Here is a 57,671-nt window from a genome sequence, read left to right on the forward strand (position 1 = left end):
TGGCTGGGTATCGTTTTCACTTTCATTTATGACGATGAGGATTGCTACAGTGCAAGGTGGATTCTCGCACTGATGGAGAGCATGTAAGGCGGCATTCAGGTTAGGCTCGTTGTAGCAGGGGATCACCACGATGAGATCTGGGCTAGAATCAAAACCGAGAGGCATTTCATCTGATGGCCAGATGTATCGATCCAAATAAGTGTTTTTACTCAAGGAGATAACCTTTTCTTAATCCAGGAGCCATTTTCATGCTCGTACAAAATCCGATCATGGAGACGACTAGGCCTGCCTTGCCAGAACTCTATGGATGATGGGATAACCCGATAGCCTCCCCAGAAATCTGGAAGAGGCACTTTGCCCTCTTTGAATTTTTCTTTCATTTCATGGAGCTTCAGTTCTAATATGCTTCGAGAGGTGATTACTTTGCTTTGCTGTGAAACCCATGCCCCAAGCTGACTATTGAATGGACGACTCATGAAGTATTTGACCGATTCGGCTGTGCTTACTTTCTCTGCTCTTCCTGTCACGGCCACTTGCCGCTCCAGCTGATACCACGGAAATAGTAATGATACCGCATTGTTTTCAGCTATTTGCTGGGCTTTTCTACTGGTGTAGTTAGTGTAAAATACAAACCCATTCTCATCAAATGCTTTGAGCAGAACAGTCCGTTGGGTGATGTGACCATTTGCTCCGGCTGTACTCAATACCATGGCGTTTGGTTCGGTGAGTTCACCCTTTTGGGCTTCCTCAAACCATTTTTGAAATTGGAGGAAAGGAGAGTCCGCCACCGATTCCAGGTCCAGACTAGCCCTGGAGTACTCCTTTCGCAATGAAGCCAGATCGATACTCATACTTCGTTTACTTGATTGTTCAATTAAGGTATAAAATTGTTTTATTTGTTATAGAACCAAAGGTATAGATTCAATTCAGATCTTAAATGATCCTGTGTTCTTTATCATTAATGAACAGATGATGAAGTAAAAGGATATAATTAACAAATATGAAATTACGGATTGATTTAGACGTAGAGAGCAGCCAGCAATGGATTGATACGGTGATGTCGGACTTTGATTCCTTTTTAAAAGACCATGCCAACTGTGAGCGAAAGGCGTCAGCTATGGCCATGAGCTTTGTGGCCAAGTACCCTGATCGTGTGGAGATTATTCCAGAATTGATTGAAACGGCTGTAGAGGAATTAGAACACTTTCAAACAGTCTACCAAATCATGGAAAAGCGTGGAATTCAGTTGACTCATGAGATTGGACAGGACATATATGTGAAGCAACTTCTGGATAAATGCCGGGACGGAAGAGAAGAACGGTTTATGGACCGACTATTGCTTGCTTCACTGGTGGAAACAAGAGGGGCAGAACGTTTTCGGATGGTTTATGAAGCTCTGGACGATCCAGACTTAAAACACTTCTATCATGAATTGTGGGCGTCTGAAGCCAAACATGGAGAAATATTTGTACGAATGGCTCTCAACTATTTCGATGAAGCCTCTGTCTATAAAAGGCTAGAGGAGATGACCGCAGATGAAGCTGTGGTCCTGAACAGTTTGCCACTTAAACCTGCATTGCATTAAATGGACTATTTCGCAACAGATAAATTAGTATCACCAGAACGTGGAGATTTATTAATCTCCGAACCCTATCTGCCTGACCCGAATTTTGAACGAACAGTTATCTTGCTCTGTGAGCACGATGAGAATGGTTCTTTTGGGTTTGTGCTCAACAAACCATCCAATGCCATACTATCCGAACTAGTGGAAGAGGCTGAAGGGTTTGATAGTAAAGTCTATGTAGGTGGGCCAGTGCAGCAGAATACCTTGCACTTTCTACACAAGTCCCCGGCCAAATTGAATGGTGATAAAAAGATCGTAGATGGGGTGTATTGGGGGATTGATTTCGAGGGATTGATTAGTTCTATCAATACGAAAGTGGCCCAACCCGAAGAGTTAAAGTTCTTTATCGGGTATTCTGGATGGTCAGAAGGTCAATTGATGGATGAGTTGAAAGCGAAATCATGGATCGTTTATAAGAAGGCAACCCCCGAACTGGTTTTTGAAATGAGTCCGGAAGAGTTGTGGAAAGAGGCATTGAGCAATATGGGGGGTAAGTATCGGGTGATTTCGAACTATCCCACTGATCCTCGACTAAATTAGTACTACATATTTATTAATTTTAAGGCTTAAGGCCAACCAAAAGAGAGGTTCCATTATGGAAGACAAGGAAAACAAGTTGCCGGATAATCCAGAAGATAAGGATTTGAAGGATGGAGTTCAGGAGACACCTGAATTAACAAACAAGGACGAAAATCAAGGCGAGACAGAGGCCATAGAAGAAGGAATTGCCGAAGAAGCGACAGCCGAGACTAAAGCGCCTGAGTCTGCCTCTGCTGAAGAAGCGAAGGCTGAAGATGAGAAGCAAGAAGAATCTGAGGTAACTGATAGCGAGTCAACTGAAGAAGATGCTCCACAGGAAGAGGTTGCTATTGAAGAAGCACCTAAACCTGAGCCAGTTGAGTCAACAACTGCCGAATCATCTGATGATGAGCAAGAAGGGAGTGATGATGAGGATGATCATGACGAAGAGAATAAGCTTCTAGAGGAACTTGATTTTGACCATCCGACCAAGAAGGAGCTTTATGATACGCTGAAGAAATTCTCATCTGTTGAGAACATGCGCATCCTGGATAAGGGGCTCAAGGAGATTCGTCCATTGTACAATAAAATTTATGATAGTGAAAAAGAATCAGCTCTCAAGGTCTTTGTAGAAGAAGGCAATGATTCAGCTGATTTCGATTATAAAGGTGAGCTACTGGATACGGACTTTTTCGATCTGTATGAAAAGCTACGACATAAAAAGGCTGTTTTCTTCTCTCAGATGGAGAAAACCAAAGACGCCAATCTGATTAAGAAGCAAGAGATACTCGAAAGACTGAGGGAATTAGTCGATGGTGAGGAAAGTACTGCGTCCATTAATACGCTGAAGGATATACAACAAGAGTGGCGCAATGTGGGACAGGTACCCGGAGCATATGCCAAAACAATGTGGGCCAACTACCACGCATTGATTGATCGGTTTTATGATCAGCGGGGTATCTATTTTGAGCTTAAAGAACTCGACCGAAAAAAGAATCTGGAAGGGAAACTGGACTTGTGCGAACGTGCTGAGGCTTTGGATAACCTGGACAATATAAAGGATGCGATCTTCCAACTAAACGAGCTACATGAAGAGTTCAAGCATATTGGGCCTATCCCAAAAGAAGATCAGGAGCCAGTTTGGCAGCGTTTTAAAGCGGCTAGCGACAAGATTTACTCCAAGCGTAAGGATTATTTTGAGACGCTGAAAAAAGAGCTCGGTGAGAATGCTGAGATTAAGCAAAAGCTTGGAGACCAAGCGGCGGAATTTACCAAGTTTGAGTCCGATAGAATTACTGAATGGAATAAGAAAACCAAGGAGATTCTTGAGCTTCAAAAGCAATGGGATAAGGTAGGGGGACTGCCTCGTGAAAGTGCTAAGAAAATTAACAAGCACTTCTGGGGTAATTTTAAACAGTTCTTCAACAACAAGAATAATTTCTTTAAAACACTAGAAGGGCAGCGTGAAGAGAATCTAAAGAAGAAGCAAGAGTTATTGGTTAAAGCAGAGGAGCTGAAGAATAGTGACGACTTTATGCAGACAGCCAATGAGCTTAAAAAACTTCAGCAGCAGTGGCGAGATATCGGACCAGTGCCAGAAAAGCATCGAAACGATGTATACAAGAAATTCAAGGCAGCGTGTGATCATTTCTTTGATAGACGCAGAGCTCAGGGTGACTCCAAGAATAAAGAGTTTGAAGCCAACCTTAAGCAGAAGGAGGATATCTGCAAAAAGATAGAAGAGGTCATCGGTGGTGATACTATCGAGTTGGAAGAAGTCTATGATCTATTGGACGAATACGCTGAGATTGGGTTTGTGCCCCGCAATGCCATCAAAAAGATTCATTCCAGATATGATCAGGTCACTGACAAACTGGTGGGACTTGAAGACTTATCAGACGACCAACGCAATGAGCTGAAAATACACGTTCAGATGAGCAAACTGAAAAACAGTCCTCACAGCGGTCAGAAGATCCATCGAAAAGAAGGTGCTATCAAACGTAAGATATCTGCTATAGAAAACGATATATCTACCTGGAAGACGAATATGGGTTTCTTTGCTCAGTCTAAAAATGCTGAGGAATTGAAAAAAGATTTCGAGGATAAAATCGAGAAAGCGGAGCAGGAACTTGACGATTTAAAGAAGCAACTAGAAGTTTTAAAAGAGATGTAAAATTTTCTCATTCCAGCTTTGGAATAAAAAAATGGAATGATACATTTGCACTCGCTTAAACAAAGCGGCGCCGGTGAAACGGTGAAAAGCCAACACAGCGAAGCTGTTTGTTAGGCCTCCATAGCTCAGCTGCGGTTCGACGATTCGACCAGAGCAACTGACTTAGGAGAACAAAAAAGAAAAACTACCTGCATTTGATTGCAGGTATAGCTGAAGCCTCCATAGCTCAGCTGGCCAGAGCAACTGACTTGTAATCAGTAGGTCGTTGGTTCGAATCCGACTGGGGGCTCAAAATCATAAGCATTCACGTTAACTCGTGGATGCTTTTGTTTTTTAGGTAGTACAAGAACCAACGACCAAGGCGGTTTGGTTCTGCCGAAGGCATCCCTACGGGAGAATCCCTGCCTTGCTGGCAGGCAGGCGACTGGGGTCTCTTGATAGTCAAGTACTTACAGGATTTTAAGTGCTTTTTTAGACCTCCAAAAAATCTGAAGTTATTCCTTATCGAGCGCATGCCCGAGTGACCAATGAGGGCTATACAGTAATCGACGAGTCAAAAACTGCTAATTGTGAAATTGCTCTAAATATTGACCAAAATAACTTTATTGAGCGAATGTTTGACCGGATTGATATCAATAAGTAATTGGGAAGTTCCAGTTTAGAAACCTGTTTTACTCAGTCATAGATCAATTTTACTTTTTATTTGTAACCAAAAGAGGTACTCTGAGGAGAGATTTTTCGGTCCAGGCGATAGCTGATTGCACCAGGCAAATGCTACTGATAATTGATCATTACAAACGACCGTAGGAGTGAGGAAAAATCGATTTTGATCGAAAAATTGGCCCTCTTCAGCGCTCACTACATTGAAAAACACTTCATCGCTTACACCCAAATCCAGGGATGCGTTTTCGCTCCAGCGAAACAGACTGAAGCTCGTGCCAAGGGAATATCGAGCTCGAACTTCAAAAAGATCAGCATTGGCATTTTCTCCATCATCTTGATAGTGATAGATCCGTTCTTCTATTCTAATCCGATGACTTAAGATGAGATTGCCTAGCGAGCTTTCGGTGGAAATACTTTGAAAAGGCCTGATTTCGGATGACCTGATCTTGTAAGATTCGTAGCTGCCCAAATGAGCGATACCAGTAGACACGCGAAAGTTGTCTCCAAAATGATGTCCAAAATCAATGCGTCCAATGTGTTGAGAGCTGCTCTCAGGCATCCATCGGTAGCCATAGTCGGCAGTTACATCCCACCGGTCGGCAAATGTAGTTTGATGGTAGTGCTGAATCCATAGCTGCAGAGGAGACTGAGCGAAAGACTGCACGTGGCTGACAAACAATAATAGAAGGCTGCTGAGTGCATGAATAGGTATCTTGCGTCCGGACGAATTCCTTTTCACTGATTAAAATTGAATTGATAGATCGTTTCGGCTCAATTCTAATCAAAAACAGGAAGCTTGACACCATGCAAATCGGGAGAATCAATAATTCTCTTTTCGATAGAAACTGCCACAGAATGTTGGCTCTACTAAGTCTTTGCTTAATCCAGCAGTCCTGCTACAAAGTCTCTTACTCGCTCAGCGGCTACACACAAGATTTCCAGGTTCACTTCGTCGTACTCCGCAAAAGCTGGCAACTCCAATGCATAAAACCTTGAGTTGATCTCTCGGCATTGGTTTAAAAGGACTACAGGATCTTCTGTGAATGGCTCCACACCATAGTGGTCCAGGTAGCTTATGAGAAATTTGCTGGAGGCTTGGCGTGCTTGTGATCGCACAATTTCATGGTCGTGTCTGATTTGCTTTCTGGCACTTCGCAGTAATTCTTCACCAAGCTCAAAATCATGGTTTATAGTTAGAGTTTCCATAGTAGGAGAGTTTAGTTTATCCTAAACTAACCCTCCAATCTGGACAAACGAATGCCGTGCGTCAGCGGTGCGTCTGACTTTCATCAAAGAAGGTGATATGGTTACTGGCTGCTACGAGTGCCCACCAATGACAATGCGCATCATCTTCAGGTTGAGCACTACAAACCGGAAGAGCTGCCAGGGTATAAATTTCCGAAAAAATCGAGTGGCTGGTCCAGGTACTGTGGCGAAGCTCACTTCTGAGTAAGGAATAAATTTCTCTGCTTTCATGTCATTCAGGGATTAACCACCAAAACGGTCGAGCTTTGGCTTTGTATAAAAACAAGTAATGCAACATCAATTTGATCCAGTGTCCGGCCAGTCCGGCTTCCCCCACTGTGTAGTTTAGATCTCGGCCCCATCGCGGATACTTTTTCCAATTCTGTACAATAGGGAACACCGTCATCGTGGCAGCCATCCCTTTGCTCATGCCATAGCCAGCAGATACCACGCAAGCAGCACCCATCTTGGCCATAGAGGCACGGTGCTTATGATCTGTACTGGCATGTTTGATTTTATTGGCAATGTTGAGTGCTACCACTTTGCCTATGACTCCTGAGGGCATTCCTGTTCTTGGAGGAGTAGGGGATATCGGTGTGCCGTTTTTGCTCTTCATTGGCTTGGAAATGGCATGAGGGGGTGCGAAGGCTATTCCAGCTGCGTACAGATTGTTGTAAACAGTGCTCTGATAAGTAGAGGGCCAGTCTTCAGCATCCCATTGCTCATAGGGCTTAGATGTATAGTCTGCATCTACTTTCATGAAGCCATTCGGAGCGAAAAGTGAATCTGTAATGTCATGACCATGCTGATTGAAGCTTTTTAGACCAACGCCAGAAAAAGATGGTATCAACATGGAGAAGTCAAACTTTAGATCATGCATTTCGCCATCTAGCGTTTCGTACGTGATGGTGTCTTTGGAGATCTTCTGTACACCAGCCCGGGTGATCCAGCGGATACCATACTCAGCAAGAATGGATTCTGTGAAGACCGTGGTAGAAGTGATGTAGCCATTTCGTTTCACATAGGCACCACCCATCCCAAAGTCACCTACTTCATATTCATTGGTGAGCCAGACTAGTTCGGCCATATCATCCAGGTTCCTTTTTCGCACCTCAAAGGCAATGTTGAGCACATACTCAAAGGCTGCACCCTGGCAGGTAGCCATAGCGTGTCCGGTCCCAATGACGATGGTCTGCTTTTGGCCATCCTCCATTTTCTTGAAAGTCTCCTGTAGGTTTTGCCAGGTGTGTTCGGCATGTTGGTAGGTACAGACGGAGTTGCAGTTTCCAAGCTCTGGTCCGAGACCTTCGGTTGCCTCGAATTTCAATTTGGGGCCAGTGGCATTGATTAAGTAATCATAGGTGATCTTCTCTTGTGTTCCTTGCTTGGCCTCTTCTGTATAGGCCACAGTGACATACGGACTGTTGATGTGTTCGTCACCTTCAGGGTGGATGGATACAGCCTTGGCTTGATGGAAGTCTACACCCATGCGTTTGTAGACTGGCGCCAGAGCAAAGGTGACTTGTTTGCTTTTCATTCGACCTATGCCCACCCAGATGTTCGAGGGGATCCACTGGTATTTACTGTTGGGGCTGATGACAATGACCTGATGTTTCTTACTGAGGTTTTTCCTGAGGGTGAGTGCTGCGGTATGACCGGAAACACCTGCACCTAGTATTGCGACTGTTGCCATGACTATAGGGTGTTAGTTGTTCATTCAATATTTACATTTTTTGCTTACGTTTTGGTGACTTTTGTTACATAGAGCAGCTTTTTTAGGATGCCCCGACGGTAAGATTTCCTTTCCTGATAATCTTCGGACTTTCTAGTCCTTTTTTGATGGTACCATCATCGTTGAGCCAAACGATAGCTCCGGTAGGGCAGCGTTGTATGGCGTTGTCTGATAGGATAGGTGCATCATAATCAATGACGGGAATGTTGCTTTGAATGCTGATGATCCCCGGCGCATCCATGGCGCATTTACCGCAGGCGGTACATCCCACCTGACACTCTTCCAGTACCTGATCTCCATTTTCGAGGTTTTTGCAGGCCACCCACAATCGGTTCTTGATCGTTTGTAATGTAAACAGATCTTTAGGGCACGTTTCTACGCAATCACCACACGCCGTGCATTTGTCAGTATCTACTACGGGTAGCCCAAACGAATTCATTTGGATGGCGTTAAAATCACATACCTTCTCACAATCTCCAAAACCAAGGCAGCCCCAGAAGCACCCTTTACCGCCTCCGGATACCAGAGAGGCTGCCTTACAGCTTTGAAGGCCTTTGTACTCAGCTCTATTTCTTGCCACATTGGTGCCTCCCGCACAGGCCAATCTGGCTACTTGTTTGTCCTCTCCACCCAGGGCCACTCCCAGGTAGTCGGCAATTTTTTGGCGTGTTTCATCATTGCTGACAGTACACTTGCCGGGCAAGACTGTGCCCGTTACCAGTGCCTCAGCAAAAGGTCTGCAACCAGGATAACCACAGGCCCCACAATTGGCATGTGGAAGCATCTCGTCCACCTGGTCAATTCGTGGGTCTTCATACACATACAACTTTTTATTGGCCACCATGAGTATGATAGCAAGAAGGAGTGTAAGTCCACCGAGTGTTCCTAATGCAATGAGAACAGTCATGACGTTATTCGTTTATACCTAAGTCTGGACCGTATATCAGGTCGCTCCTTTTAAGTGCTTCAATAGATAATCTGGGCCCACTTTTTACCGGCAATCAGTTCCGCTTTTCGGAGTAGCCACTTATCGTGAGATTTCATGATGGTAGAGAAGGCTTTGTCCAGCAATTCTCGCATTCTCTCGTACCCAGCCAGATAGACATAGGTATTGGTTTTGTTGAGCATCTCCAGGATTTCAGCGGCTCTACTGGTCAAAGCTTCTTCCATGGCAATGGGATCGTCCATATGCGGACGTGGGCTAAGTGCTTCTATTGCCTCAAAGGTTTCCTTGTCATAGTAGTTTTTGAGATCATCCTCTTCGTCATTCATATACAGCACCTCCAGCCCACTTTTGGCCCCATAAAAGAGCATGATTTTGCCTTCCCAGTCCTTTACATTTTTATAAATGTGTTTGATGAATGCGCGGAATGGGGCGATTCCCGTTCCCATACCTATCAGAATTAGATTGGCTGTTTTGTCTTCAGGAACCTCAAAAGGTAATCCATGTGGACCGGTTAGTAAAAGCCTATCGCCGGGTATGCGATCGCAGAGATAATTGGATGCTACACCAGGATACTGCTCTCCACTGAAGTCATCAATATATGCGCACCGTTTCACCAGCATTTTGAGCGTTTGTTTGCCTTTCTTTTTATCAGGCAGGTCAGCGACACTGTACAGTCTATGATGCAGCGAAGTACCAAACTCACTTTCATGAGGCACCAACACGCCGAAGCTCTGATCTACTGCACAATCAAATCCTGGCTCTTGCACCTCCAATGTAATCTCTCTGATCTCCTCAGCTTCTGCTGGTGTGAGCCTCCGGGTTCCTTTTACCGTGGCATGAAACTGTGGGTGTTTTTTAAGGTCTGCTAAATGTGACATGGTTTATGTATTAATGTTTTGTTTCTAATTGTTTCTTGTGAATGGAGCAGGTGCCAGAGCATGAACAATTGCCGCAACTGTCTCTACCCGCTAAGGCGTCATTGTTGATGACCTCTTCTGGAAAGACTTGCTTCCAGTAGTGCATGACAATCACCCATAGCAACATGAGCGATACAATGACCAGTATGGATGTGATGAGTGATGACATGTTATTATCCTCCTAAACCTGAAAAACCCATAAATGAAAGGGACAAAATCCCAGCGATTAGCAAGGTGATCACCGTTCCTTTTACCACCTTAGGCGTGTCTGCAAAATCCAGCTGCTGCCTTATGCCAGCCATGAGGACAAGAGCCAGTGTGAAGCCAATACCTGCACCCAGTGCATATACCAGACTTTCTATAAATCCATAACCCTTGTTGGTCTGAAATAAAGCCAAACCAAGAATGGCGCAGTTGGTCGTAATCAAAGGGAGAAAAATGCCCAGAGCTCTGAACAATGTCGGACTCATTTTCTTGACAAACATTTCCACCAGTTGTACTGTAGAGGCGATCACCACGATATAGCTGATGAGCTGTAAGAATGGAGCATCAATGGCTACCAGAAGGGCATTGATCCCATAGGCACACACGGAGCTAATCAGCATGACGAATGTTACCGCTCCGCCCATTTTTGAGGCTGTTTCCAGTTTACCTGAAACACCTAGAAACGGACAGATTCCCAGAAAGTATGCCAGTACGAAATTGCTGATCAAACTAGCATTGATGAAAATATACCAAAGTGACTCACTTTTCATTTTGTAGCCTCCTTTCCTTCAAGGTGTTGAATAACAATAGCCATAGAGCCAGAGTGAAGAACCCACCGGCCGGTAATATCATGACAATCCACTCCTGAAAGTCTCCGGAGAAGACACCATAACCAAGTATAGAGCCATTGCCTAACAGTTCTCTTACCGTCCCAAGGCTAAATAATGCCAAAACAAAACCTAAACCCATCCCAAGTCCATCCAGGATGGAAGGCATCAAAGTGTTTTTGGAGGCAAATGCTTCAGCTCTGCTGAGAATGAGGCAGTTGACCACAATCAACGAGATAAAGGCTCCAAGACTCTTATGAAGTTCCACGCTGATCGCTTGAATGGCGTAATCCGTCATGGTCACAAACGTGGCAATGATGAGTATATAACTCGCAATACGTACTTCTTTGGGAATCACGTTTCGGAGCAGTGATACCAGGATGTTGGACATGACCAACACAAAAGTGGTAGCAAACCCCATTGCCAGAGCATTTCCTGCTGTATTGGTTACCGCGAGAGTAGGGCACATGCCCAACACCTGCACAAACACTGGGTTATCTTTCCATAGTCCTTTGAGAAACTCATCAGTGGAAGGACTCTCAGCTAAGGAGCTGAAAAAATGCTTGCGTTTTGGTTCTTTGACTAGCTGGCTCATGGGGCAGGGGTAGTTTGAAGGGTGTTGAGGTTCTTTTGAATTACTGGCAGCCATTTCGCGGTGCTGGCATCTAGCATAGACCCGATGGCCCTGGAGGATATGGTCGCACCTGTGATGCCATCTATCTGCCATGAGGCTGTTTTTTCTCCGTGCTTCACAGTGCTCACAGGATGTTTTATTGCCGAGCCATCTGCATCGAGAGCAACGTCCATCGCACTGAAGTTAGATTGAAAAGCGGCGTCTTTCTCTATCTTGTCACCCAACCCCGGAGTTTCTTTACTCTCAAGTACATAAAAGCCAGTGATTTGCTCATTTATCGGGTCGTATCCATATAGCACCTTGATGATGTCTGCATACCCTCTGCCAGAAGCTTCAATGGCTACACCTATTAACTCTCCATCAGCATCATATCCTGCAAAAATCAGTGTGCTATTCTCAACCGGTGTGGTGCCAAAGGATTGATCAGAGAGATAAAACTCTTGAGTGGATTGTGTGCCAGGTAATACGCTAAATACGGCCTGCTGTAGTGCTTCTTCTTTAAGCTGTGCAATACGCGGGGCTGTTCCTTCATAGGTCAGTACGATCAGTAGCGCACATAATGCACCTAATCCACCCATTACCTGGAGCATTTTGGTACCTTCTGTTTTTGGTTTGGTTGCTATAGTATTCATGCTACTTGTCTTTTTCTGGTGGTGCCATACACACGGTTTTGCGTGGCTCTGTCAATGTGTGGAGATACTGCGTTGGCCAGCAAGATGGCATACATGACACCTTCCGGTAAACCGCCCCAAATGCGAATGACCACAATCAGCGATCCGATCAGGATTCCATAAATCACTACACCCAAGGAAGTGAGGGGAGAAGCTACCATATCAGTAGCCATGAAAACAGCTCCCAGCATCAGCCCACCAGAAAACAACATGAATGAGGCAGGAGGAAAGCTCTCAGGATTTATCACATGTAGGATGCCACTGAAAACGTACACAGTAGTCAGGATGCTGACCGGGATACGCCAGTTTAGCATGTTGCGACCAGCCAGATAAAGCCCCCCCAATAGGATCAGCACCGTACTGGTTTCACCAGTAGATCCACTCACCAGACCGTAGGCCAGATCAGTGGTTTCTGCTAGTATTCCATCAAATTTGAATGCCGAAAGCGGAGTAGCACCGGAAACTGCATCATAAGTGGGCTTCATAAATGGGCCAGCAAGTACGGAGGATGAGATTTCGGTGAAGCGATTGGCGGTAAAAGCTGTGGACCAGGTAGTAATTGCGACAGGAAATGCTGCTTGCAACACGGCTCTACCAACCAATGCAGGGTTGAAGGTATTGTTACCCAGCCCTCCAAAAACGTACTTGCCAAGACCGATGGCAATCACGCCTCCAAGAAATGCCATCCATAGCGGAAATGCAGGTGGCAAAGTCATACCGAGTAGCAATCCTGTGATTACTGCTGACCAATCGCTAACTGTGGAGGTTTTGCCGGACCATTTGCACAAATAATGCTCTGTCAACACCGCTGAAGCCGTAGTGGTAAAGAGTAGTAGTAAAGCATCCCATCCAAAAGCATAGATGGCAAATAATGCTGCAGGCATCAAGGCATAAACCACATTTCTCATGATTTCCACAGTAGTCAGTCCTTTGGTCAGATGTGGCGAGGTGCTAATATTTAGGGTCTTGTTAGCCATGAGCCAATTGTTTTTTTGCTGCGCGTTTTCTTACGATGGATTTAGAAATCCTGAAGTACTGAACCAGTGGAATGTGTGATGGGCATACATAAGCACACGAGCCGCACTCAAAACAGTCCATCAGGTGATGGTCACTGGCCATTAGATCATAAGCCTCATTTTTGGCGAGAATGCCTAGTTTGGAAGGGTTCAATGAAAGAGGGCAAGCATCTACGCACGCACCACATCGAATGCAGGGATATTCAGGCTGACTGGAGGTGACCTGCTGCTCAGAAAATACGACCACTCCAGAAGTGCCTTTGGTAATGCTGATGTCCAGGTTGCTGACAGCAACTCCCATCATCGGACCTCCCATGTACACTTCTTTGATCTGGCCGTCTACACCTACTTCTTCCAGAATGTATCGGAGTGGGGTGCCAATGGGTATCAGGTAATTTCCTTTCTTTTTTACACCAGGTCCTGTGATGGTAATTACTCGCTCTTGAATACCTCGACCATGAGGCAATAGTCTGCCAATTTCAGCAGTAGTTGCCACATTGATCACCACCACATTCACATCGATGGGTAGACCTCCTGAAGGCACTTCCAGTCCCAGAATACTGGTAATCAACATTTTTTCGGCTCCCTGAGGATATTTGACTGGAACCACTCTTATCTCTAGAGGTAAGTCAGCGGGTATCCTTTCCATTAGGTGGTCAGCAGCATCTTGTTTGTTGGCTTCAATGCCGAGGATCGCTCTTCTAGCTCCAGTAGCTTTCATTACATATCGAATGCCCATGAAAATATCATCGGCTTGTTCCAGCATCACTCGATGGTCGGTAGTCAGGAATGGCTCACACTCAATTCCATTGATCAGTAAGGTATCACATCGCTTGCCTTCAGGAATCTTCAGTTTCACGTGAGTAGGGAAGGCTGCACCACCCAGACCTACAATACCTGCAGCCTGGATGCCTTGTAGAATCTCTTCTGCAGAACTACTCCAGGGAATGGGTTGACCTTCAATCACTTCCTGACCGGAAGCTGGGAGGCTTTCTAGAAAAATACCATCGGCCATTTTACCTGAGATCGTCGGCATAGTTCCAATTTTTCTCACGCGACCAGTCACAGGTGCATGCAGTGGTACCGACATAAACCCATCGGCTTCTGCCAGCAGCTGTCCTCGTTGTACTTCTTGTCCTTCGTGTACAATGATTTTGGATGGTTTGCCGAGGTGCTGGGAAGTAGGCAAGGTGATCACCGGAGCAAAAGAGAACTGCCTAATGGGGAGTCCATTGGTTTCTTCCTTGTGCTCCGGTGGATGTACACCGTGTTTGAATGTGTTTTTTGTGAATTCAAACACCTTAGTTGTACTTTTCAGCTCTTGCAATCAGTTTTGTTAAATCGCCTTTGGCATTGGCCGCTGGTAATCCTGGATGAATCACTCCCGCAGTGCATTTTTCTGCTGCTTTTACCAGGTCCTCATATGGACCACCAATAGGGTCTTTGATAATTGCTTTTTTATCTTCATTATAAGCGAAGATTTTGGAGTTGATCTTGATGCATTCATCACAGGCGGTGCATTCTGAAGTTTCGAGCCATGGCTTCATGGGAGAGCCAGTTGCTTCTGATGCTTCTTCCTCCGTTGTGACCTTTTCTGCAGGCTCATCCAATACCAGCGAATCTAGTTCTCCATCTCCTGCCAGCTTCATCAAGCCTTGAGCAATTTTGCTTACTACTTCCTTCCGAACTTTAGCTTCTACATCTTCTTGTGGCTGTTCATCCTCTTTTACTCCTGCCAGGTCTTTGAGCAGTAGCCAGAAGTCTCTGCGTTCTTCGCACGAGTCTACTATTGTCTTGGCCACCATCACGCGTGTCAGTTCTTCTTTTCGATTCACGGCCCAGATGAACGGGAACTTGCCTGCCCGATCTTCTTCAGACAGGTTCAGGAAGTCAACCAAGGGTACCATGTTATCATTCCAGGTGTCTCGTGGAGCTTGTCTGAAATGCTTTCTGAATCTGGCTTCTGTGATCGCAAAATCTGCAAAGGTCATGGCAACTTCCATGGTTTTCTGACGACCATTCTCCAGGTATTTTAACTCGTATGTTGGCCAAGTGTCGGTCAAAGCAGGGTTACCACTTAGGTCAAAAGCCTCTTCTGTTTTGATTCCCTTCTCAGGATTGTATTTGAAGACTGGATACGCTCGGGACTCTACTGCTAATTTTGCTTGATGTGCTCCAAGGTCGTCGGCTACACCGTGCTCTGGTTGACAGGTGGTGTAAAGGTTAAATAGAGCAGGTCTTCGCGCCATCAAACCGTCGATGAACCCTTCAATCATATGAGAGGTATTGGAGAGTGTGCCCTGCATTACGTACGTATTGCGGTGGGCCATGGCTATTAAACCTATTTCTTTACGTGGCTCAGGTTTTCCCTTCCATACCTTCCCATACTGAGCCATATCGGAGATCTGGCCTATAAAGCCAGATGTACAAGCCTGACCTCCCGTATTGGAGTAGACCTGGGTGTCGACGATAATTACTTTTATCGGTTTACCTGATGCCATCAGTCGCGATAGGTTTTGGAACCCAATGTCATACATTGCTCCATCACCGCCTAGTGAGATCACTGGAGGGCACAGGTGCCATTCTTCATCTGTAAACTGCTGCCAGGTGAAATAGGTGAAGAAACCATCATGTTCGGATGGATTGTAGGTACCATCAAGCTCCATTTCGGCTTTTCGTATCGCTTTGAATCCGTCTGCCATTTTAGACATATGCCCTTCGAAAATGCCCATGGCGATTGACGGGCTATCCTGAAACAGATGGTTGGCCCATGGGAATGGGTAGGGGTTATATGGATACGTACTGCCCCAGACACTGGTACAGCCAGTGGAGTTGGTCATACCTATTGTAGCTCTACCTCGTCCAGTTGTGCCACTTTCATATTTGGCTTTAAGGTTTTTCAGCTGGGCCAGGATTTGTGTCACACGTCTGAGCCACTCCTGATCTATCGGTTCACCACCAGCATCAGATTCAAGTTTGCTGGTGATGTCTGCCATGGTTAGGTCCTTGTTGGCAGAAACCGATAGAATTTTACTGATCGAATCCGGATCAGTCACTTTCACACTTTGTAACAACTGTGATTGTATGTGATTCTCAAGTTCGGTTATTAGGTTATTGAGCTTGGTTAGGTGCTTTTTGATTCGAGGCTGCATCAGCGATTCCACTGTAGCTACAAACAGGTGAATGACTGATTTTTCACTACATCCGAGACAAGCGCCATCACCACTAGCAAAACTGGTGTAAGCTTCTTTGTTGAGCAGAATGGTTTCTAATGGCCCAATCTTCTCTTCCAGATCATCTATACGGTTGTATTTCTCAGGTGTAGTAGGGAGGTCATTCCAGAAGTCCCAGTCCTGACGCAATTTGGCGATGGACCCTTCAGTTTGTATGATAGGTCGGAGGGCATCATCGTTACACACCTTGATGCATTCCATACATCCCTTGCAGGTGTTGGGGTTGATAGTGATGCTAAATAATCCGCCGCTGCCTTTCTCTTTTTTCTCTTTTAGGTGATAATAAGGGCGCGTAAGGGCAAAATCAAATTCCCCCAGTTCCTCCCTGAACCATCCAAATTCTTTTGCAAATTGAGGGTCTTTTTCTCCATCGATCATTTGATCGATTGTGTCCTGAATGAGGTTATTGACCGTGGCGTTCCCTTTGGTATCAAATTGTGCTCTTACCTGACTTTCCATTTTGCGTGCGGCTTTTGGTAAGTAGGAGAGGTCCGGGTGATTTCGTTTCACTTTTTTCACTACCGTATCCAGTACATCACCCAGATCACTCACCAAGCCAGGGATGGCTGTATCCGGACAGATGGCATAGCAATTGCCACAAGCAGTACAGTTATTAGGAATCCACTCTGGGTGCTCAAATCGAATCCCGGTCATGTCGCGGAAAAGTGATGTACTCGCAGGAATTACGCTCAACCCAATAAATGGATCCGTGATGTTGTCATTCCCTTTTCCTTCGATGTAAAAGCTTCCTGTTTGCTCCCAAAATCGATGGATGTCCGTGAGCTGACTCTGACTTTTTGGAAGTTCTTTGACCATCCTCGGAATGGGTGAAAGGGCCTTTCCGTTAGATTTTTTTGTTTCACTGGAGATGACTTTGATAGTAATCTCTCTTACTTCATCGAATCCTCGGCGTACTACCCGCATGTTATCATCTACCACTCGCTGCCCCTTAGATCCAAATTTGTGCTGAAGCTGGTCTTCAATGGCTTTGAGCAATGTCTGCTCCGTCAGACCGGCCGTTTTCATCAAAGGTGATGCGGAGAAGAAAGCGCCCTGGAAGGCGATACCTTGCATGCGCAACTGCAATTCTGGATCTGTTGCTTCCTCACGGGCAATATTGAATCCATCCACGTAGAATACATGGATGTCATTGTCGATAATGAGCTTCTGATAATGCTTGGGAATGTCTGCCCATACATCTTCTTGTTTTTTCTTGTCACTTTGAATGATGAATACACCACCTTTTTTCAAACCCGCCACAGCATTGGTGTGCTTAAACACGTTGGGGTCTGGCGATAGTACCACATCCACAAAGTTGTACTCACAGTTAACCTTAATTGGTTCTGGAGCCGCTACGAGGTAGTAGGTGGTGGGTTGTCCTTTCTTTTCAGAACCGTATTTTGGATTTGCTTTGATGTCATAGTCCAGCAGGTCAAACAGCGTCATAGCCATGTTCTTACCTGTGGTAATCATTCCCCAGCCGCCTATCGAGTGGAAGCGTACTGTAATGGAGTTTTTCGGCATTAGGTTTGGATTCTCTGACCCCTTAACAGCCAAATCTTTTACATTAGGATAAGCTTCCAGGATGTTTTCCTGATGCGTACGTTGTTTTGGAGTGAAGGCGTTTTCCCGGATGAAGTCTATTGAGAGATAAAATTGCTTTTTATGCTTTCCATCAGGCAGCATGTTTTCCACTGCACCGATGATTCCTTCCGGTTGCAAGTCTCTGCTACCCATACCAAATGACCCTGAATAGACTGATGGTACATCTTTGGAGGCATAGGTCGCTAACTCTGGGTATGGTTTGTTTTTTTTGTCCACTCCATTTTCCAGGCATTTGGAAATCACCGAGCGTACCTCACGTGTGATCGGAGGATCAACGGCCAGTGGTTGGTCCAGACGCTCGAGAATGACAACTCCTTTTTTACCTTTAAGTACCTGGCTGAGAAGATCCGCTGGGAATGGCCGGAACATCACCAGATCTACTACACCGACTTTGATTTTTCGTGTCGCACGCAGGTAATCGACCACCGCTTCGGCACTGGGTATCACACTACCTTGACCCAGTATGAGGTAGTCAGCGTCATCCGCTTTATAACTCATGATTCGGCTGTATTTACGTCCGGTGAGTTCATCATATTCTTGGAAGGCCTTGTCAGCCAGACTCTGGATATGGTCAAAGAAAAACGGACGCTGAGCAGCCACGCTTTGCATGTAGGCATCTTGATTCTGGACGATTCCAGCCATCATTGGATTGTCTACATCCCATAGCTCAGGGATCCGGCGTCTGGTTTCACCATAGATCATCCTTTGTGCCGGAGTAGGGGTCTCGATGATATCATCAGGCCTACCCAGGTATTCTTTGATTAGGTCTCTTTCGGGTACATTCAATGACTCTATCAGGTGGGTAGTGAGGAATCCATCCTGAGCGATGGCTCCCGGAGTGAGTGCCAACTCGGCGATTCGGTGAGTGATGATATTGAGATCTGCTACATGCTGAGCATTTTTCGCAAACATCTGAAAGAATCCTGTATCGTCTATGGCATGGTAATCATCATGGCCAGCGTGTACGTTGAGCGTGGACTTGGTCATGGCTCTGGCTCCGATGTTCAGTACGTAGGTGAGACGTTTCCCGACGGCAGCATAGAGCGATTCATGCATGTAAGCAATTCCCTGTCCAGAGGAGAAGTTGGCAGCTCGCTGACCGGTCATAGATAGACCTGCAGTCACAGCTGCTGCGGCATGCTCTCCTTCAGGCTCAATGAAGATGAGCGGTTTATCCGAAATGTTTAGGTGGCCTTTAGCGGCCTCCTCTGCCCAGTATTCACCCATCTGTGTAGATGGTGTGATCGGGTATGCTCCCGCAGCATCAGAGGACTCACGCTCACACATGATGGCGGCAGTATTGCCGTCAAGCGCCATTCGTTTGCCGGGGTATTTTACTGTTTTTGATGAATCTTTCATATGACTATGTCTTTTCTACTATATCGATATCTTGCCCACTTCCTGCAACTAATTGCCTCTTTCAGACCATTTCACGGAGTATGAGTGATCGGGTGTTTTCGGCTATTTTCACAAACTCCCGCGCGGATCGTATACTCACCCAGCTATCCTCTTCCTTGCCTACTTTGGTTAAAGCTGTGATATTGAGGTCGTAGAATCTGCGATTGATTTCGCGACATTGGTTAAGCAGGACTTCTGGATCAATGGAGAATACTTCCAGTCCATGGTGAGTGAGAAAACTCACCAGAAATTCACTGGTTGCTAGTTTGGCTTTTTGATACACAAGAAAGGGAACTACATCCTCTTCAGGTCTGAAAAGTTCGTCTTGAGCTACGCGCAGAAGATCCTCCGCTTTCTCAAATGCTGCATTGATTTTTAGATTTTCCATGATCGTTGGTTTAGTGGTAGAGATGAAATATGAGCTCAAATTATCCACAGTTCCTTAGGATCTTAATGAAGATGATCACAGACGATGTTGATTTATATCAGAAAGGAGGAATACGCTCTGAATAGTTGGGTGCTCTCTGGCAAAGGATGATAACTTTTAGTTATTATGTGTATTAAACTATTTGTTAATCAGGTGATTGGTAGGTAAATGTGAAGTGTTAGTCGAAGTGTATTTTGACTGTTATCACTTTTGGTAGAAGATTTGAGCAACTAAAATTAGCCGTATGATGAAATCACACCTATTTACCTTTTTATTGTTATTTGGAGCCTTGTCGGGCTCTGCCCAGTTCTTTTCTGGTAAGTACTTGCCAGATCAATCCATAGACCAATTCACTCATTTGAAAGTACACCATCATCATCACAAGACGGATAAGTATCATGGTGATCTGGAAGTGAAAGGGTACTCCGATTTTGGAATGCTGTAGGAGGTGAAGGCAACTATGCTGTCACAACAGGATGCTGCTCCACTTATTGCTAAACACAATGGAGAAGAAGCAATCAAAACGGTATATGAGTTCAAGATTGCCGTGGACGGGATTGAAGAGGAGTACTTCTTGCTGGGGTATGAACAATCAAATGGTCATCCGGCCTTTATCGTTGTGGAGGAGATCTTTGCCAGTGCAGCAGAGGAGGATATGTTAGAGCTAAAGTCCTTTCGGCTGATGAAAGCAAATGACCTGGCACGGAATTAATTATGAGAGCTGATTCATTTGAACTGCTTCTGTGATTGCTTTCGATATAAGCTATATTTCATTTGATAGTATTTAGTTTTGAAGTTTGGTTAGGTCGGTCACTCTTGGAAGTGACGGTACCTGGGATGCTTTACTTGTTACTAAACTATGAGATTAATGAAATGGTCATGCATCATCGCTCTGTGCCTGGGAAGCCTATCCCAGTTTGCGACGGGGCAAGCTGCCATTTCAGAAAAAGTATATACCACTAGAGATGGCCTAGCCTCTAACACCGTTTATGCAGTAGCGCAGGATAATCTGGGTTATATCTGGTTTGGTACATCTCGAGGACTGAGCCGGTTTGATGGGCAAAGGTTTGTCAACTACGATATATCCAAAGAGAGCACCGGATAGTGATATCTTAAAATTCTACCAGGATTCCAAAGGGCAGCTTTGGTGCTATACAGTAAATGGCAAATTGGGAGTTATTTACGCTGGTCAGGTACACCATCAGACCATGCAAGGCTATCCACTCAAATCATTGAATTCACAGATCTATGACATTATAGAATATGACAACAAGATATTCGTTTGTATTCTCAGTGGCATGTATCAGGTAACAGCAAATGGTTTTAGAGAAATCCATTCTTTCCAAAGACCTCATTTCATGAAATTCAACGATCAATTACTGATTATTACCATTGACAGTGTTTTTAGATATGATCGAGGGCAATTCAATTTGGTTACTGAAACACCACATACCGATAGAGATCCTAAGTCTCATATTGCCACTATTGATTCTAGTTGGTATTCTTATACACCCAATACTTTCAAAGAATATACGCTACTTGAATACAACCTGGATGGTAGCTATCAACAGAAGGCATTGCCTTTTCAAATATACAATGTCAAAATCCTCGACAATACCTTGTATATGTTTACTTCAGAAGGCGTATATCAGAAAAGTGGTCAGCATGTTAATAAAGTATTGGACATTCCAATTGCCACCAACCTTCTTATGGACAAGTCGCAAAACCAATGGATCACTACTTACGGAAACGGCGTAAAGAGACTAACACCAATTAATCGGATGGTCAAAATGCATGATCATCCATCAGGATTTGAAAGGGTCATTTGTTCGGACCAAAATGTGTACGTGATAGGCAAAACGCGTGATACGGTGTGGCGTATGAAGGGTTATGAGGATCTTGAAGTGCTACACACGGGAAGCCGTATACGAGATCTGGAAGAACTTCCCAATGGTCAGGTTACCATTAGCAGCGAATACACAAATAATAAGATATTCCTGGATCTACCAAATGACTCCATATTGGTAGCCAATGGTCGTCATATGGTAGAATTATATGAGATCCATGAAGATTCTATTTCTGTGAATCAAAGAGTAGATCTGCCCAATTTCAACTTAATCAAATACACGATCAAACTAGATCAGGAGAGTCTGGAGTTTATCAATCGTAGAGGAATCTATAGATGCAACATTCGGCCTCCCTTCACCACTACTGTAGTGTTTGATATAGTAGTCCCTACTCATGCCTTTTATAATCAAGAGGATCTCTGGGTAGCTACCAATGGTGCTGGTATTTGGGTGCTGAGTGAGTCAGACACTACTCGCATCACTCGAGAGGAAAATGGCCTTTCATCAAATTATGCAAGTAAGATTCTGAAGAATGAAAACAAAGTATGGGCATTGACTGCCTCGAGTGTAGATATCATTCAGCTCGTGGATGGTCGGATTGGTGACGTAAATCGTGTTCCAGAAATGAACGTCAAGGTCAATGATATCGCTCTATTTAAGGATCAGGTGGTGATGGCCACTGATGATGGCTTGTATTCCTTTCGGCAACAGGAAATGTTTGTAGAGCAGAGTCTTCCCAAGTTTGTGATAGAATCATGCATTTCAGGAAACGAAGATACTCCGCTAAAAGACAGCCTACTGGTAGTTAACTCTGGAGTCAAAGGTTTTGATCTGACTTACTCCACACTATCATTGGCTAGTCCACTGCCAATAAGCTATCGTTACCGAATGGTTAGTTTGGAGGCTGAAGATCCGGTCGGTTGGGTGTATACGAATGAAAACCAACTGATCATGTCCAACTTAAAGGCAGCCAGCTACCAGTTGGAAATCCAATACCGTCATCAGAATATGCCCTGGACTACTGGAGCTTCTATACAGGTGGAGGTACTTCCAGTATGGTGGGAGACATTGTGGTTTAGAGTTCTACTCATCCTGATTGCTTCTGGGGTGATCACTTTGGTGAGTTTTGGAGTATTGAATTTCTTGAGAGCCAGAAAGAGGCAGCGAAGTGAGAAGCTGTTTGCTGAGTTGCGTTCACGCAAGGCACAGTTAAAGCCACATTTCGTTTTCAATGCACTTAATTCCATTCGGAATTTCATGTTGATAAATGATGTGCAAAAATCTGATTCGTACCTTACGGCATATTCCCGACTGATGCGAAAGGTGCTGGACTTATCTGACCAGCTGCTGATACGGTTGAGTGATGAGCTGGATCTTGTTCGGTTGTATTTGAGCCTGGAGCAGTTGCGACTCGGCCATTCATTTGATTACTTGGTGCAAGTAGCTGATGGCCTGGATGCATCACAATTGAAATTTCCTGCGATGATTACTCAGCCATTTATTGAAAACGCCGTTTGGCACGGATTGAGAGAGGTGGAGACAGGGGGTGAGTTGCTGGTGAGAGTGGAAGAAATCAACTCTCAAATAGGCATCACTATTAAAGACAATGGGGTTGGTTTTGATCTCTCAGATCAAAAGACAAACTCTTATGGCATGCTCATCATCAATGACAAAATCCGTCTCATGAAAGAAACATATGAATTTGATATTCAGTTGTCCGTACAGAGTCGGTTAGGTGAAGGAACCGAGGTGTTAATCACTATTCCAAAGTTGATGTGAAGTTAAGAGCAATTATAATCGATGATGAGGCAGCTGCCAGAGCCAACTTAAATCTGCTGGTGAGGGAACATTGTGCTTATGTGATGGTGGTGGCTGAAGCCAAAAACGTATCTGAGGCGGAGGATCTGATTAAGAAGTTTGATCCTGATCTGGTCTTTTTAGACGTGGACATGCCTGGGGCTACTGGTTTTGACCTAATCGAGCGCTTAAATGAACAGATGCCAATAGTCATCTTCACCACGGGTCATGAAAAGTATGCCGTGAAGGCATTTAGAGTTGCAGCCTTAGATTTCCTGGTAAAGCCAATTGACAAAGAAGAACTAATCAATGCCGTACAGAAGGTTATCGTGAAGAAGGAGACTCCTGATTTTGGTGCGCTAAAGAGATTGCTAAAATCAGACGTCTCTAATCCGTCCATTACTATTTCTGCATCAGATGAAGTACATGTAATCAGCGTTGAGCAAATCGAAATGGTGGAGGCTGATCGTAACTACACTGTTTTTCATCTGGCAGATAACAAGAGTATCACTACTTCCAAACCCATGATTGAGGTGGAGCAAAACCTGTCAGCCTACAGATTCCTGAGAGTGCACAAATCTTTTCTGGTCAACCTTACCAAAGTAAGCTTGTACAAAAAGGGACGTGGAGGTCAACTGATTTTGAAATCGGGAAGGGTAGTAGATGTATCCAGGAACCGGAAGGAAGAGGTTTTAAAGGCTCTTGGTGTTTAACTGGCTTTTCGTCCTGATTAACCGCCCTTTGATACAATATCTGATCACTTGCTATCACTAATCTACATTTCCGAATTAGTTTCGTCCCAAGCGTTTGAAATGATCATAATGATTGACAGGTTTTGACCACAATGGTTAACTAATGCTGTTCACATGTCATGGACACCCGCCAATTGTTGATGACTCTCAGTAGACAATAAAGCCACCGGGAACTTTCCCGGTGGCTTTAGTTTTTTGGAGAATTTTCAGATTCTTACTTACCGGCAATAATCCATGACTGTAGTGTCTTGTATTGCTCCTCAGAAGGATCTTTATCCAGCTCCAGGAAGTGTTTCACCTTCGTTTCTTCTTCAGTTGCTTTGGCTTTGAGCTTCTTCGTTTTGAATTTGCCTTCCTTCACTTCTCTTCGTACTTCCACTTTTACCTTATCGCCAGGTTTGATGGTTTCCATGTATTCTTCGATGATGGCTTGTGCCGTGGCGAGAGTGAACTCTTGTTTGTTGATTTTTAGGATCACATCTCCAGGCTTATATCCCATATCAGCAGCAAATTCATTTTCAGTATCCACTTCCTCCACTACAATCTCACGATCCTCGTTGAGTGTGATGCCGACACCACTTCTGAAACTGGCCGTGGTAGTGACTGTTTTTTCCTCCGTATAGTTTATACCTGCCCAGCCGAGCACTTCCTGGATTGGTAACGGAGCGTCTCCAGCTACATAGGTTTGCAGAAACTCACCAACTTCCGGATAGGTCAATTCCTCAATCACACCAAACAGTTCATCATCATCAAATGATACTTCCTTACCATACTTCTTAGCCAGCTCTCTCATCAGCCATTGCAAGTCTTTCTCACCATCTGAGTATTTGATCAGATATAGATCCAGACACATTCCAATAAGTGCTCCCTTGTAATAGACATTGGTGTACATTCTTTCATACTCTGGCTCGAGAATACGTTCGCTCATTTCTGTAAATGAGACCAGTGGGAATCGATCCGCCACTCTTAGTTTATCCTGAATCTCAGACATGAATTTGTCCGGGCCATAGAGGTTGTATTTAACCTGCACGTGCATAGAACTGTATTCAGTTACGCCTTCATAGAGCCACAGGTGTTTGGACATTTCCGGCTCTATGTAGTTGAACTCGCCTATTTCTTTGGAGTGAATGTTCAGTGGTGTGACGATGTGGAAAAACTCATGAGCGGCCACATCTCTAACAGTTTGCCCGATACGCTCTGCACTGGCTTCTGGTAATGAATAGACCGATGAGTAGGAGTGTTCCAATGCTCCCATGGAGCCGGATAGGGTAGACTCATCATTGAGATAGATCAAATAAGCATATCGATCCACTGGCAGTTTACCGCCTAGATAGTTGCTTTGAGCCTCCATCAGATCGTAGATGTTATCCATTACATCTTTTGCGGAAAGCATGTTGTTTGGAGAATATACGGATACGATAATCTCCGCATTAGCGATCCTTCTGGTGACGGTATCAGGGATACTGTACATGATAGGTCCATCAGCCAAAAAGTTAAAATCATCTGCAAAGTACTTGTCTTCAGTGGGTGAGATGACCTCTTTTCTGAGCGCGGTGGCACCATAGTTCTCTTGATTGTGCTTGATCGACAACTCGAATGGCACAAATTTCATTCCCTCCATGTATCCGATAAAGCCAAAAGTGTTCATGACATAAGCATCACTGCTGGCATTGATGTTGGTTCCTCCGGGTTCGAAAACGATGTTGTCCCCATAACCGTCAAATTCATCCCAGGTATCGTCGATTAGGTAACTGATTTTATAGATAGATTTTGCATTAGCGATTTGCCACCTGTTGGTAGAGAGTTTTTCAACTGACAATTCATTACCTTGTTCATCCACGGCTTTAAAGTTGGATACGAATCTTCCAAAATCAGAAATGCTGTAGGTTCCGGGCACCACTTTGGCCATCTGATACTCAGTGGTATCCGCGTCTACTGCAGGTGGATATACGGTCACTGGTACCTGATCATTGGTGGTGGCTGTCAGATCAATTTCGATTGAATAGTTTTTTTGAGCATGAGTTGCGTTCAGCACTATGAGTCCCAACGCTCCAATTAGCAACTTTTTCATACGTTCATTTTGGTTAAAGTGTGGCAAAGAAAATGAAATCTTTCTGATACGGACCAAACCAATTATGCAAAAGGCAAGCCTAAACTCTTAATGGTCCAATCAACATGCGGAACAGGGATTAATCACTCCATTGCCTTTATTAGCCGAGTCAATTCTTCCTATATTTGCCCCCAATTTACTAATCGATATGTCTAATAAAGATTTCAATAGATACACACTAACAGCAGCTCTTCCCTATGCCAATGGACCTGTTCATATTGGGCATCTGGCAGGTGTCTATGTGCCAGCAGATATTTTTGCCAGGTTCCTCCGGTTAAAGGGCAAGGATGTAGCATTCATCTGTGGTTCTGACGAGCATGGAGTGGCCATCGAATTGCGAGCGCGCAAAGAAGGTGTAACTCCACAGCAGGTGGTGGACAAGTATCACAACCAGATCAAAAAATCCTTCGCCGATTTCGGTATCAGCTTTGATATTTACTCTCGAACCAGCTCCAAAACTCACCATCAGACGGCTTCTGGTTATTTCAAAAAGCTATATGAACATGGCAAATTTCAGGAGCAAGCCTCAGAGCAGTTTTATGATGAAAAGGAAAAGCAGTTTTTAGCAGATAGGTACATAAAAGGCACTTGTCCTACTTGTAGCTTTCCAGAAGCATATGGAGATCAATGTGAAAACTGTGGCTCTACATTAAGTCCCGCTGAGCTCATCAATCCCAAATCGATGCTGAGTGGTGAGTCTCCTATAATGAAAGAGACCAAACACTGGTATTTCCCACTGGACCAGTATGAAGATTGGCTGAGACAGTGGATACTTGAAGAACACAAGGAGTGGAAGCCCAATGTGGCCGGACAGTGTAAGAGCTGGTTGGACAATGGACTCCGATCAAGACCTATGACCAGAGACCTGGATTGGGGGATTCCTGTACCAGTAGAAGGAGCCGAAGGAAAAGTGCTATATGTATGGTTTGATGCTCCGATTGGATATATTTCTGCGACCAAAGACTGGGCTGCCGATCAAGGGAAAAACTGGGAGGATTACTGGAAGAAGGAGGATACCCGGTTGATCCACTTCATCGGCAAGGATAATATTGTTTTTCACTGTGTGATCTTCCCTGCCTTGCTAAAAGCAGATGGTGACTTCATCCTGCCAGATAATGTGCCCGCCAATGAATTTCTGAATTTGGAGTCCAATAAAATCTCTACTTCCCGAAACTGGGCCGTATGGTTGCATGAATATTTGGAGGAGTTTCCCGAAAAGCAAGACGTGCTGAGGTATGTACTTACAGCCAATGCACCCGAAACAAAAGATAATGACTTTACCTGGAAGGACTTCCAGGCCAGAAACAACAGTGAATTGGTAGCCATCTTTGGCAACTTCGTGAACCGTGCCGTAGTGCTGACTCACAAGTATTTTGATGGTAAAATCCCAACTAGAGGAGCATTGCAAGCTCGGGATCAGGAAGTGATCGATGCTATCAAAACGTATCCGGGAAAAGTAGAAGCCTCACTGGAGCAGTTCAGATTTAGAGAGGCGCTAAGCCATCTGATGGATCTCGCCAGAGAAGGGAACAAATACCTGGCCGATACCGAACCCTGGAAGCTGATCAAAACGGATGAAGAGCGCGTAGGCACGATCATGAATATCGCCCTTCAGATCGCTGGTAGTTTGACCATCCTCGCAGAACCATTTTTGCCATTTACCTCTGAGAAGCTCAGAAAGATGCTCAATCAGACGAATATCCAATGGGGTCAGGCAGGAACTACTGATTTACTAGATGAGGGTAGCAAAATTGAAGAACCGATTTTGCTCTTTGAGAAAATTGAAGACAAAGTAGTAGAAGAACAAGTACAGAAATTAATGGATTCCAAAAAAGCAAATGAAGCTGCGGCGGCAGCACCACAGGTAACACCGGCTAAAGAAGAGGTCGTTTTTGACGACTTTATGAAGATGGATCTGAGAGTAGGTGAAATCAAAACTGCTGAGAAAGTGGAGAAATCAAATAAACTTCTCAAGTTCACTGTAGATACTGGATTGGATAAACGTACGATAGTGAGTGGTATAGCCAAACACTTTACCCCTGAAGAGATGATCGGCAAAAAGGTGGTGGTGATGGCCAATCTTGCCCCTAGAAAAATCATGGGAATAGAATCTCAAGGAATGCTGCTCTTTGCAGAAAATGCCGATGGTTCACTCAAAGCAGTTAGTCCAGATAAGAATGCTGAAAATGGGGCTACCATTAGTTAGAGGCTCTAGATGTATTGTAATAATTGTAATGAAAGGCATCCGATGAGATGCCTTTTTTTGTGAAATACACTGGGAGTGGTCTTTTATTTCATTCCTTTTAAATCCAGGTTCGTCAACAGATTACTCAGGTCCGTCATATTCATTAACTTATTGGAGGTTAATTGTACTATATTGGATGACCCATATAACCTGATGAAGATGACCCTGAGAATATTACTACCCATTTTTTTTAGTCTACTCATTTTTCCGCTTACTGCGCAGTTAGATTGGAAGTTTACGCACATCACCTCCGATGATGGCTTGTCTACAGGAACGGTCAATTGCAGCCTGAAAGACTCCAAAGGCTTTGTTTGGATTGGAACAGCAGATGGCTTGAATAGATATGATGGGTATAATCTGAAGGTTTATAAAAATGAAAAGAATGACCCTTCTAGTATTTCTGGGAATACTATCAATGCACTGGCCGAGGATCAGAATGGAATTATTTGGATAGCCACTGCCAATTCAGGAATCTGTACATTCGATTGGGAAACTGAACAGTTTACAAGAATCGCAGCTGATCAGGTGGATGGACAGTTGGTCACCTCAGCTGTCAACGCCATATTGGTCGATAAAAACAACAACTTGATTTTTGCGAGTGCAAGTGAAGGAATAGGAGTGTATAACCGCACAAAAAATCAATACAGCATAATCAATCATCAACCCAGTGACCCCAATTCTCTGCCTTCCAATAAAGTTTTCGACATAGTCCCTGATACTGGAGATAATTATTGGCTCGGACTGGCAGACGAGAATTATTTTGCGCGGATCAATATCAATACCAAGAAGTGCGAAAAGTTCTATTACAAGGAATCGTTGAAGCTACTTCAGTCCAGCCGCAAGCCGGTTATGAAGGATTCTCGAGGCAACCTGTGGGTCGGAACAGATGGAAAGGGGGCCATGCGTTACAATATTGCCAGTGGAGAATTTGAATATTTTGATTCTAACAACGGACTGAGTATGGAGATCGTTACCTGCTTCTATGAAGATGAAAAGGGTAATATTCTGATAGGAACGGATGGTAGGGGAATCAATGTGTATGACCCGGTCTCAAAAAAGTTCTCTTACATCAAATCCAGTGTTATTGATCAGGAGAGTTTAACCAGTGACGCGATTTATGAAATCAAGCAAGATGAGTCAGGAGTTGTCTGGATTAGTACCTTTCGAGGAGGCGTTAATATTTATTCCAAGTACCGAAACAAGTTCCATTTATGGGAAGAAATACCCGGAGAAGCCAATACCATTAGTTTTAATTCAGTGATTGCTTTGGAGCAATCCCGAGATGGATTTATCTGGATTGGCACGGATGGAGGAGGGCTTGACAGACTCGATCCTAAAACCAACAGATTCACCCATTACACGCATTCGGATTCAGATCCTTCATCGATCAGTAGCAATGTAGCTATCGCATTAGAAGAAGATAAGAACGATAATCTGTGGATAGGTACTTACAATGGAGGTGTCAATCGGTTCAACAGAAGGACAGGCCGTTTCAAGCGGTATTTTCCCAATCCTGATGATCCTAATTCTATTGGTAATAAGAATGTTTGGGCTGTTCTGGAGGATAGCAGAGGTGACATCTACCTGGGAGAGTTGGGCGGAGGCCTGTCCAAATATGTCCCGTCCATTGATGGCTTTAGGCGCTTTGCTCAGAGTCCGGAAAAGGGAAGCATCAGTAGTGATTTCGTGGTGACACTGCTGGAAGACTCTCAGGGCAACTTCTGGGTAGGAACTCAAAATGACGGTCTTAATCTCTTCGATAGAGATAAAGGAACGTTCAAGGTTTTTAAGCACGATGCTGAGGATAGCACCAGTCTCCTACATAACAACGTACCGACTTTGTTTGAAGACACTAAAGGCAACCTTTGGATCGGCTCGGTACAGGGATTATGTGTGATGAATATCCGGACCAAGTCCATTCGAAGAGTAACAGACTATAATATAGCTACCTCCAATGCTTCAGTCAATGGCATAAAAGAAGACGCAAAAGGCAACCTGTGGATCAGTACGAACAAAGGCTTGAATAAATACAACCCTTCAACAAAAGAACTGATCCAGTTTTCGAACGAAGATGGCTTGCAGGGAACTCAGTTCAATTATAACTCATCCATCAAAACACAATCAGGTCGGATGTATTTTGGAGGGATCAAAGGGCTTAATGACTTTCACCCTGATGAGGTCACTTTGAGCCAGTACAATCCCAATATTGAGATCACTGATGTTCGCATATTCAACGAGTCCATTTCCAGTTACAAAAAGAAAAATGGCAAACGTCTTATCGAAGGCTCAATTGTCAACCTGGATGAGCTGACACTTACCTATGATCAGAATGTATTAGCCTTCGAATTTACCGCCCTGGATTTTACCTCCCCCATGTCCAACGAATACCGATACAAACTGGAAGGGTTCAATGAAGATTGGATTTACACAACCGCAAAAGATCGCCAGGCTCGATATACTAATCTGGATCCAGATGAATACCTGCTTCGAATACAGGGGACGAATAGTGATGGAAAGTGGTCTGATAAAGAACGCCAGCTAACACTGATCGTGTTGCCGCCCTGGTGGTCCACGTGGTGGTTTAGAGCATTGGTGATTATCGCTATTTTGGCTTTAGCGGTATCCATTACTATATGGCGCCAAAAGCAGATTAGACTCCAGCGACAAATCCTGCAGGACAAAGTAGACGAAGCTACCTCACAGGTATTAGAGCGAAATAAATCACTTCAGACTCAACAAGATGCGCTCAAAGGAGCCATTGAAGACACCAACTATGTAATCAAAGAAGCGGTGGAGTCCGGTAATTTTAGTGCTCGGATAGACGTGGAGTCCAAAGAAGGGGAGTGGAGAGCTCTGGGAGAGTCCATCAATAGGCTGTTCGATTCCATTCTGACACCTTTTGATGCCATCAATGCAGTGATTAACTCTATGGCGGATAGTGATTTGAGTGATCGCTATCATGGTGAGGCCAAAGGTGATGTGAAACGCGTCACTGATAACCTCAATACTGCATTGGATAATCTCAGTGAACTACTCGAGGAAATCATCAATCAAACGGAATCCATCCGGTCGTCTTCAGATGAAATGCTTGTTACCAGTGAAGAAATGAATGTGAGCACCAAGGAGATTGCCTCTTCTATAGCTGAAATGAGCCGTGGAGCGCAGAATCAGGTACAGCGCATCGATGAAGCCTCCAATATTTTGGAGGGCATACTGAGGTTCTCGACGGAAGTAGGAGATCAGGCGGAATCCATCAATGCTGCCGCAGAGCGCGGAGTGGATCAGAGTGACAAGGGCAAAGACCTGATTGCTAGGGTGGATAATAGCATGAAACGAATTCTTTCGGTGTCTGATGAGACCAATAAAGCCATAGGAATCTTATCCAATAGATCGGAGGAGATTTCTAGGGTTTTGAATATCATTAAAGAAATAGCTGGACAAACCAACTTGTTGGCGCTAAATGCGGCGATTGAGGCGGCCAAAGCAGGAGAGTCAGGCCGCGGATTCTCGGTGGTGGCAGAGCAAATCAGAAAGCTGGCAGAGGACTCCGGAAATTCCACTAAGGATATTGAGGAAATGGTGAGCGAAGTGCAGTCCGCTATCAAGGTAACAGCGCAGCACATAACGGAGATGAGTCAAAACATCGAAGGCGGTGTAGAGGCATCCCAACATGCTTCGGTTTCGTTCGAAGAGCTGGCGGCATCCTACTCACAAACGCTTCGGTTGTCAGAGCGCATTGTCGGGGCCACCAGACAACAAACTCAAGACGTGAGCAAGGTGGTGCAGCTGATGGAAGGAGTGGTAGTGATTTCAGAACAGACCGCATCGGGTACCGAGGAGATTGCCAGTTCGTCCTCAGAGCTGAGCTCCGGTATGTCAGAGTACTCTAAGAAGACCAAAGATGTGTCTGAAATCGTAGAACGCTTAAAACTCAAATTGAATCAATTCAGACTTCATAAAGAGAGCTAAAATCACCGTGATAGGTTATCGCCTGTTCGATATGAGCCTGGTGGTGATTGCAGTGCCATGCATAGTTGCCGATGGTTTGCTTTAATGTAATCGTGGTGCCGTGCTCAGGATGCACAAAAGTTCTGCAGAGCTGCTCGGATGTCAGTGATCTCAAAAGAACCACCCAGCGATAATGCAGTCCTTCTAGTAGTTTGAGGGATGGTTCCAACTGATCATCAAGGCTGTCAGCTAGTAACGCCCACTGGTCTTCCAGATAGGGTTTGATCATTGGTTGGTCCTCTGTTAAGGCTAGTTTAAACCTCATCAGACTGTTCAAATGACTATCTCCACAGTGGTGAACCACTTGTTTGATAGACCACCCCTCTGGACGATACTGCCAGTTGAGTTCTACTGCTGATAGCTGATGAGTGAGTTTGTGCAGTGTAGCTGGAAAGGATTCGATGACACCAATCCACTCCTCGATCTGCGAAGGAGTGATTTGCTTTGGTAGATCAAATTCTCCAATGGGATATCTGAGTGCTTGCAGGTTCATGTGTGAATCTGATCAAAATATCTGGATTAATGTGAATGAATTGATAATATTTTGGCTGATAACTGGTTATTTGTTTAGTTAAACTATAAATTTAGTTCTCTAACCAAAACATGACTATGAAGAACACAGCATTTATGATTTTCGGAGCGTTGCTATTTTTTGCCTGCACCAAGCAAGAAGCCGAAGCTCCCACCACTACTATTTCTGGTACTATTACTAACCCAAAGAGTGAAATCATTTCTTTCCGAGTAGGGGAAGAGACACTTACAGACTCGCTGGATGCCGAAGGTGGCTTTAACGTTACCGTCATGGTCAACGAACCTACAGAAGTTAGGTTTAATCATGGTGGAGAATACGGTAGTCTTTATATCCGACCGGGTGATGCCGTTTCTTTTTCATTGGAGACCAGTGAATTTGACGAGACGTTGACATTCAGCGGAGATGCGGCCGATATCAATAATTACAAAGCTTCTTTGGTACTTCTCAACGATACGATCATGTCGTTCAAAGACTTGATGGTACTGGAAGAGGAGGACTATATCCGAGCGCAGGATTCTATCTATGCTTTGAGACTGGCTTCTCTTGATAGTGTCAGTGATGAAGTTTTCAAAATGTACACCACTGAGAACTTTAAGTGGGACAAGTATTCTGTGCATCTCAATTTTGAACGGTATCATCAGTACTATCTCAAACTAAAGGAATATTCGGTTTCGGACGACTTTTATGCATTCCGAGATGAATTGGATGTGAATGACAGTACCAACATGGAGTATCCTTCTTTTTTGACTTTTGTTGATGGGTTGGTATCCAGCACTGCTTCAGAGGTCGGCCAACGGGATTCCCTGGAGTATTACGAAGCGTACAATCGCTCTGTGGATTCATTGATCACGCTCAATGCCCTCAAAGACCATTTGCTTTATAATTTCATCAAAGTCTATTACACCTACATGCCAGTAGAGTATTCGGGTGAGATGATTGCCGACTGGAAGGAACTCGGCCCTGAACCAGACAATATCGAAGAAGTGGATCAGATGGTGGAAAAATGGTCTAAGCTCACTCCAGGAAATCCGGCACCTGATTTTGCATATGAGAGCATAGACGGAGACACGCTGACCATGGCAGACTTTAAAGGATCTGTGGTTTATATAGATGTGTGGGCTACCTGGTGTGGACCTTGTATTGGGGAGCATCCATATATGGAAAAATTACAGGAGCAATTCAAAGACAAAAATGTGACCTTCCTTGCGGTGAGTATAGATGATACTCAAGAGCCATGGAAAAAAATGGTGGCTAAAAAGAAATTAGGTGGTGTGCATGTGTTTGCACCTGGAGCCTGGGATGCCTCTATCATTGAGGATTACATGATTCGGGGTATTCCACGGTTTATACTGATTGATCAGGAAGGGAAGATTGTAGATGCTACCGCAGCAAGACCTTCTGGTGATATAGCCACAGACATTGAGGCCTTGCTAAAGTCAGTCTAAATGTATTGAACCTTCATCAAGCGGCATCTGATTCTAAAAGGATCAGGTGCCTTTTTTTTGTGATTCAATGTACTTCGCGTTTAGAAGTTGGCTTCCAGTGGTCAGGAAGAGATTTCCGCTTCATTTTCTCCCCACAGCACTTTATCTCCGTCGTGTAATTTTCGTCTCACGCGCATTTCTATGTTTCCGTTCACCAGGACTTGTTCGCTCAGTATGACCTGTTTCGCTTCACCTCCTGACCCTACCCAGTTAAGTACTTGCATCAGATCGTTTAGTTGGATGTATTCTTCTCCTGCTTTAATTGTGAATTTTTCCATGGGGCTTTTTAGATGTAGCTGCTATAATACTAAAAAAGACCCGTTTCTTACAAATAAAAAAGGATGGTTTATTGACTATCCTTTTTTTGTGATTCCTCTTGTGGCTCGTGATGCGAATGTCCACACCACTTATCAGCGAATCGTTGTTTCCATTTTTCTCGTTTATCCTCCGGCATAGATTCCCATTTGTTTTGCCAATGTTCCTTCCATGCCGGTTTTCCAGGACCGTGATGTGATTTTCTAAATCCACCAAACAGGATCTTGGAGAGGAGCAAAAGACCGGCCGCTTTCCAGAAGGTCAATAATGGTAGTCCAAATAAATCTGGCATGAGCCAGTTCCACAGGTACATGACCACAGCACTCACCAGCGAGAAGATGATGAGAACCATCAGGGGTATTTTGATATATTTATATCTTCTCATTTCAATCATTAATTAGTTCGTTATATGAATCAGCCAGACCTTCTCTAAGGATCAGAATGGCATATCGTTTTCTTGAAATCAAAGTATTCACCGTGTCTCCAGTTTGTTCAGCTATTTGCTTGAAGCTCATCTGCTCAAACTCATGCTGGGTGAATACATCCCGTTGAGCTTTTGGCATTTCGGCCAGCAACTCTTCTATTCTTTGCCAAATAACCTCTTTTAGTAGCTCCTGATCAGGTAAGTCATTGGTGTCTGGCAGAATGTCTTCCAGCATTAATGGTTCTTCTTCGCTATTATTGACCGTCAATTCTGAAAATGAATTGGGTTTCATCTTTCGGTGATTGTCGGTGGCTTTATTTCTAGCCACTCGATAGAGCCATGAGGTAATCTGATCCATGGATTTGATCTGATCATATCCAACGACAAACTGATAGAACACATCTTGTAAGATATCTTGAGCCTCTTCATCCCGTTTGACAAACCGGCGAATAAAATGCAACAGTTTGCCACTGTTCGCTTTGACTGTGCGTTCTATGTGCTCGTTTTTTTGTTTCACGGTGAGGCTGTAGGCTTCCATAGGTCAGGCGATGATGCGCATACGGTATGGACTTGGTCTTCCTTCACTTAGCACCAACAAAATTAGCCTGTCTATGACGAAGTTAAGTTCCTGATCCTTAAGGTTCATCGACTTGTCAAACTTATTTTCCAGCTTGGTAAAAATGGTTTGCTCGGTGATCATATTGGCGCCCAGAGATACCAAAGTACTCATGATCTGACGAGAGGCTGATTCTCCAAGAAGTGCTTCTTGAGTAGTGATGATCGGCAGGATCAACTTACCAGACCAGTTGTTTCGGTTACTCAGTATCATATTATACAGATCAAAACTGATCAGCGGCCCCTGGTTCTCAGCTATGAGAATGATTCCATCGTAATCTGAAATGTCTGGAGAAACGTCATCCTGTAGGTCTATCAGTGTATTATTAATTCCCAATTGACCCAATCGTTCTTCCAGTTCCAGTCCTACCTTCAGGGCGGATCGTTCAGATTCCAGGTCGTTGATGATCAATGCAATATTCATGTCTGTATCATTTGCTTGAGTGTACAGACGGATGGGAGTGAAGGATATTTTAACCCGAGTGAATATTTTTTGGAAATAGAGGGGATTCAGTTATTTTGAACTTTTATACACCTTAAATACCTCAAGATGATTATCTATGGATGGAATTCCAAGAGTTTGAAACAGGCTCCGCTGGAGAATTTTGAATGCCCTTCTTGCAAGGAAAAAAATTCGGTTCTTCTTATAACAGCACATTATGTTCACGTATTCTGGATACCACTATTCCCATACAAGAAAGCCGCGGACATTGTATGTCCGAGTTGCCAGTTTGTACTCAGGGAAAAAGAAGTTGGCGAAGACAAGAAACAACTCGTGAGGCAACTGAAAAAAGCAGTTCCAACTCCCAAGTACTTGTTTGTTGGCTTATTAGCCATAGTGCTTGGAGTTTCATATTTGGTTGGGAACAGTATAATCGAAGATAGTCAGGCACAGACCTATATAGAAAACCCACAGGTCGGAGATGTGTATTTGATCAAGGATCCTCAAGAGCCATCCGAATACAATCACTACCTACTTAAAGTGAACGACGTGACAGAAGATAGTCTTTGGGTTTCCTTCAGCTCCTATTCTTATAATGGGATTGTCAGTTCTCTTGATCCAAAAGATGGGTTTTATGACGTCATGATCCCAATGCATAAAAACGATATCATAACCTTGAAACATTCCGATGAACTTAAAAAGGTGTTTCGTGATTATTCAGAATCATCTGGATTTGACAGAGTGGTAGCATATCAGTTTCCAGATAGCACACAAATGAGCGATTAAGAACAACAGACGGCATGTCTTAAATTAATAAGGCAAAACTCTTCCTGGAGCCGCCTAACGCTCTGTAATATAAAACTCGAGCTTATTCGTTTAAGTGCTTGCGTTGGGAATGAAAAGCCCCTAGACTAAATTTAGGGGCTTTTTGAATCACCTATTTAATGTTGACAGCTACAATGGATTCCCTGGAAACTGTGACTTTCCTCATGCCATGGGAAGTTGTCATTGTAACCTTCCTGTTCCCAGAAAAATTTACTTCTTGCTTTCTCGCTATTGCCTGTTTCATTCATGGTAGAGGTGTCATATAGTCGACCATTGACCATGGTGTATTTAACAAACTCTGTATTTCGGATGTCCATGGTAGGATCTTGATCTAGCACAATCAAATCGGCCAGCTTACCTTCCTCGATCGACCCCAAGTCATCACCCATACCGATGTACTCAGCTCCATGTATGGTAGCAGCTCTTAGTACTTCCATATTGGTCATGCCACCCTGTGATAAGTTCCACATCTCCCAGTGAACGCCCAGGCCTTGTAGCTGGCCGTGACCACCTACGCATACTTTTACGCCATTATCTACCAGCTTTTTGATAGACTCTGATACCAGTATGTGCCCATTGTCATATTCTTCCTGAGGAGCCATGGTTCTGTGTCTCGAGCGGCTGTCAATGATGCTGCGAGGAGTATACTTTAGCAGGTGTTCATTTTCCCACACCTTGGTGTTTTGGTACCAGTAATACTCTCCGTTTAGTCCACCATAATTGACGATCAGCGTAGGAGTGTTGGCTGTTTTACTCGCTGACCATAGCTGCACTACATCGTCATATAGCGGGGCCACTGGGATATTGTGCTCAATACTGGTGTGACCATCCAGAATCATCGTCATGTTGTGGAAGAAAGTTGATCCACCTTCAGGATACACCATGATTTCCAAATCTTTGGCTGCTTTAATAACTTGCTGCCGCTGCTCACGACGAGGTTGGTTGTAGCTTTTCACACTAAAGGTGCCGTAAGCTTTGGTCCGTTTGATGGCGCTGTAGGCGTCATCATAGCTATTGATCACTGCCTTGAAGTCACCATCAGCACCATACAGGATCGTACCGGTCGAGAATATTCGTGGACCAACCATTCTGCCAGTTCGCACCATTTCAGATTGTGAAAGCGCTGTTTCTGAATTGGCAGAAGGATCATGAGTTGCTGTAATTCCGTACGCTAGGTTGGCGTAATATGCCCAATCCTTCTGGGGACTCATGCCATAGCGGAAGGCTCGCAAGTGAGCATGCGTATCAATGATTCCAGGCATGATGACCTTGCCGCTTACATCTATTGTTTTTGCTTTGGATGGGATGGTCACTTCATCACCTTCGCCTACAGCGATTATCCGATTTCCCTCTACAACGACAATTCCATTCTCAATGACCTCATCACCGTCCATGGTGATCACTTTTGCACCCTTAAGGGCGATTACTCCTTCGGGCACATCTGTTTTCAGCTCTAGATTAACTTCGACCTTCTGTTTGTTCATATCCGTGATGGAATCCGGCGAGCCTTCAAGGAAGATAAAGGACTGATCCAGGTCTACACTGTAGTAGTCATTGCCCAAAGTCCACATCAATTGATCGCTATTCTTTGACCAGTGCAGGTTGATTCCGGCATCATCTGCCACTTTAGTTACGGGTAGTGCTTTCGTACTACCTGTCAACTCGAACGTTTGGCCATGATCGGAGAAAGGCATGATATACACATCGTAGAGTTCTCCAAAAGCCAGCCACTTACCGTCTGGACTCACGCTGTATTGGTTGGCATAAGTGGAGTGGAAATGAATCTTTTCATTGGCTCCGTTTAAGTCCACGCTTTTGTAGGATTTGTTCAAGCTGCCAAACAGATATCCACCTGTTTGGAGGTAGATGCGTTTTCCGTCTTTGGTGAATTTTGGGTTGTCACCGTCTTCGGTGACGAACTTTGGAGAACTACCATTTGATGACATGGTGTAAATACCGGGCTTTACCCCAAAGGCATGACCTAATGTACCATCACCACTATCTTTCTTATAAACGATCCATTGACCGTCAGGGGAGAAGGATGGAGTTCTGTAGATGCCCTTTTCTTTGGTCAACTTTACAGGGGATCCACCTGATGAACTGACTTTCATAATGGCACCTTTTTGCTCGTCGTTCCAAGTGACATAAATGATGAATTTACCATCTGGAGAAAAGGCGGGTTCGTATTCAAAGTCAGTACCTGATGTCAATCGCTTCGGTGTTCCATTAGGTAGCTTTTTAGTGTAAATGTAACCTGCGGCATTAAAGGCAAGTAGTTTTCCATCAGGGGAAGTGGTGGCGCTGCGGATCACATTTGCTTCAAATGCTTCGGGTGCTGGGTTTTGTTTGAAGATAGGAGGGTCCGTGATTTTGTGAGTGGCCGTTGCCTTGAATGGGATCACCTCATCTTTACCGGTTTCAGTGTTGACTTTTTTGATTTTCCCATTGGCATAGATGATCACATGTTTGTTGTCAGGTAGCCAGTTGAAGTTGGGATAAACCCCGAAAATAGCCCAGGCTTCTTGCTGATCCTTGTATAATTGATCATATACAGGCATTTGAGTACCTGTTTCAAAATCATGAAGGTATAGAACGGATTTTGTTCTCACTCTGCGCACAAAAGCTAGCTTTTTTCCGTTGGGAGACACCTGAGGTCTGACAGCACCTCCCGGTCCACTAATCAGTGTTTCGGTTTCACCATCCTCTCGGTTGTATCGCTTGATAACATAGATCTGGCTGTTGGGATCTTTGTTGTACTGAAAGTAGCCTCCAGGATACATGTCTTCGCTGTAGTAGACATAATTGCCAGCCACCCATGGTTCTCCTGCGTCTTGCTGGTCATTCTTTCTTTTGGTTAGCTGAATACCGGATCCTCCAGTGATATGATACATCCACATTTCTCCAGCACCTAATGATCTTCCTGATGTAAAATGTTTTCTGGCTACCAAGTACTGTCCATCTGGAGTCCATACTGCATTGTTCAGAAGTCGGAAACTTTCTTTGGTAATTTGTTTGGCATTAGAGCCATCTACATCCATCACCCAGATATTATCACCTCCTCCAGCATCGCTAGTGAATGAGATTTGTTTTCCATCAGGGCTAAATCGAGGCTGCACTTCGTAGGCATGACCTGAACGAAGCGGAGTAGCCTCACCTCCGGTCACTGGCATGATGTAGATATCTCCTAGCAAATCAAACACAATCTTGGAACCATCTGGACTCACATCCAGGTTCATCCAGGTGCCTTCATCAACCGAAATGGTCGTTTCTTTATAGTCTTCTACAGGGGTTGTTACATCCCAGTCCTGAGCGAATGAGCACAAGGTGATCATACTCAGTATTGGAAAAAGTAGGTTTTTCTTAATCATTGGATTGTTTATTTGAATTTGGCTTATTTCAATGTTTCTTCGAACAGTTCATAAATTCTGCGGTACTCGTCAGCCCAGCTGCTGGCTTCTACAAAGCCATGAGATTCCAGAGGGAAAACGGCCAGATCCCAGTCCTTCTTACCTAGCTCAATCAACCGCTGTGAGAGTCGGACCACATCCTGGAACTGCACGTTGCTGTCCACCATACCATGTAGCATGACAAGTCTTCCCTCCAGCCCTTCAGCATGATAGATCGGCGAGCTTCTTCTGTAAGCAATACTGTCTTCTACTGGGGTATTGAGGATGTTTTGGGTGTAACCATGATTGTAGTGTGCCCAGTCGGTCACTGATCGCAAAGCAGCACCACTTTGAAAGACATCTGGTGCTGTGAACATGGCCATCAGTGTGATGAAGCCGCCATAGGAGCCACCATAAATGCCAAGTCTATCTGGATCTATTCCATGCTCAGCCACGAGGTATTCAGCGCCATCTACCTGATCAGAAAGGTCTTTACCACCCATGAATCGGTAGATGCCTGTGCGCCAGTCTCTTCCATAGCCATCACTTCCTCTATAGTCAATATCAAGGACGGTATATCCCATGTCAGTCAGGAAATTGTGAAACATGTATTCTCTGAAGTAAGAGCTCCACCATTTGTGGACGTTTTGCAGGTAGCCAGCCCCATGCACAAATACCACTGCAGCGCCATTTGGGTTTTCTGGTTTGTAAAGTCTAGCTGTGACGGACTCTCCATCATCTGCTTTGAAGTTGACGATTTCCGGATCTTTCCAATCATAGCTGTCAAACGCCTCCGTTGTGGAGCTGGTGAGTTGGGTCATTTCCGCTCCGGCCTTGTTGGGCATCAGATAGAGCTCCCATGGTTTATTTGAGTAAGAATACCTCACTGCCAGCCACTTTTCATCTGGCGACAGGGTCACCTCATTATTACCTTCTCTAGTAGTAATCTGTGTCATTTTACCGCCTCTAGCTGGTAACTGGTAAAAGTGATTCACATGAGGTGAGACTCGATTGCTTTGAATGTAAAAGGTACTCTTATCGTTAGAGAGCTTCGCATCCCGAATCTCAAAATCACCAGCGGTGAGTGCCTTCTTCTTCAAAGAAGTTACATCCTGCGAATACAAATGCGAATAGCCTGTTTCCTCTGATTGGTACCAGATAGTAGAAGCATTCAACCATCCAAGATTGCCAGGGTAAAACTTCCAGGAGCTGATGCCGGGTCCACCGATCCAGGCATCATCATGTTGTCTGTCCAGAGTCTTCAGATCACCGGACTGCAAGTCCAGTAGCATCAACCATCGGTCTTTGCTGTCCAGGCTACGAATGTCCACCAATGCCTTGGAATCCTCTGAGAAAAAGGGACCATTGAACACCACCTCACGTGGTTTCTCATACTTTGGATCAAATTCTTCTCCAGCATACTCCTTTAAAAATGCGGGCTTATCATAGATACCATCAATTTGCTTCGTATCGATGATGTAAGCCGAATCACCTTTTATGTCGTATACACCCATTTCGTACGTATCCTGCGGTGAGCCAACTTTTGATCGAGAAGTACTATGTTCCGTATGTCCTGACTGTGTCACATATTCTGGTACCTCTGTACGTTTTGCATTTGCTCGTGAGCGCAAAGTATAAGTGACGAATTTCATGTCTGGAGTGATCTGAATGTTGTAAACACTCTTGTCTCCAATGTAGATTTCTAAAGGCCTATCCGGGTTAAGTGCCTCTCGGTCTTCTTTTCTTAATTCACTTTCTCGGTTTCTCTTGGCTAGTACCTGGATGTACTCCAGTTGATCATCTTCTAGCCACTGGTCATAATCTGGTTTGGAACGGTCCTTTCGTTCACTACCTTCTTTGAAATTGGTCAGCTGTACAGTGGAACCAGAGGCAATATTCCAACTGTAGAGATTGTTGTCGGAAGTATAAATGATATGCTGCTCATCTCCAGAAAACTCGGCGCCATACTCACTGTCAAGCGTGTTGGTGATCGGGGTGCTTTTTTTGGTTTTTACATCATATAGAAACAGATCACCCGATTTGCTGTAGACCATTTTGGTTCTGGCCTTGTTATAGTCACCAAACTCGACCTGATTTTTTCGTTCGCCAACCGTCCTTTTGCTAATTTCTTTGGACTTGATGTCTACCTGATATTCACTTCTCAAAGTATCTCTATCCGGGTTCCAGGAGAAATAAATGGACTGACCATCTACACTCCATTCGATGCGTTCGGGTAGATAACCGACAAAGTCTTCCCCTTGCATGATTTGTGGAATGGAAAGGTCAGACGAATATTGGGCATGACCAATGCAGGTGATGCCAGTAAGTAGCATGATAAGAATCCTCTTCATAGTTTGTTTCACGTGATTTACTGATTTAAAAATAGTGAAACTTTAACCGGTATAGAGATTGAGATAGGTTAAGCGGAAACAACCTGAATTGGGCGGTATTGGCTCAAGCTGGTTGGTCAGATGTTTTGAGCGATGATCCAGCCTCCACTCCAGCACGCCTGGAAGTTGAAACCGCCAGTAAGCGCATCAATGTCTAATACCTCTCCGGCCAGATACAGATTTGGAAAACGTTTGGCTTCAAAGGATTGGAGGTTGATTTCGTTTAGGTTCACACCACCACTGGTAACAAACTCTTCTTTAAAAGTACTCTTGCCCTTTACCTGGTATAAACCTTGATACAATTCCTCCGTCAGTTTGTTAATTTGTTTTTTAGAGAGTTCACCGAAAGGTGTTTCTTCACCGATTTCGCAGTAATGGACCAATTGGCTCCAGAATCTCTTTGGGAGGTCATAAAGGGCGTAATTGCTGACTTTTCGTTTGGGATTGTGAGCTTTGTACTGATTAATATCGTGACGAATCTGCTCCGCAGAAGATGTTCCCGTGAAGTTGATCATTGTCCGAAATTGATACTTGAGTTTGTTCAACTCTCGAGCTCCCCATGCTGATAGCTTCAACACCGCAGGACCGCTGAGTCCCCAATGGGTGATCAGGAGAGGTCCGGATTCTTCAAGCTTTGTACCTGCTATTTTGATGGACACGTTGGGAAATGAAATTCCCATAAGGTTGGCTATGCGGTCATCCTTGATGTTAAAAGTGAAGAGAGAAGGAACTGGATCAACGATATCCAGACCTATAGTGCTTACCATTTTCCAGGCAGCTGGTGAACTTCCTGTAGCGATAACTAACTTATCTACAATCAGTTGTTCGTCGGAAGAACGTATTTCCCACTGCTCACCTAGTTGGCGAATGATCTCAATTCCAAAATTGGTTCGAATGGTAATGCCGAGTCTTTTGGATTCGTTGAGGAAACAGTTGATGATCGTTTGGGAGTCATTGGTGACAGGAAACATGCGCAGGTCATCTTCCATGTGAGTTTCCACTCCTCTCTGTTGTAGCCACTCCACCATATCATTGGTAGAGAATTGCTGAAACACCTTGTAGAGCTTTTTATTACCCCGAGGGTAGAAGGGAACCAAATCCCCTGCGGCGCTTCTTCCATTGGTTACGTTACAGCGCCCACCTCCTGATACCTTGACTTTGCTAAGCAGCTTGTTGGACTTTTCAAGAATAGTCACATTCCAATCCGGATGTCTCTCAGCCATGTTAATGGCCGTAAAGAACCCAGCAGCACCACCTCCAATAACTGCAACAATCAACGGTCCAGTCGTTTTTCTGCAAACGTTACATCACTATCCTTTCTGTAGTGGATTCGAAAATACACCAAGCATTCATCAGCTCCGGCGTCTAATACCGCCTTTTGTGCTTCATTGGCAATTTGCATAAGGTCATCATACCTGCCCTGCATGACCGTTTCGAATGGAGTGATTAGGTGCGGCACTCCGGACGTTTGGATTACGTCAATTGCTGCATCTACTAGTTGATAAGTGTCCAGAGTTTTGCTTTTCGGAATTATTTGAATCCCCAGGCTGATGTCGTGTCCGGTCATATTAATTGAATTCATTCATGGTTCGAGCCAGGCCAATAGTACAAAAGGAGAGGAGTGCATCAATCGAGCGGTCCATATTCAGAACCAGTTCGTCCATTTCTTGTTTGTTAAACGGGCTGAGTACATAGTCTACTTGTTGACCTTTGTGGTAATCATCCCCGACTCCAAAGCGCAATCGGGCATAATCCTGTCCTCCGGTCAGTTGTTCGATGTTTTTTAGTCCATTATGACCTCCTGCAGAACCTTTGGCCTTGAGCCTGATTTTCCCATAAGGGAGGGCCAGGTCATCTGTGACTACCAGTAAATTTTCTTTACTTACCTTCAGCTCATTCATCCAGTAGTTGACAGCTTTGCCACTCAAATTCATGTAAGTGGTTGGTTTGATCAGGTGAATACTCCTCCCTTTATATTTTAATTCGGTATGGAAGGCGTGTTTGCTATGATTCCAGCTCAACCCTTCTTTGTCAGCGAGGCGATCCAGCACTAAGAACCCAATGTTATGTCTCGTGAGTTCATATTCCGGTCCAATGTTACCAAGTCCCGCAATCAAATATTTCATTTGTGAATACAGCTAATGGTTAAAAGCCCAAAAATAAAAAATCCTACTCCGTGGTGGAGTAGGATCTTCATATTAATAAAAGGTTTGTTCGGTTTATTCAGCTGGAGCTTCTGCGGCAGCTTCTTCTCCTTCTTCTCCCTCTTCACCTTCTTCTTCATCAACAGCCTTACCTCTAAGCGCTCTAGGTACCTCGATACCCATGATGGTCACTAATGGACTGTTAAGAATTTCAAAGTTTTCAGTAGGGATTTCACCAACTTTTACTGATTTACCAAGACCTAGTTTAGACACATCTACCTCGATGTATTCAGGCATATCTTTAGGTAAAGATTTGATGGAAAGGAATCTCAATTTCTTGATCAACTTACCACCTTGCTGGATTCCTGGAGGAACACCTACTGGTCGTACAGGGATGTTCATCTTGATAGGAGTTCCGCGGAATAACTGTAGGAAATCAGCATGCATGATGATTTCACTTACTGGGTGAAATTGGATATCCTGAAGAATAGCCTCAAACGTTTCGCCCTCAATGTTCAGGTTTACAAAGTGTGCCTCATCGGTGTAGACCAACTCTCTAAACAGAATCATAGGAGCGTAGAAGTGAATCTGCTCTTCGCCACCATAGATGACAGAAGGAACATACCCTTCAGCTCTGAGTCTTTTAGCTTCAGTCTTGCCGAGATTTGCTCTTTTAAACCCTATAATCTCAACACTTTTCATAATTTATGATATTAAATGGTTAAAATACTAGATTAAATAAACAGCGCGCTGATCGATTCATGATCGTGAACCTTTCTGATTGCTTTTGCAAACAGTTCAGCTACACTTAATACGGTGATCTTGTCACTCTTTTGTTTTAAGGGAATCGTATCTGTGGTGATCATCTCATCCAGATCAGATCCTTCTATGTTTTCATAAGCTTTTCCAGAAAGAATGGCATGGGTACATACCGCTCTTACTGTTTTTGCTCCTTTATCTTTCAATAGGTTGGCAGCCTTGCAGATAGTTCCGGCTGTATCAGCCATGTCATCTACCAGTACTACATCTTTTCCTTCCACATCACCAATCACCTGCATTGAGGCAATTTCGTTAGCTCGCTTTCGGTGCTTGTCACAAACCACCATGTCCGCCTCGAAATACTTGGCAAAGGTTCTTGCTCTGGCTGTACCTCCAACATCCGGTGATGCAAAAATCAGGTTATCCAGATTCAGGTCACGGATATACGGGACGAAGATGGCAGAACCATCCAGGTGATCTACAGGGATATCAAAAAATCCCTGGATCTGTCCAGCATGAAGGTCCATGGTCATCAGTCGGTTGGCGCCTGCCGCCGTTAAAAGATTAGCCATCATCTTCGCAGCAATGGCTACTCTCGGTCGGTCTTTTCGGTCCTGTCTGGCATAACCGAAATATGGAATTACCAACGTGATGTACTTGGCACTCGCTCGCTTGGCTGCATCGATCATTAGCAAAAGCTCCATGATGTTGTCCGAAGGGGGAGTGGTAGACTGGATGATGAAAAGATCAGTGCCTCGGATGGACTCGTTATAGCTAAAGTTTAGCTCGCCATCACTGAATTTCTGAGAAGTACATTTACCAAGCGGTTTACCGTAGATTTCAGCTATCCGGTTAGCTAAATCGGCGGTTCCTTTTCCTGCAAATAATTTTACTGAGGACATTGGTAAATGTTTTTAAATAACAATCCCGACGCTATGGTCGGGATTTTTTGTAGTTGGCCTACCAGGACTTCCCGAAAATGAATTCGGGACAGGCTTCTCGCGCCATCCCTGTCAACCTTGTTGGCCTACTAGGGCTCGAACCTAGACTCTTCTGAACCAAAATCAGACGTGTTGCCAGTTACACCATAGGCCAATAAATTTTAGAAACTCTTCCAGTTTCTCCCTCTGATTTTGGTCAGAGACTGTATGTTAAGCCGTGTTGCCATCCCGCTTAGTCGGGAACACCATAGGCCATTAAATGGTTTCGGGCATCGTTTGCTCCGAAATGGAATGCAAAACTAGACATTTTTATTTTATATTAACAACTAGCTCAGTCAAAAAATCCATAAAATTCTAAGGCTTCCGGATGAAGTTAAGAATGACTTGCTGATTTTCATTTCGTTAGGTTTATTTGATTCTTAAAACAGGTTCATGTGAACTATTCAGACCAACAAAGGGACGTTATATACTCTAGGGACAATCTGATAGTGAATGCTGTGGCAGGGTCTGGTAAAACATCTACTCTGGCCAGATATGCTATGGAACGAAAAGATCGACCGATCTTGTACCTGACCTTTAACAAGATATCAATATTCTGTATGTGGCGGATCATGCCGCTGATTTCAAATGCCGAATCAATAGCCGCTATTGATGTGGTCCTAAAAGATAGCGTTGCCCCAAAAGCAGGGAAAACCTATTCGTACGAAGAAGTGCGAAAGTCCAAACCTTCTGCCTACAGCTCCTGGACTCTTGAAGATGATTTGGAGCTGGAGGAACTCTTTGCGAAAAGGACGCCTATCAAAGAACTTGCTGAATACTTTGGGAGGAGCAGAGGAGCTATTGCCTCACGGATCAAAAAACTTGAATTACGTGAAAAATATTTCAATCCGTGAGACTGAAGACTTATCCTTTATTCTTTATCCAGTTTTTAGCATTGACAAACGGCTCGATCCATGGAGAGACTTCATGGTCTTTGATTGCTTCGTTGTGGGCCCAGTTCCATGGAAAGATCGATCGCTCCAGATGCGGCATGATCGCGACATGTCTTCCATCTCTGGAAGCTACCGCAGCAGTAGCAAATGAACTACCATTAGGATTACCTGGGAACGCTTCGTAGCTGTATTTCACTGGAATATTGTAGTCTTCCGGCTTACCAGGGAGTACAAACTGTCCTTCACCATGAGCCAGCCAAATGCCCAATCGGCTGTCTGCAAGCGAACTGAACATGACTGAATTACTCTCTAGTACATCGACACTCACAAATGCCGATTCAAACTTACCGGAGATGTTGTGATGCATTCTAGGATGGTTATCGCCCAGCTCAGGATAGATCAATCCAAGCTCCATCATCACCTGGCACCCGTTACAAACTCCAAGACTTAGTGTGTCTTCTCTATTATAGAAGCTATCCAGTGCAGCTTTTGCCTTTTCATTGTAGATAAAGGATCCTGCCCAGCCTTTGGCACTACCCAACACATCTGAGTTAGAAAAACCTCCAACGAACACAATCATGTTCACATCGCTGAGGTCTTCTCTTCCACTGACCAGGTCTGTCATGTGTACATCTTTCACATCAAATCCAGCCAGGTAGAGCGAATAGGCCATCTCACGGTCGCCATTCACGCCTTTTTCACGAATGATGGCAGCTTTGATGCCACTTGCATTTCTACGTTTGATATCAATGCCGTAATCCGAAAACTTTCCAGTGTACGTCGCTGGGAATTGATAGGCTAGCGGTTGCTCTTTGAAATTGGCGAAGCGCTTATCGGCGAGCTCAGGCTTAGTTTGCTCACGATCCAGAAGGTGAGAAGTCTTAAACCAGATATCGCGCATGTCATCAATAGACAGCTCCAACTGCCAATCATCTTTGCTTAATTTGATGTTGCGGGTATTAGTAGCAGATCCCAGTAGGGTGTATTCCGCTTGATGCTCTTTCAAAACTGCCGATACTCTTTCCAGATCGGATACCTGAAGGACTACTGCCGGGTTCTCAGCAAAGAGTATTTTGATAATGTCTGTTTCCTTAAAACCATCGAAGTTGATGTTAGCACCACCCTCTTTATTTGGGAAAGTCATTTCCAACAACGTGGTGACCAATCCGCCAGAGGCTACATCGTGTCCTGCCAGGATTAGGTTGTCTTGAATCAATCGCTGTACAGCATTGAAAGCATTAACCACAATCTCCGGAGTAGAGTCAGGCGTATTGCCACCCAGGGAGTTGATCACCTGACCAAATGAACTGCCACCCAAGTCAAACTGACCGTTGCTAAACGGAATGTAAATTAACTGGCTACTTGTACTTTTTTTCAGGTTAGGCGTGACTACCTGACTCACGTTGCTCACTTCCGCAACAGCTGAAATGATCACAGAACCTGGAGCCAATACCTTCTTACCGTCAGGATATTTCTGCGCCATGGAGAGTGAATCCTTGCCTGTGGGAATGTTGATCCCGAGTGCCGAGGTAAACTCACTGATTTCCTTCACGGCTTTGTACAGCCGAGCATTTTCGCCATCGTTTTTAGCTGGCCACATCCAGTTGGCACTTAGAGAAACACCATTGAGTCCATGAGAAAGCGGTGCCCAGACCAGGTTGGTCAATGACTCGGTCACTGAAAGTCTGGAGCCTGCTCCTGAGTTTATCAAAGCTGCTGCTGGTGCATGGCCAATAGAGGTGGCCATTCCTTTTTTACTGGAATAGTCTAGTGCCATGACCCCCAGGTTGTTGAGCGGTACCTGGATTTCACCAACCGTCTGCTGTACAGCCACTTTTCCAGTTACTGACCGGTCCACTTTGTTGGTCAACCAATCTTTACTCGCCACAGCTTCCAGCTGAAGCACTTTTTCGATGTATTCCTCTGCCTTATTTTCTTCGTATATTTTCTCTTCAAACTTCTTTGTAGAGGTTTTATCTGTAAGAATGGTCTTAGGAGATGAACCAAATAGGTGATTCATTTTCAAATGAAAAGGAGCTTGCTCTGCACCCGTTCGCTTAAAGGTCAGCTCGTTGTTTCCAGAAGTGGTTCCTACTTCGTAATATGGAGCACGCTCACGAGCCGATACTTTTTTCAAGTATTCGGAATTCTTCGGATCGATTACTAATCCCATACGTTCTTGGGATTCATTCCCAATCAGTTCTTTTTCTGATAGGGTAGGATCTCCAACCGGAAAGTTTTCCAGTTTGAAGTCCCCACCAGTATCTTCCACCAATTCAGAAAGACAGTTTAAGTGACCTCCAGCTCCGTGATCGTGGATGGAAACGATTGGGTTATCATCCAGCTCAGCCATTGCTCGTACAGCATTGCACACTCGTTTTTGCATTTCCGGATTGGAACGCTGCACGGCATTTAGCTCTAGCTTGGTGTCAAATGCGCCAGTATCTACAGAAGAAACAGCACTTCCACCCATCCCGATTCGGTAGTTGTCACCTCCGAGGATCACCACCGTTTGGTCTTTTGCTACTTTCTTTTTGATGCCGTCCTTTAGCTTAGCAAAACCAATACCGCCAGCCAGCATAATCACTTTATCAAAAGCGATGGTTTCCTGGGCTTCTTCGTGCTCGAAGGTGAGTACACTTCCACAGATCAACGGTTGACCAAACTTGTTGCCATAGTCACTGGCACCATTCGATGCCTTGATCAAAATGTCTTTTGGGCTCTGGTAGAGCCATTTTCTCGGCTTAATCTGTTCTTCCCAGGATCTACCTTCTTCCAGTCGGGAGTAAGAGGTCATGTATACGGCTGTTCCTGCAAGTGGAAAGCTTCCAATACCTCCAGCCATACGGTCGCGGATTTCTCCGCCAGATCCGGTAGCTGCTCCATTAAAAGGCTCTACCGTAGTTGGGAAGTTGTGGGTTTCTGCTTTCAGTGAAATGATGGATTCGAAATCCTTCACTTCAAAGTAGTCTGGTTTATCCTGCGTTTTCGGAGCAAACTGTTCCACTACTGGTCCTTTCACAAAGGCCACATTGTCTTTGTAAGCCGATACGATGTGGTTGGGATTGTCTTTGGATGTTTTCTTAATCCATTGAAACAGCGTCAGTGGTTGTTCATCTCCGTCGATGATAAACTGGCCATTGAATATTTTATGGCGGCAGTGTTCAGAGTTGATCTGAGAGAAACCAAATACTTCAGAGTCGGTCAGACTCCTGCCGATTTCCTCTGATACTTCCTTCAAAAAGGATATCTCTTCTTCACTGAGAGCCAATCCTTCCGTTACATTATAGGTCTCCAGATCATCAATGTATTTGATTGGTTCCGGCTGAATCTTCAGTGTAAAGATATCTTGATCTATTGCTGCATACTTCTGTTGCAACATCGGGTCAAATAGTTGTCCCCTTTCTCTTTCAAACACCTCGATTCGATCCAATCCCTCAATTCCAGCATTTTGAGTGATCTCCACAGCATTGGTACTCCATGGAGTGATCATCTCTTTTCTTGGGCCTATGAATGGTCCTTCGAGTGACTTTTGCTCCATTAAAGTTGCTCCGGAGAAGAGCCACGTCAGTTTTTCTTGTGTTTTGGAATCAATTTCATTTTTGCTGCCTACTGTGAAAAATGAGTCAGCTGATTTTTGAAAGATGTATATCATTTGAGAGGACTTGCTTTGATACCGCAAAAATAGAAGAATATATCAAAGAATATCCCCTTCTAGTAAAGAAGGAATCAAGGTTTTTGCTCCCTCGATTAGTTGATGATGTTTCAAAGGTAAAATGTGGAATTTGGCTGTATGCGCACGAGTCATTTTAGGCTTGATTTTACTGATCGGTACGATATAGTCTTTGCTGCCTAGAATGAAATGAAAGGGTGTATGAAGGGTGTTCGCAGTTTTGATGATGAATGTGAGATCGGGTTGGAGTGGTTTGAAGTACGTCCAGGACTGATAGACGCGTTTGCGGTTGTCTCTTGCCGAAAGCTCTTTTTGAGCAAAACGCACTATTTGAGAACTGGCCAATCCTAATTTTTCGATCAAATTCAATAGGCTGTTGAATTGGGTTGGGTGGAGCATCAAGTATTTGAATAGTGGATTAGTGATAGGGCTGGTAGCGATTCGAAACCAGGTATTCTGGAAAATTCCATCTGGTGCGACCAGAATCATTGACTCTACCCGATCACAAAAAGCGTCATAAGTGGCGAGTGCAAATCTGCCACCTAGACTGAATGCTGCAATAGAAAAATGATTGATCTGCTCCCGAGTTAGAAAGGCTCCAAATGCTAGTTTCCATTGTTTGGTAGAGAGCGGTGTATTAGCTCTTATACTTTTGCCGTGGTAATAAAGATCAAAATTATATATGGTAAAATTCGATTTTACAGAATCTAACCAGCTGAGCATGGTTTTATTGGTTTGACCAAAACCATGAAAAATTATCAGGTTTTTACGGCCATTTCCGTGCTTTTCGTAATGCAACGTATTATCCATTGAATAAGAAGAGGTTCATAAACATTTAAATAAAAAATCATCTGAATAGTATAACCTTCTGAAAATAATCACGTAGAAACTCAGGAAACTTTTGGAATAATGAAAGTTTCCATCGTATTTTCGTGACTAATTTGACAACCAAAGCTACCAATTGGAAGATTTAAAACAGAAGATAATAGAAGGAGCGCAGGGATTATTCATCCAGTACGGAATTCGTTCGGTATCGATGGATGATGTGGCGAGAGCTCTGTCAATGTCCAAGAAAACACTTTATCAGCATTTTAGTAACAAAAACGAGTTGGTGACGGTGGCAGTAGAGGACTACATGAAAGGGGAGATGAGTGAATTCTCTGAAATCAAAGACACTTCGTCCAATGCGATTGAGGAGTTGTTCAATCTGTCTAAATGCATGCGTGAGCACGTATTTAAAATTAACCCGTCCATGCTGTACGATTTGCAGAAATACCACGCAGATGCCTGGGCAATTTTTCAAAGATTCAAGAGTGATTTTTTGAGAAGGCAAGTGATGGACAATATCAATAACGGCATTAAAGAGGGCTTCTACAGGCCTGAAGTTGATCCTAGGGTAATTGCGATATTAAGAATGGAGACTGTACAGCTCGCTTTTAACAATGATATTTTCCCAAGATCAGAATTCAATTTTCTGGAAGTACAGGTACAATTATTCGAACATTTTGTACATGGCTTACTATCCGAAAAAGGCAAGCAATTATATACTGAATATCAATCTAAAGCTCACAATAATGATCCGATAGGATCATAAACGATCATAATCAAATTTTCACATGAAAGTAAAACTAACCTTATTACTATTGATGACAGCAACCTGGCTCCGGGCTCAAGAAAGCAGCGGAAGTCAGGAGTTTACTTTGCAGCAGTGCATCGACTATGCTTTGGCTAACAATGTGAATGCACAAAATGCCAAACTGGACGAAGAAATTGCCAAGGCAAGGGTGAAAGAAACGGTGGGTATCGGTCTGCCACAGATCTCAGGTACGGTCACGGCCCAGCAGAGCCCTACACAGCAGCGGTTTTTCACGCAATATACAGCTGGTGGTCAATCCTTTTTTATAGATGATGCGACAGCCGCGCAGCTCGGTATGGAAGATGGAGACGTTGCAGCCCTGGAAAACATCTTTGCACTGAAAGGTAATGGTGATGCCAATCTAAATATCAACCAGATTATTTTCAATGGCTCTTATATCGTAGGGCTACAGGCTTCCAAAGCCTATAAAGACCTGTCAGTAAAGCAAGCTAACCAGACCAAAGAGGATGTAGTGCTTCAGGTATCTAAAGCATTTTACAACCTGTTGATCATGGAAGAGCGACTGGACATGATTCAGTCTAATCTTGGCAGATTAGATACACTCTATCGCAACACCAAAGCAATGCAAGAGAATGGATTTGCAGAGCAACTTGATGTGGATCGTATCAGGGTTTCACTAAACAATCTGAAGGTAAGCTTGCAAGATTTACAAAGCATGTATGACATCTCTGTTAAGCTCCTAAAATTCCAAATGAACTATCCATATGATCAGGATTTGGTTTTAGCTGGAGAACTGGAAGATGTGGCTCTGACAGAATTGGAGATGCCGTCAAATGAAGTGTCATATGCTGAGCGACCTGATTATCAGGTGATGCTGGCCAACAAGGAGCTTCAAGAGCTAAATATTAAGAACAAGTATGCAGAGGCGATCCCAAGTATTTCGGCATTTGCAACTCTGGGTTATAATACCCAGTCACCAGATTTTGGAGGTATTTTCACCACACAGGCCTCCTTCGAAGGAAATGATCGGATAGGCCCTGACAAATGGTATGGCTATTCTGCACTAGGCTTGAGGCTCAACTGGAACCTATTCACAGGTCTGCAGCGCAGTTACCAGATCCAACAAGAAAAGCTCAGTCTTCTCAAAATTGAGAATGGACTGGACGCTATGGAAAAGTCCATTGACCTGGAAGTAGCTCAGGCTAAAGCCAATCTATCTAATGCGGTCAGCAAACTCGAAGTGCAGCAGGAGTCTATGGACCTGGCTTCTAATATCTTCGATATCACGCAGATTAAATATGAAGAGGGAGTAGGCTCCAATCTCGAAGTGGTGGAAGCTGACAATTCATACAAAGAAGCACAAACCAACTATTACAGTGCGCTATATGATGCCATCATTGCGCAGTTAGAACTTAAAAAAGCAATCGGAAATCTCTATAACCAACAATAGATCATGAGAAAGATCAATCAAACCGTAATACTACTTACAGCAGTGGCCATCTTGGCTTATGCTTGTGGAGACTCACAAGCTGCCGATGATAAAATGGCACAATTAAAGAAACTCAAAGAGCAACAGAAGGAGCTCGAGGGGCAGATTAAAGAGTTGGAGAAAGAACTCAAAGCATCTGGTGAATTGACCAACGAAGTAAACGAGGTTTTCGTCACGGCTCTTAATATGCAACCAACGACTTTCATTCATGAGATAGAAGTAAGAGGAGGAGTAGAGTCTCGAAAGGATGTGGTGTTATCTGCAGAAACGATGGGCCGTATCCAATCTATCAGTGTGAAAGAAGGGCAGTCAGTTACTAAAGGCCAGTTACTAATCTCTTTAGATGCTGACATCATTCGCAACAACATCGGAGAGGTCGAGACGCAGTTGGAGCTTGCTACTACCATTTATGAACGCCAGGAAAAACTCTGGAAACAAAACATTGGTACAGAAGTCCAATACTTACAAGCCAAGAACAACAAAGAGTCTCTTGAAAGCCGTTTGGCAACATTGAAAGCACAATTGAGACAATCAAATGTGTATGCACCTTTTGCCGGGGTGATAGATAATGTGCCAGCAAGAATTGGTGAAATGGCTCAGCCAGGAATGCCACTGATCAGAATTGTGAACCAGGCAGATATGTTCATCACTTCTGATGTCTCTGAGACGCATCTGGGCAAATTCAAAGAAGGCCAAATGGCGGAAGTGTATTTCCCTACTCAGGATAAAACGGTACAAACCACGATTACTAATGTTGGTCGAGTGATTAAAAATGATAACAGAACCTTTGAGATCGAACTGAGTATGCCAAAGGTGGATTTTGAAGTGAAGCCAAACCAGGTGGTGGTCGTTCGGCTAATAGACTATAAAAATGATCAGGCATTAGTTGTTCCAACCAAAATCATTCAGACTGATAGCCAAGGAAGCTATCTGTACGAGGTGGTTTCTGCCGATGGCATGAAGAAAGCTAAGAAGGTTTACGTTACTCCTGGAGTTTCTTTTGGACTGGAAACCGAGATCAAGGAAGGATTGACAAAAGGGCAAGTGATCGCCAATGACGGATATAGAGACTTGTCTCCAGACGTAGCAGTTTCTATTAAATAAGTGTTTCACTAGAACGATTCTACTAATGTCAGAAGACAATCAAAATATCAATACGAATAAGCAGTTTGGGCTGACTACACTGTCACTCAACAACAAAACAACTGTTTATATACTGACACTCCTGGTAGTGGTGATGGGGTTAACTACTTACCTCACATTGCCAAAGGAGAGTTTTCCAGAGGTTTCTCAACCAATAGTTTACGTAGGTACTCCGCATCCTGGTAATTCGCCTGTGGATATGGAAAACCTGGTGACAAGACCGCTGGAGCAGGAGATTAACGCCATCGCTGAGGTGGACAATATTAAGTCTACGTCGGTTCAGGATTACTCTACAATCATTGTCGAGTTTACTTCATCTACGGATATCGAAGATGCCCTGACTAAGGTGAAAGATGCTGTAGATCGTGCAAAGCCAGATTTGCCAGAGCTACAAACAGATCCCAATGTGTTTGAGATGGACTTTTCAGAATTTCCAATCTTGAATATCAACCTTTCGGGTAATTACACCATGGAAGAGCTCAACGGATACGCAGAGTACCTGGAGGAGGAGATTGAAAAGGTGAAAGAGGTGTCCAAAGTTGAGATTAGAGGGATCAATGAAAAAGAGCTCAAGATCAATGTGGATCCTTATCAGATGGAAGCTCGAGAGGTCAATTTTAGTGATATCGAGAATGCCGTACGATCTGAGAATATTACGCTATCAGGTGGTAGTATAAAGCAAGGTGATATCAAGCGATCCGTTCGTGTGGTCGGTGAATTCGAGACACCCGAAGAAGTGCTGGATATCGTCGTAAAGAGTGAGAATGGAGCCATTGTCTACTTAAAAGACATTGCAGAGGTTGACTTTGATTACAAAGATGCTCAGGACTATGCCCGATTAAGAGGTAATCCGGTGGTGATGATCGACGTGGTAAAGAGAAGTGGGGAAAACCTGCTAAGTGCTACTGAGAAGATCAATGTAATTCTAGAAGATGCAAAGGAAAATGTTTTTCCAAAGGATCTTATTGTTACCAAAACCAATGATCAATCAGAGCAGACTCGGGAACTAGTCAGTTCGCTGGAGAATAACATCATATCAGGTGTCATACTTGTAGTATTGGTGTTGCTATTCTTTTTGGGTTCAAGAAACGCCCTGTTCGTAGGGGTAGCTATTCCTCTATCCATGTTCATGTCTTTCATGATATTGGGTATGTTTGATATTTCCATCAACATGTTGGTGCTCTTCTCTCTAATCATGGCACTTGGTATGCTGGTTGATAATGGGATTGTGGTTGTTGAAAACGTCTACCGATTGATGGAAGAGGGTTATAGCAACTTCGAGGCAACCAAGCGAGGAGTAGGTGAAGTAGCCTGGCCTATTATCGCTTCAACTGCTACCACCTTGGCGGCTTTCTTACCATTGGCATTTTGGCCAGGTATGATGGGAGAGTTCATGAAGTTCTTACCTATCACATTGATAGTTACTCTTGGTTCTTCACTGTTCGTGGCGTTGGTTATTAACCCTGTGCTGATTGCATCATTTATGAAAATAGATACGGGCGAAATCAACAAGCGACGATTGATGATCATTGTTGGAGTTGGAGCGGCCATCGGGTTATTACTTGTATTGCTAGGTGCTCGTGTTTTAGGTAACCTACTGTTGATAGCGGCAATTATCACTGTGCTCAATGTGTATGTATTGACGCCTGCATCTAATTCGTTTCAACGATCCTTTTTGCCTTGGCTGGAGGGATTGTACAAAAAGACGCTGAATTTTGCTTTGGCTGGATGGAAACCCGTAATGTTCTTTTGGGGTACGGTATTGCTGTTTGTCTTCTCCATTGGTTTGATGTTTACGTTCCCTCCGGAGGTCGAGTACTTCCCAAAAACTGATCCTAAATACATCAACGTGTTCATTGAATTCCCAGTGGGAAATGATATTGATCGGACCAATGAGTTTACTAATGAAGTGGAGCAGATTGTATTCAAGACTGTTAAGCCATATGAGTCTATTGTAGAGTCTATTATTGCCAATGTAGGACAAGGTACATCTGACCCGAACGATCCATCTTCTTTTGGTCAGCAGGATACACCAAACAAAGCTAGAATCACGGTGAACTTTAAAGAGTTCAAGTATCGGAATGGAATTGACACTAAGAAAATCCTGTCTGAAATCAGAGATGCTATTGGTGGGTACCCCGGCGTAGCTGTCACAGTAGATCAAAATGCTGACGGCCCTCCAGCAGGTAAGCCTATTAGTATTGAG

General features: G+C 44.1%; 48 protein-coding genes and 2 tRNA genes (2 of these 50 cut by a window edge). 18 read left to right on the top strand and 32 right to left on the bottom strand.

Annotated elements, in window-relative coordinates; genetic code table 11:
• Positions 1 to 213: the 5' end (the start) of a glycosyltransferase gene (locus tag ACO067_RS21385; RefSeq protein ID WP_421878020.1), read on the bottom strand. 1,011 nt of this gene lie to the left of the window's left edge; only the first 213 of its 1,224 coding nucleotides appear in the window; it begins with the start codon at positions 211 to 213; its stop codon lies beyond the left edge, outside the window.
• Positions 210 to 851: a pyridoxamine 5'-phosphate oxidase gene (gene pdxH / locus ACO067_RS21390; RefSeq protein WP_421878022.1), complete on the bottom strand. Its 642-nt coding sequence runs from the start codon at positions 849 to 851 to the stop codon at positions 210 to 212. The genes ACO067_RS21385 and pdxH overlap by 4 nt, the downstream gene beginning before the upstream one ends.
• A 149-nt stretch (positions 852 to 1,000) precedes the next feature.
• On the opposite strand from pdxH, the gene ACO067_RS21395 reads away from it, so the two are divergent.
• The 4 genes from ACO067_RS21395 (at position 1,001) to ACO067_RS21410 (ending at position 4,605) form a co-directional block, all read left to right on the top strand.
• Positions 1,001 to 1,585 carry a tRNA-(ms[2]io[6]A)-hydroxylase gene (locus tag ACO067_RS21395; RefSeq protein ID WP_421878024.1) on the top strand — a complete coding sequence of 195 codons (585 nt, stop codon included), beginning with the start codon at positions 1,001 to 1,003 and terminating at the stop codon, positions 1,583 to 1,585.
• A complete protein-coding gene (locus tag ACO067_RS21400) occupies positions 1,586 to 2,164 on the top strand; it encodes a YqgE/AlgH family protein (protein WP_421878026.1) in 579 nt (192 codons plus the stop codon).
• A 55-nt stretch (positions 2,165 to 2,219) separates the two neighbouring features.
• Positions 2,220 to 4,316, top strand: coding sequence for a DUF349 domain-containing protein (locus tag ACO067_RS21405; protein WP_421878028.1), 2,097 nt, complete (start codon positions 2,220 to 2,222; stop codon positions 4,314 to 4,316).
• Between the two features lie 215 nt (positions 4,317 to 4,531).
• Positions 4,532 to 4,605: transfer RNA gene (locus ACO067_RS21410), tRNA-Thr, on the top strand.
• 390 nt (positions 4,606 to 4,995) lie between these two features.
• On the opposite strand, the gene ACO067_RS21415 is transcribed toward ACO067_RS21410, so the two are convergent.
• The 14 genes from ACO067_RS21415 to ACO067_RS21480 form a co-directional block, all read right to left on the bottom strand.
• Positions 4,996 to 5,718 (bottom strand): DUF2490 domain-containing protein, encoded by a 723-nt coding sequence (locus ACO067_RS21415; RefSeq protein ID WP_421878030.1) that lies wholly within the window; start codon positions 5,716 to 5,718, stop codon positions 4,996 to 4,998.
• A gap of 140 nt (positions 5,719 to 5,858) precedes the next feature.
• Entirely contained in the window at positions 5,859 to 6,185 is a 327-nt protein-coding gene (locus ACO067_RS21420) for a hypothetical protein (protein ID WP_421878032.1), read from the bottom strand.
• Positions 6,186 to 6,296: 111 nt separating this feature from the next.
• Positions 6,297 to 6,455: a hypothetical protein gene (locus ACO067_RS21425; protein ID WP_421878034.1), complete on the bottom strand. Its 159-nt coding sequence runs from the start codon at positions 6,453 to 6,455 to the stop codon at positions 6,297 to 6,299.
• A gap of 1 nt (position 6,456) precedes the next feature.
• The gene (locus ACO067_RS21430) at positions 6,457 to 7,917 is read right to left on the bottom strand and encodes an NAD(P)/FAD-dependent oxidoreductase (RefSeq protein WP_421878036.1); all 1,461 of its coding nucleotides are present in this window, start codon (positions 7,915 to 7,917) and stop codon (positions 6,457 to 6,459) included.
• Between the two features lie 82 nt (positions 7,918 to 7,999).
• Positions 8,000 to 8,863, bottom strand: a complete 864-nt coding sequence (locus ACO067_RS21435; RefSeq protein WP_421878038.1) for an RnfABCDGE type electron transport complex subunit B — start codon at positions 8,861 to 8,863, stop codon at positions 8,000 to 8,002.
• 59 nt (positions 8,864 to 8,922) lie between these two features.
• Positions 8,923 to 9,780 carry a ferredoxin-NADP reductase gene (locus tag ACO067_RS21440; protein ID WP_421878040.1) on the bottom strand — a complete coding sequence of 286 codons (858 nt, stop codon included), beginning with the start codon at positions 9,778 to 9,780 and terminating at the stop codon, positions 8,923 to 8,925.
• Between the two features lie 10 nt (positions 9,781 to 9,790).
• Positions 9,791 to 9,988, bottom strand: coding sequence for a hypothetical protein (locus tag ACO067_RS21445; RefSeq protein WP_421878042.1), 198 nt, complete (start codon positions 9,986 to 9,988; stop codon positions 9,791 to 9,793).
• A gap of 4 nt (positions 9,989 to 9,992) precedes the next feature.
• Complete coding sequence (locus ACO067_RS21450) at positions 9,993 to 10,574, bottom strand: electron transport complex protein RnfA (protein WP_421878044.1); 582 nt, start codon at positions 10,572 to 10,574, stop codon at positions 9,993 to 9,995.
• Positions 10,564 to 11,226: an electron transport complex subunit RsxE gene (gene rsxE / locus ACO067_RS21455; RefSeq protein WP_421878046.1), complete on the bottom strand. Its 663-nt coding sequence runs from the start codon at positions 11,224 to 11,226 to the stop codon at positions 10,564 to 10,566. The genes ACO067_RS21450 and rsxE overlap by 11 nt, the downstream gene beginning before the upstream one ends.
• Positions 11,223 to 11,897: an FMN-binding protein gene (locus ACO067_RS21460; protein ID WP_421878048.1), complete on the bottom strand. Its 675-nt coding sequence runs from the start codon at positions 11,895 to 11,897 to the stop codon at positions 11,223 to 11,225. Before ACO067_RS21460 ends, rsxE begins: the two co-directional genes overlap by 4 nt.
• Positions 11,894 to 12,913, bottom strand: coding sequence for an RnfABCDGE type electron transport complex subunit D (locus ACO067_RS21465; RefSeq protein ID WP_421878050.1), 1,020 nt, complete (start codon positions 12,911 to 12,913; stop codon positions 11,894 to 11,896). The genes ACO067_RS21460 and ACO067_RS21465 overlap by 4 nt, the downstream gene beginning before the upstream one ends.
• Entirely contained in the window at positions 12,906 to 14,252 is a 1,347-nt protein-coding gene (gene rsxC / locus ACO067_RS21470) for an electron transport complex subunit RsxC (RefSeq protein WP_421878052.1), read from the bottom strand. Before rsxC ends, ACO067_RS21465 begins: the two co-directional genes overlap by 8 nt.
• A gap of 1 nt (position 14,253) precedes the next feature.
• On the bottom strand, positions 14,254 to 19,149 hold the full coding sequence (locus tag ACO067_RS21475) for a 2-oxoacid:acceptor oxidoreductase family protein (protein ID WP_421878053.1): 4,896 nt from the start codon (positions 19,147 to 19,149) through the stop codon (positions 14,254 to 14,256).
• A 61-nt stretch (positions 19,150 to 19,210) separates the two neighbouring features.
• The gene (locus tag ACO067_RS21480) at positions 19,211 to 19,576 is read right to left on the bottom strand and encodes a hypothetical protein (RefSeq protein WP_421878055.1); all 366 of its coding nucleotides are present in this window, start codon (positions 19,574 to 19,576) and stop codon (positions 19,211 to 19,213) included.
• A gap of 283 nt (positions 19,577 to 19,859) precedes the next feature.
• On the opposite strand from ACO067_RS21480, the gene ACO067_RS21485 reads away from it, so the two are divergent.
• The 5 genes from ACO067_RS21485 to ACO067_RS21505 all read left to right on the top strand — a co-directional run bounded on the left by ACO067_RS21485 (position 19,860) and on the right by ACO067_RS21505 (position 23,972).
• Positions 19,860 to 20,060 (top strand): hypothetical protein, encoded by a 201-nt coding sequence (locus ACO067_RS21485; RefSeq protein ID WP_421878057.1) that lies wholly within the window; start codon positions 19,860 to 19,862, stop codon positions 20,058 to 20,060.
• 15 nt (positions 20,061 to 20,075) lie between these two features.
• On the top strand, positions 20,076 to 20,327 hold the full coding sequence (locus ACO067_RS21490; protein WP_421878059.1) for a hypothetical protein: 252 nt from the start codon (positions 20,076 to 20,078) through the stop codon (positions 20,325 to 20,327).
• 156 nt (positions 20,328 to 20,483) lie between these two features.
• Positions 20,484 to 20,720, top strand: a complete 237-nt coding sequence (locus tag ACO067_RS21495) for a two-component regulator propeller domain-containing protein (RefSeq protein WP_421878061.1) — start codon at positions 20,484 to 20,486, stop codon at positions 20,718 to 20,720.
• Positions 20,683 to 23,241, top strand: coding sequence for a sensor histidine kinase (locus ACO067_RS21500; RefSeq protein ID WP_421878063.1), 2,559 nt, complete (start codon positions 20,683 to 20,685; stop codon positions 23,239 to 23,241). Before ACO067_RS21495 ends, ACO067_RS21500 begins: the two co-directional genes overlap by 38 nt.
• Positions 23,238 to 23,972, top strand: a complete 735-nt coding sequence (locus tag ACO067_RS21505) for a LytR/AlgR family response regulator transcription factor (RefSeq protein ID WP_421878065.1) — start codon at positions 23,238 to 23,240, stop codon at positions 23,970 to 23,972. Before ACO067_RS21500 ends, ACO067_RS21505 begins: the two co-directional genes overlap by 4 nt.
• A gap of 253 nt (positions 23,973 to 24,225) precedes the next feature.
• Here ACO067_RS21505 and ACO067_RS21510 read toward each other — a convergent pair whose 3' ends face one another.
• Positions 24,226 to 26,082, bottom strand: a complete 1,857-nt coding sequence (locus tag ACO067_RS21510) for a PDZ domain-containing protein (RefSeq protein ID WP_421878067.1) — start codon at positions 26,080 to 26,082, stop codon at positions 24,226 to 24,228.
• 187 nt (positions 26,083 to 26,269) lie between these two features.
• Between ACO067_RS21510 and metG the strand changes: the two genes are divergently transcribed.
• Both metG and ACO067_RS21520 read left to right on the top strand, forming a co-directional pair.
• On the top strand, positions 26,270 to 28,327 hold the full coding sequence (gene metG, locus ACO067_RS21515) for a methionine--tRNA ligase (RefSeq protein WP_421878069.1): 2,058 nt from the start codon (positions 26,270 to 26,272) through the stop codon (positions 28,325 to 28,327).
• 198 nt (positions 28,328 to 28,525) lie between these two features.
• On the top strand, positions 28,526 to 32,335 hold the full coding sequence (locus ACO067_RS21520) for a two-component regulator propeller domain-containing protein (protein ID WP_421878071.1): 3,810 nt from the start codon (positions 28,526 to 28,528) through the stop codon (positions 32,333 to 32,335).
• Here ACO067_RS21520 and ACO067_RS21525 read toward each other — a convergent pair.
• Positions 32,313 to 32,867, bottom strand: a complete 555-nt coding sequence (locus ACO067_RS21525) for a YfiT family bacillithiol transferase (RefSeq protein ID WP_421878072.1) — start codon at positions 32,865 to 32,867, stop codon at positions 32,313 to 32,315. The two genes, ACO067_RS21520 and ACO067_RS21525, sit on opposite strands and share 23 nt — an antisense overlap.
• Positions 32,868 to 32,983: 116 nt before the next feature.
• Here ACO067_RS21525 and ACO067_RS21530 point away from each other — a divergent pair, with 116 nt between their 5' ends.
• The gene (locus ACO067_RS21530; protein WP_421878074.1) at positions 32,984 to 34,351 is read left to right on the top strand and encodes a TlpA family protein disulfide reductase; all 1,368 of its coding nucleotides are present in this window, start codon (positions 32,984 to 32,986) and stop codon (positions 34,349 to 34,351) included.
• A gap of 101 nt (positions 34,352 to 34,452) precedes the next feature.
• Here ACO067_RS21530 and ACO067_RS21535 read toward each other — a convergent pair whose 3' ends face one another.
• The 4 genes from ACO067_RS21535 to ACO067_RS21550 all read right to left on the bottom strand — a co-directional run bounded on the left by ACO067_RS21535 (position 34,453) and on the right by ACO067_RS21550 (position 36,168).
• The gene (locus ACO067_RS21535) at positions 34,453 to 34,668 is read right to left on the bottom strand and encodes an RNA-binding S4 domain-containing protein (protein ID WP_421878076.1); all 216 of its coding nucleotides are present in this window, start codon (positions 34,666 to 34,668) and stop codon (positions 34,453 to 34,455) included.
• Between the two features lie 68 nt (positions 34,669 to 34,736).
• Entirely contained in the window at positions 34,737 to 35,090 is a 354-nt protein-coding gene (locus ACO067_RS21540; protein WP_421878078.1) for a hypothetical protein, read from the bottom strand.
• Between the two features lies 1 nt (position 35,091).
• A complete protein-coding gene (locus ACO067_RS21545) occupies positions 35,092 to 35,667 on the bottom strand; it encodes an RNA polymerase sigma factor (protein WP_421878080.1) in 576 nt (191 codons plus the stop codon).
• Between the two features lie 3 nt (positions 35,668 to 35,670).
• A complete protein-coding gene (locus ACO067_RS21550) occupies positions 35,671 to 36,168 on the bottom strand; it encodes a hypothetical protein (protein WP_421878082.1) in 498 nt (165 codons plus the stop codon).
• A 126-nt stretch (positions 36,169 to 36,294) separates the two neighbouring features.
• On the opposite strand from ACO067_RS21550, the gene ACO067_RS21555 reads away from it, so the two are divergent.
• Positions 36,295 to 36,972 (top strand): hypothetical protein, encoded by a 678-nt coding sequence (locus tag ACO067_RS21555; protein ID WP_421878084.1) that lies wholly within the window; start codon positions 36,295 to 36,297, stop codon positions 36,970 to 36,972.
• Between the two features lie 155 nt (positions 36,973 to 37,127).
• Here the strand turns inward: ACO067_RS21555 and ACO067_RS21560 are convergent, their stop codons facing one another.
• The 8 genes from ACO067_RS21560 to ACO067_RS21595 all read right to left on the bottom strand — a co-directional run bounded on the left by ACO067_RS21560 (position 37,128) and on the right by ACO067_RS21595 (position 46,785).
• Positions 37,128 to 40,379: an amidohydrolase family protein gene (locus tag ACO067_RS21560; protein WP_421878086.1), complete on the bottom strand. Its 3,252-nt coding sequence runs from the start codon at positions 40,377 to 40,379 to the stop codon at positions 37,128 to 37,130.
• 23 nt (positions 40,380 to 40,402) lie between these two features.
• Complete coding sequence (locus ACO067_RS21565) at positions 40,403 to 42,748, bottom strand: prolyl oligopeptidase family serine peptidase (protein WP_421878088.1); 2,346 nt, start codon at positions 42,746 to 42,748, stop codon at positions 40,403 to 40,405.
• A gap of 116 nt (positions 42,749 to 42,864) precedes the next feature.
• Positions 42,865 to 44,064, bottom strand: coding sequence for an NAD(P)/FAD-dependent oxidoreductase (locus tag ACO067_RS21570; RefSeq protein ID WP_421878090.1), 1,200 nt, complete (start codon positions 44,062 to 44,064; stop codon positions 42,865 to 42,867).
• The gene (locus tag ACO067_RS21575; RefSeq protein WP_421878092.1) at positions 44,061 to 44,369 is read right to left on the bottom strand and encodes a thiamine-binding protein; all 309 of its coding nucleotides are present in this window, start codon (positions 44,367 to 44,369) and stop codon (positions 44,061 to 44,063) included. The genes ACO067_RS21570 and ACO067_RS21575 overlap by 4 nt, the downstream gene beginning before the upstream one ends.
• Positions 44,356 to 44,913, bottom strand: coding sequence for an aminoacyl-tRNA hydrolase (gene pth, locus ACO067_RS21580; protein ID WP_421878094.1), 558 nt, complete (start codon positions 44,911 to 44,913; stop codon positions 44,356 to 44,358). Before pth ends, ACO067_RS21575 begins: the two co-directional genes overlap by 14 nt.
• Before the next feature lie 93 nt (positions 44,914 to 45,006).
• Positions 45,007 to 45,633, bottom strand: coding sequence for a 50S ribosomal protein L25/general stress protein Ctc (locus ACO067_RS21585; protein ID WP_421878096.1), 627 nt, complete (start codon positions 45,631 to 45,633; stop codon positions 45,007 to 45,009).
• 32 nt (positions 45,634 to 45,665) lie between these two features.
• Positions 45,666 to 46,592 (bottom strand): ribose-phosphate pyrophosphokinase, encoded by a 927-nt coding sequence (locus ACO067_RS21590; protein ID WP_421878098.1) that lies wholly within the window; start codon positions 46,590 to 46,592, stop codon positions 45,666 to 45,668.
• A 120-nt stretch (positions 46,593 to 46,712) separates the two neighbouring features.
• A tRNA-Gln gene (locus tag ACO067_RS21595) sits at positions 46,713 to 46,785 on the bottom strand.
• A 280-nt stretch (positions 46,786 to 47,065) separates the two neighbouring features.
• On the opposite strand from ACO067_RS21595, the gene ACO067_RS21600 reads away from it, so the two are divergent.
• Positions 47,066 to 47,524: a hypothetical protein gene (locus ACO067_RS21600; RefSeq protein WP_421878100.1), complete on the top strand. Its 459-nt coding sequence runs from the start codon at positions 47,066 to 47,068 to the stop codon at positions 47,522 to 47,524.
• A 10-nt stretch (positions 47,525 to 47,534) separates the two neighbouring features.
• On the opposite strand, the gene purL is transcribed toward ACO067_RS21600, so the two are convergent.
• Both purL and ACO067_RS21610 read right to left on the bottom strand, forming a co-directional pair.
• A complete protein-coding gene (gene purL / locus ACO067_RS21605) occupies positions 47,535 to 51,218 on the bottom strand; it encodes a phosphoribosylformylglycinamidine synthase (protein WP_421878102.1) in 3,684 nt (1,227 codons plus the stop codon).
• A 42-nt stretch (positions 51,219 to 51,260) separates the two neighbouring features.
• Positions 51,261 to 52,046, bottom strand: coding sequence for an alpha/beta fold hydrolase (locus ACO067_RS21610; protein ID WP_421878104.1), 786 nt, complete (start codon positions 52,044 to 52,046; stop codon positions 51,261 to 51,263).
• A gap of 151 nt (positions 52,047 to 52,197) precedes the next feature.
• Here ACO067_RS21610 and ACO067_RS21615 point away from each other — a divergent pair, with 151 nt between their 5' ends.
• The 4 genes in view from ACO067_RS21615 to ACO067_RS21630 are tightly spaced (at most 25 nt apart) and all read left to right on the top strand, a layout consistent with a single transcriptional unit that may run on beyond the window.
• Complete coding sequence (locus ACO067_RS21615) at positions 52,198 to 52,830, top strand: TetR/AcrR family transcriptional regulator (protein WP_421878106.1); 633 nt, start codon at positions 52,198 to 52,200, stop codon at positions 52,828 to 52,830.
• A 22-nt stretch (positions 52,831 to 52,852) separates the two neighbouring features.
• The gene (locus ACO067_RS21620) at positions 52,853 to 54,283 is read left to right on the top strand and encodes a TolC family protein (protein ID WP_421878108.1); all 1,431 of its coding nucleotides are present in this window, start codon (positions 52,853 to 52,855) and stop codon (positions 54,281 to 54,283) included.
• 3 nt (positions 54,284 to 54,286) lie between these two features.
• Positions 54,287 to 55,426 carry an efflux RND transporter periplasmic adaptor subunit gene (locus ACO067_RS21625; RefSeq protein ID WP_421878110.1) on the top strand — a complete coding sequence of 380 codons (1,140 nt, stop codon included), beginning with the start codon at positions 54,287 to 54,289 and terminating at the stop codon, positions 55,424 to 55,426.
• 25 nt (positions 55,427 to 55,451) lie between these two features.
• Positions 55,452 to 57,671, top strand: the 5' portion of a protein-coding gene (locus ACO067_RS21630; RefSeq protein ID WP_421878112.1) for an efflux RND transporter permease subunit. It continues 1,173 nt past the right edge of the window; the window shows 2,220 of its 3,393 coding nt (coding positions 1–2,220); it begins with the start codon at positions 55,452 to 55,454; the stop codon falls past the right edge of the window.

Origin of the sequence: Marinoscillum sp. (genome assembly GCF_965229915.1) — a bacterium.
Lineage (GTDB): Bacteria > Bacteroidota > Bacteroidia > Cytophagales > Cyclobacteriaceae > Marinoscillum.

Bases quoted from the DNA above. Each gene is read 5' to 3' on its own strand.
- ACO067_RS21565 (WP_421878088.1), bottom strand. From the start codon at position 42,748: ATGAAGAGGATTCTTATCATGCTACTTACTGGCATCACCTGCATTGGT.
- ACO067_RS21575 (WP_421878092.1), bottom strand. From the start codon at position 44,369: ATGAATTCAATTAATATGACCGGACACGACATCAGCCTGGGGATTCAA.
- pdxH (WP_421878022.1), bottom strand. From the start codon at position 851: ATGAGTATCGATCTGGCTTCATTGCGAAAGGAGTACTCCAGGGCTAGT.
- ACO067_RS21520 (WP_421878071.1), top strand. From the start codon at position 28,526: ATGACCCTGAGAATATTACTACCCATTTTTTTTAGTCTACTCATTTTT.
- ACO067_RS21460 (WP_421878048.1), bottom strand. From the start codon at position 11,897: ATGAATACTATAGCAACCAAACCAAAAACAGAAGGTACCAAAATGCTC.
- ACO067_RS21445 (WP_421878042.1), bottom strand. From the start codon at position 9,988: ATGTCATCACTCATCACATCCATACTGGTCATTGTATCGCTCATGTTG.
- ACO067_RS21545 (WP_421878080.1), bottom strand. From the start codon at position 35,667: ATGGAAGCCTACAGCCTCACCGTGAAACAAAAAAACGAGCACATAGAA.
- ACO067_RS21525 (WP_421878072.1), bottom strand. From the start codon at position 32,867: ATGAACCTGCAAGCACTCAGATATCCCATTGGAGAATTTGATCTACCA.
- ACO067_RS21450 (WP_421878044.1), bottom strand. From the start codon at position 10,574: ATGAAAAGTGAGTCACTTTGGTATATTTTCATCAATGCTAGTTTGATC.
- ACO067_RS21510 (WP_421878067.1), bottom strand. From the start codon at position 26,082: ATGAAAAAGTTGCTAATTGGAGCGTTGGGACTCATAGTGCTGAACGCA.
- ACO067_RS21585 (WP_421878096.1), bottom strand. From the start codon at position 45,633: ATGAAAAGTGTTGAGATTATAGGGTTTAAAAGAGCAAATCTCGGCAAG.
- ACO067_RS21420 (WP_421878032.1), bottom strand. From the start codon at position 6,185: ATGGAAACTCTAACTATAAACCATGATTTTGAGCTTGGTGAAGAATTA.
- ACO067_RS21620 (WP_421878108.1), top strand. From the start codon at position 52,853: ATGAAAGTAAAACTAACCTTATTACTATTGATGACAGCAACCTGGCTC.
- ACO067_RS21480 (WP_421878055.1), bottom strand. From the start codon at position 19,576: ATGGAAAATCTAAAAATCAATGCAGCATTTGAGAAAGCGGAGGATCTT.
- ACO067_RS21465 (WP_421878050.1), bottom strand. From the start codon at position 12,913: ATGGCTAACAAGACCCTAAATATTAGCACCTCGCCACATCTGACCAAA.
- pth (WP_421878094.1), bottom strand. From the start codon at position 44,913: ATGAAATATTTGATTGCGGGACTTGGTAACATTGGACCGGAATATGAA.
- ACO067_RS21435 (WP_421878038.1), bottom strand. From the start codon at position 8,863: ATGACTGTTCTCATTGCATTAGGAACACTCGGTGGACTTACACTCCTT.
- ACO067_RS21395 (WP_421878024.1), top strand. From the start codon at position 1,001: ATGAAATTACGGATTGATTTAGACGTAGAGAGCAGCCAGCAATGGATT.
- purL (WP_421878102.1), bottom strand. From the start codon at position 51,218: ATGATATACATCTTTCAAAAATCAGCTGACTCATTTTTCACAGTAGGC.
- ACO067_RS21490 (WP_421878059.1), top strand. From the start codon at position 20,076: ATGCTGTCACAACAGGATGCTGCTCCACTTATTGCTAAACACAATGGA.
- ACO067_RS21555 (WP_421878084.1), top strand. From the start codon at position 36,295: ATGATTATCTATGGATGGAATTCCAAGAGTTTGAAACAGGCTCCGCTG.
- ACO067_RS21560 (WP_421878086.1), bottom strand. From the start codon at position 40,379: ATGATTAAGAAAAACCTACTTTTTCCAATACTGAGTATGATCACCTTG.
- ACO067_RS21610 (WP_421878104.1), bottom strand. From the start codon at position 52,046: ATGGATAATACGTTGCATTACGAAAAGCACGGAAATGGCCGTAAAAAC.
- ACO067_RS21590 (WP_421878098.1), bottom strand. From the start codon at position 46,592: ATGTCCTCAGTAAAATTATTTGCAGGAAAAGGAACCGCCGATTTAGCT.
- ACO067_RS21530 (WP_421878074.1), top strand. From the start codon at position 32,984: ATGAAGAACACAGCATTTATGATTTTCGGAGCGTTGCTATTTTTTGCC.
- ACO067_RS21625 (WP_421878110.1), top strand. From the start codon at position 54,287: ATGAGAAAGATCAATCAAACCGTAATACTACTTACAGCAGTGGCCATC.
- rsxE (WP_421878046.1), bottom strand. From the start codon at position 11,226: ATGAGCCAGCTAGTCAAAGAACCAAAACGCAAGCATTTTTTCAGCTCC.
- ACO067_RS21540 (WP_421878078.1), bottom strand. From the start codon at position 35,090: ATGAGAAGATATAAATATATCAAAATACCCCTGATGGTTCTCATCATC.
- ACO067_RS21550 (WP_421878082.1), bottom strand. From the start codon at position 36,168: ATGAATATTGCATTGATCATCAACGACCTGGAATCTGAACGATCCGCC.
- metG (WP_421878069.1), top strand. From the start codon at position 26,270: ATGTCTAATAAAGATTTCAATAGATACACACTAACAGCAGCTCTTCCC.
- ACO067_RS21405 (WP_421878028.1), top strand. From the start codon at position 2,220: ATGGAAGACAAGGAAAACAAGTTGCCGGATAATCCAGAAGATAAGGAT.
- ACO067_RS21495 (WP_421878061.1), top strand. From the start codon at position 20,484: ATGAAATGGTCATGCATCATCGCTCTGTGCCTGGGAAGCCTATCCCAG.
- ACO067_RS21430 (WP_421878036.1), bottom strand. From the start codon at position 7,917: ATGGCAACAGTCGCAATACTAGGTGCAGGTGTTTCCGGTCATACCGCA.
- ACO067_RS21485 (WP_421878057.1), top strand. From the start codon at position 19,860: ATGATGAAATCACACCTATTTACCTTTTTATTGTTATTTGGAGCCTTG.
- ACO067_RS21535 (WP_421878076.1), bottom strand. From the start codon at position 34,668: ATGGAAAAATTCACAATTAAAGCAGGAGAAGAATACATCCAACTAAAC.
- ACO067_RS21425 (WP_421878034.1), bottom strand. From the start codon at position 6,455: ATGAAAGCAGAGAAATTTATTCCTTACTCAGAAGTGAGCTTCGCCACA.
- ACO067_RS21475 (WP_421878053.1), bottom strand. From the start codon at position 19,149: ATGAAAGATTCATCAAAAACAGTAAAATACCCCGGCAAACGAATGGCG.
- ACO067_RS21400 (WP_421878026.1), top strand. From the start codon at position 1,586: ATGGACTATTTCGCAACAGATAAATTAGTATCACCAGAACGTGGAGAT.
- ACO067_RS21440 (WP_421878040.1), bottom strand. From the start codon at position 9,780: ATGTCACATTTAGCAGACCTTAAAAAACACCCACAGTTTCATGCCACG.